Here is a 57,671-nt window from a genome sequence, read left to right as displayed (position 1 = left end):
ATCCCGGGCGTATTTGGATTTGCCGGAAATCTTTTTAATCCGTACTGGTATCTTATAGCACAGGTTATTTACCTTATTTTTGGGATTATTCATGTGAATTTATTACACAAATATTTCAAAAAACACATTGAATCTCTTTCAATGAGCATTTTGTTCGAATCTATACTTTCTTTGACGTGTATTGCTTTGGGCGGATATCTTTTCACTCTGATCTTTAACTGGATGAGCAAAGGAACGGGATATGCGGTAATGGCAGCAACAAGTATGGTGATCTTTGTGGTTCCGATGGTATTTTATTACTGTTATATTCAGTTTATCAGTATTCCGTTTGATATTTATAAAACATGGAGGTATTCTCCGGATCAGAAACTGCCTGATTTCGAAGGGGCAGATTTTGACAGATTAATGGTATTGAATGTTGAACTAAGCAAAAAATTAGAAGACACCAACCGTTTCAGAATTAAAGCTAAAACACTTCCGACTGGAGTTACTTTCGGAGATTGGTTTTACAGAGTGGTGGATGATTATAACCACAAAAATCCGGGATCTATTATTCATCTTTCTGACGAAGGAAATGAGCCTTATTACTGGATCTTTTACACTAAAAAATCATTTTTCAGTTTCAGAAAATATATAGATTTCGACCACGACATTACTTCAAACAGCATTTCTGAAAATGAAGTGGTAATTTGTAAGAGAGTTATTCAGCATGAAGAGGAGGGAGTCGCAAAAAAATCATAAACACAAAATTTAAAAAGTATTAACATGATACAACCTATTAAACATTTTGCAATCAATTGGGTGGATGGGATGAAAGTTTCCCAGAGACACCTTAATGATCAGGATAATTTCTTAATTGATACCATCAGAGATTCCAATTCCCTTGGAATTACTACATATAACTACGGGCTTCTGCCTATTTCCACTGAATTTACAGACCGTACCATTTTTGACGTTCACAATACGGCAACCAACGATGTACAGCTGGTCATTAAGCGTTGTAGCGCTGTTACCATGGCAGGATACCGTATTGAGCTGACGGACAGAAGGATCAGCGTAAAATCATTGGCGAAATCCATGAACGAAGAGCAGGCAGACGGTGAATATTATATTTTAATCTCTGTAAACCCTTTTGATAAAGTACCTTTTGGGGATATTGATCCTGAAGAAATTCCGCCGCGTCACCCAAGTGCACAGCCAAACCATCATATTGAACTTTTACCTGTCACTTCTTTGAACAGCAGCTACTCAGGAGGAAATTATCTTATCATCGGTAAAGTAGATTTAAAAGGGAATATTGCCCAGGTAGATTCCAACTTTATTCCGCCTTGTGCTTCCGTTCAGAGCCATCCGGCTTTAGTAGAGTATTACAGCAACTTTGCAAAATCTATAGGAAATCTTCAGCAGTATGCTTTTAAAATTATTCAGAAAGCATCTCATAAAAACCAGAATACAGCGCTGGCACAAAACGTTAAGTTCTTGTGTACTACCATGGTAAATACCTTTGGAGATATGTATTTTCAGTTCAGGAATGTTACTCCTTGGCAGCCGCCTGTATTTTTGATTGAGTCTTTTGCGAGACTGGCGCTTCATTTATACAACTCAACACAGCTTCTTATTCCGGCTGAACTGGAAGAAATGCTGAACTATAGCCTGGAGTGGAGTGAAATTGCTCCTCATACTTTATTGAACCAGCTTTCTATTGTTGCAGAGACCAATTATGATCATCATAACTGTGGTGAACCATTGCTTTACATTCAACAGATGTTGAGAAGCCTTGAAACGATTTTCTCTAAATTGAGCGAACTTGATTACATCGGTCAGAGAAAAGAAAATATTATCGTTAACGAGCAGGAAGTTTCAACGAACACGAATCCAAAAAGAGGTTGGAGTGTTTTAGATTAATAGCATTGAAATAAATACAAGTCCCGGATGAAAATTCGGGATTTCTTATTAATAGTAACAAACAAGATTTAAAGCACATTTGCTTTTACAGATTTATAGAAATGAATTTAGATTTAATAAGACAAGATACCCCAGGGTGTTCGGATAAGATATTCTTAAACAGTGCAGGATCTTCATTAATGCCTAAAATTGTGGTAGACACCATTGTGAACTATTTGTATGAAGAACAACAGGTTGGAGGCTATACCGCAGCCGATAGAAAGTCGGAACAGATCAATCAGTTTTATGAAGAAGCTGCAAAACTGATCAATGCCAAACCTTTCAATATCGCTTTCATGAGCAGTTCTACGGACGGTTACTCGAAAGCTTTGTCCAGTATCAATTTTAAAGATGGTGACTCTATCATTACAACCAATGACGATTATGTCTCCAATCAGATTGCTTTTATTTCTTTACAGAAAAGATATCATATTGACATTGTCAGAGTTGCCAATCTTCCGGATCATGAGCTGGATCTTGAAGATATGGAAAGACTGATTAAGAAACACAACCCAAAGTTAATTGCAGTAACGCATATTCCTACCAATTCCGGTTTGATTCAAAATGTAGAAGGTGTAGGAAAACTTTGCAGGCAATATAACATTCTTTATCTGGTGGATGCCTGCCAGTCTGTAGGTCAGATGGTGGTGGATGTGGCGGAAATCAACTGTGATTTCTTAACCGCAACAGGAAGAAAGTTTATGAGAGGACCAAGAGGAACAGGATTTTTATATGTTTCAGAAAGAGTCTTAAAGAGTGATTTAGCTCCCTTGTTTCTGGATAATAATGGAGCCGTCTGGACAGCATTTGACAACTACCAGTTAGACGACACCGCCAAAAGATTTGAACTTTTTGAAAGACCTAATGCTGCATGGCTTGGATTTAAAGAGGCTTTGAAGTACGCCAACACAATTGGAATGATGCATATCCAAAATTACAACCGTGAACTGGCCGGAAAGTTGAGAATGAACCTGCAGAATAGCGGTTTCAGGATTTTGGATAAAGGAAATAGATTAGGAAGTATTGTTACTTTTTGTCAACAGGATAATAAGATTGAACAAATTCATAAAGTGTTGAAGGAAAATAATGTATTTTTCACGGTCAGTAATAAAAGCAATGCATTAATTGATTTTACATCAAAAAATGTAGATCAGGCGATCCGCTTATCGCCTCATTATTTCAATACCATGGACGAAATTGAAAAAGTATCCCGGCTTTTGGAAAATATTCATCGTTAAAAATAGCGTCTTAAATGATTATAAAAAGCCCCGGCAGATGCCGGGGCTTTTCAATTTTATTTTTTGTTCAGAAGATCAAGAGTATGTTCTACATGCCCGCCGCCTTTCCATTCATCATGTCCCGGAATAACCAGGGTCGCCTGGGAATACTTAGACTTCAGTTTCTCCATCGTTTTTGGCCATTGCGCAACGTTAGCTTCTCCGGTATAGCCCAGATCTACTGCTGCTTTGCTTTTTACAAGACATCCGCCATCTAATATTTTATATTTGGGGAACCATACCACTACATTGTCAGCAGTATGCCCTTCACCAAGAAAATCTACGGTAAATTCTTCTCCGCCAATACGGTAAGGTTTTCCGGTTTTGATAAGCTCTGTAGATGTAGCTTTTCCATCTTTCTTTAGCAGTTCATTGGTTTTTGCTGTAGCATAGGTTTTAATTCCTTTTTTATTATAAAAGCTTAAATCTCCGGCTCTGTCTTCGTGAGAATGAGTGGCAAATACTGCAATGACAGGAAGGTTATGGCGCTTTTGGATGGTGTCCAGCAGGCTCTGGTACTGGGTTTTCTGCCATGGAACGTCAAATAAAACGACTCCTTTTTTAGTAACAAGGTATACTGCATTGGTAGAATATTCCTTCCCTCCGAATACGCCAAAAGTTTTGTAAATATAGAAGTTGGGTTTAATCTGGGGCTCAATGACAAAGTCTCTTACCTGAGCATTTGCAAAAGGGCTTAACAACATCGAAATAATAAAAAACGGAATGCTTTTTTTCATAATTTTTTTAAGTACTAATTAAATGTTTGTATTTGTCAGAAAAGACAATGGCTATAGAAAGTTGTACAAACCTAATAAAATTAAATTGTCAATCATTTTATGAAGGAGAGTTTAACCGTTTTTTAACAATTATCGAAAAGGCAGAAATAAATTTAAATTAATAACGCAACTTTGTTGCGATAGTTGTTTTTTTCATTACATTTGATTTTTATTAATAACCATTTTTCAAAGTTTAAAAGACCTTAATAAAAATCTTAATGTATATGAAATTAAAATTAATGCTGTCAGTATTCCTTATTTTTATTATTTCGATGATGAATGCTCAGGATAAAGAAGTTGTGGGTAAGATACTTTTTGAAAATGGAGCCAGTCCGGAAGCTGAAGTAATACTCAAAGAGACTTTGACAAAAACAACGGTCAATAAAAATGGTGATTATAAAATCAAAAATCTTACTTCTGGAAATTATAGACTTTTGGTGAAAGCTAAAGGATATGAAGACGTTGAGCAAAAAATTTATGTTGAACAAAAAACAACGGTGATTCCTGATATCTTTCTCGCTCGAAGCAGCAGCAGAATTGATGAAATAACAATAACAGGAGTTTCAAAAGAGACTTTAATTAAAGAAAATCCTGTTGCAATCCTCAGTATTTCTTCCAAACAGATTGAAAGGGCTGTCGCTACAAATATAATCAGTTCATTGGTGAAATCTGCTCCGGGATTAAGCGTTGTAGAAACAGGCCCGAATATTTCAAAGCCTTTTATCAGAGGATTAGGTTATAACAGGGTGTTGACTCTTTATGATGGTATACGTCAGGAAGGCCAGCAGTGGGGAGATGAACATGGTATAGAAGTCGCTCCGTATATCATTGATCATGCAGAAGTAATAAAAGGGCCAGCCAGTTTAATGTTTGGCTCTGATGCATTGGCTGGAGTAGTAAGTCTTTTTCCTTATATGCCTGTTCAGAATGATGGTCTTGTGCATGGGAAAATAATCGGTGAATATCAGGGAAATAATAACCTTATTGGAAACGGGATGTTATTGGGCTACAAAAAGAACTCTTTTATAGCTTCGTTAAATGCTTCTTACAGAATGGCAAAGAATTACAGAAATGCTATAGATGGCAGAGTATATAACACCAATTTTGAAGAAAAGAACTTTTCTTTCCTTTTAGGGCGCAAAACAAGCAATAGTTTTTCAAAAATTAATTTCACATTATACGACAATCTACAGGGAATACCGGATGGTAGCCGTGATCCGCGCACCGGAAAATTTACCTATCAGACTGGAGAAGGCGATGATGACGATGCAGAAAAAAGACCTGTTGTTTCAGAGAAAGATCTTAATTCATACACTCTTTCTCCTTTGCATCAGAGAATTCAGCATTATAGACTCTATGCGCAGCACAGTCAGCAGATTGGAAAAGGAGATCTGGATGTTCATTTTGCCTTACAACAGAATATTCGTAGAGAATACAATCATCCAACTGTACCCTCACAGCCAGGAATGTATGTACGGCTTAATACCCTAAACTATGGGGTCCGTTATAATTTTCCCAAGTTTTCATCCATTGAAATCTCTGCAGGTGCTAACGGAATGATTCAAAATAATAAAAATAAATCAGCCACAGATTTTCCCATTCCCGATTACGACTTGAAGGAAGGAGGTCTTTACACGTATATCAAATGGAAATATAAAAGACTCAACATCAGTGGAGGAGCACGTTATGATATCCGAAACATCAGTTGGGATAATTTCTACATCCAGACTAACCCGATAACCCAGTTTGAAGAGCAAGCTGCCCAGGCATCTTCCAATACCAGACTTGGATTTGCCTCCTATAACAAAACGTTCGGAGGTTTATCAGCCAGCATAGGATCAGCTTTCCAATTGACAAAACAGATCAGTTTAAAAGCTAATGTAGGAAGAAGCTACAGAGCACCCAATATTACGGAGATTGGTTCGAATGGATTGGATCCCGGAGCTCATATTATTTATAAAGGCAACAGGGATTTCAACCCTGAGTTTTCATTGCAGGAAGATCTTGGAATCAGTACACGTTTCAAAGATTTCTCGGCAGATGTAAGCTGGTTCAACAATAATATTCAGAATTATATTTATTTGTCATTACTTGTAGATGCGCAGGGAAACCCTCTCGTAGATACACAGGGGAATAAAACCTATCAATACCAGCAGGCTTCTGCTCAGCTTTATGGAATGGAAGCATGGCTGTCATTACACCCCGAAAAATGGAAAGGATTTAATTTTGAAACCAGTTTATCCCTTATTTACGGGTTCAACCGCGATGAAAAATTTAAAAATAAAGAAACCCAGGGAGAATACCTTCCTTTGATTTCTCCGCTAAAGTTGTCCGGGAGTCTATCCCAGAAAATACCTGTGAGTTCAAAACTAGTTTCATCAATTACTCCCACAGCAGAAGTGGAGTTCTCAGGAATGCAGAACAGATATTTGGGATTGGATAATACAGAAACTGCAACGAATGATTATACTTTATTTAATATTGGGACATCCGTTGAACTTCATTATTCTGAAAACCATTCTGCCGTCTTACAGCTTCAGGTAAATAATGTATTTGACCGTGCTTATCAGTCACATCTTAGCCGGCTAAAATATTTGGGAAATATTTATAACATGGGAAGAAATATCTCTTTAAAGCTTATTGTTCCTTTCTAAATAGAGAATATAAAAAAGGTGACCGAAGTTTTTTGCGGTCACCTTTTTTATATAATGTCATTGCAATCGATTACTTTTTAACCAATATTTTTTCAGTGGCTTTTTTGCTTAAAATTTCTGTTTTACCATCAATTTCTATAGCCATTGATTTATCAAAACTTTCAATTTTAATGATCTTTACTTTGGTGTTGAGCAGTAGTTTCCTGTCATTAAGGTAAGTCAGGAAAGCATCATCAGAAAGAGTAACTGAAGCAAAAGTTACATTTTCACCAGCTTCGCAGCTGCTTAGTCTCTGAAGATCCTGTGAAATTATGTTTCCGTCTTTATCAGGAATAGGCTCTCCATGAGGATCAAATTTAGGATAATCTAATATTTCATCCATTTTATCAAAGAAGATTTGAGAATGTACGTGTTCTAGCTGTTCTGCAATCTCATGAACGTTTTCCCAGCCAAAATTCATTTTCTTAACCAGGAACATTTCAGTAAGTCTGTGCTTACGAACGACAAGAGCTGCCTCCCGTTTTCCGTTCTCCGTAACGATTAAAGGTTTGTAGGTTTCATAAATGACCCACTTCTTTTCTGCAAATTTCTTCATCATGTTATTGACACTCGGCATTTTTACATTTAAAAATTTGCTGAGCTCATTAATCGTAACCTTTCCTTCATTGTCAACTAAGTGAAACAAAGCTTTCAGGTAATTTTCCTCTGTTAGGGTTGTTTTCAAAATGTTAGATGATTTTCAGTACAAAACTAACAAAATAATATTAAACCTATTGTGCTTATGAATCAAAATGATCAGGAAAAATTTTAATAAAAAAATAGGATTATGAGTAAATTAACATGAATAAAATTAAAATTGGTTATAAATAAGGATGTTACCCATAAGTTTATAGGTTTTTAATATTTTTATTTATTCTGTTTTTAATGAATGTTATTTTAAATAGTTGAAAATATTTATATTTTTTTAATAGTATTTTTAATTAAAGTGTATGTTTTTTATTTTTATAGTATTTATTGCTTAATTACTTATCTTAACTTTCAAAAATTATAGCAATGAAATTAAAAATTATTTTTCTTTCAATCTGTGCATCTTTTTTTATGAATGCGCAGATATTGAACCCCATTGTGTCAAATAGTGATGATCTTCCCGGAACAACCTTTAAACTTAATATTGATGATTTTAAAAGAAGTGTGAGTACTAATAGAAAAAATTCTGGAAAGATTAATAACCAATCAATTGTTTTAACACTTATTGATGGTACTAAAAAAGAATTTATTCTATCTGAAAATAATCTTTTAAACAGGAAGCTTGATCATATTGTTACTTTTGACGGATATTCAAAGGACAGAAAAGATAAGATAAAACTTACCCTGGTTGGAAATGAGATCTCTGCAATGGTTAAATCCGGTACAGGATATTATATCATTGAACCTTATAAAACTAAAAAAGGAGAATACCGTATTTATAATTCTTTTGAAATGTTTGGTGAGAAATTTACATGCGGAACTGATGAAAATGACTTTAAAGAAAGTCTGGAGGCTGTAGCCAAAGGGCTGAACGTTCAGAAGTCGGCGACAGGATTTCCTTATGGAAGCTCATTGAAAACTTTCAGAATGGCAGTGGCAACGACAGGTGAATTTACAACTGCTTTAGGAAATCAGGATGCTGCTCTTGGAGAATTGGTCGCTATGATGAACCTGATCAATCAAATATATGAATCAGAATTATCCATTTCTTTTACATTAATTGATAAAACAACCAATAAAACCCTGATTTTTACTGATGGAGCAACAGATCCTTTTACAATAGATCCATCTTTTGCTTCCGCGGCCAATTCACAATCCGGGTTTGACATTATGAATACGAACGGAACGCTGCCATACGCAGATTACGACATTGGTCATACCTTTAATATTATGCCGGGAGCGGGAGGAAGTGCTCAGGGGCAGGCAGGGCCTCGTCCGTGTACTGCATCTCTTAAAGCGAGAGCCTGGAGCCAGTGGACGCTTTCTATGCCAAAATCGTTATCTGCTAATCTGATCGTTCATGAAATGGGGCATCAGTTTGGAGCCGGACATACCTATAATGCGATAGGAGGAACTCCTTCAAGCCCTACATTCTGTACTTCCGGATGGAACTCTGCAGCAGCTACAGAGCCGGGGTCAGGATCTACTATAATGGCTTATAAAAATAACTGTACCACTCCTAATGATCAAACGAACACAGGAAATAACGGTTTGAATTATTTCCATGCTAAAAGTATTGATCAGATTTTAAATACACTTGCCGTATCTTCTACCTGCTATACCTCTGTGGCGGTAAATAATACACCCCCTTCTGCCAATCCAGGGAATACAGCTATAAGCATTCCAAAAAATACTCCTTTTAAACTGAAAGGAATAGCTAGTGATGCCGAAGATACAAACCTTTCCTATACCTGGGATCAGGTAGACGTTGCTACGGCTAATGATAAAGGAGCTTTTGGAAGTACTATTAACGGAAGTGGCGGATATTCTGCAGTAAACAGTACTACAGCTCCATTGTTCAGATCTGAGCAGAGTACAACGACTACAGAACGATATTTTCCAAAAATGAAATTTGTTCTGAATAACCAGAATAATCCTCCTGTTAATGAAGCAGAAGCGCTTCCTTTGGTAGCAAGAACAATGAAAATGAGATTTACTGTAAGAGATAACAGTGTGATTTCTGGTGGGGCAGATTCTGATCAGGTGGTAGTGACGGTAACGAACCAAGGACCTTTAGCGGTAACCTATCCTAATTCAAATGTAACGGTGAATGCTGAAACAAACATCAATGTAACATGGGATGTAAACCAGACCAACGTTCTAAAGAATACTGTAAATGTCCTTCTTTCTACGGACGGAGGAGATACTTTCCCTTATGTACTTGCTTCCAATGTTCCTAATAATGGAACCGCTGCTGTGACTTTGCCATTTGTTCCTTATACAAGTAAAGCAAGAATTAAGGTGACTGCAGTGATCAATGATTATGCAGAATTTTTCGATGTTTCCGATACTAATTTTATTATCAGCTCAAACTGTAATGCTTTCCAAACCATTATGGTAGACAATCCGAAAGTGGTAACAGCAATACAGGGAAGTGCACAATCTAATCTTAATCTGGTACCACAAACCCCATCGAATGATACGTATAATTCTAAAACATTGACTTTCGATGCTGCGAATATGACAGCCAATAGCTGGTATATATTTAATCAGACACAAACAGCTCCTTATCTGCTTAATGCAAGCTCAAGTATGCTGACTTTAAAATTCAAAGCAACAGAAACAGGAAGCTATACATTAAGTTATCCTTCTCCAAGTGGTGTAGCTATTACTTTATATAAAGGAACTCAGACAGGAACAGCTAATTTCCTTACTTCAAATGCTGTGTATTCCGGAACAGGAACCAGCTTTACCTATTACAGAACATTCACTGTCAATCTGGAAAAGGGTATAGAGTATTTCATGACTTCAAGAAATCTGAGCAGTACTCCTGCAGGATCAAGTGTTGTGGTTAGCATTAATGGACCTGGACAATTCTATGATACTGTAAGTCTACCTGCAGGTGTTAGTTTTACTTATGCAGCTATTAATACGACAACCAATACAATCATTGCTACAAGTTCAACAGGTAACTTTACGACTTTACCAGTAGGAACATATACAGTACAGGGTATTTCGTTTACCGGAGCAGAAAGTGCTTTACTTAATAAGACTATTGCGGAACTTAATCAGGCAAAAGTCTGTTACCAATTAAGCAGAAACAATATTACTTTAAATATTACTTCTGTACTAAGTACCAAAGAGCTTTCCAAAAAGACTATTGGTCTGGTTCCGAATCCGGTAAAAGATTTTCTTCAGGTATACAGTGACGAGAAGATTACTCATTATGAAATTTATGATATCTCAGGAAGATTAATGGAGAGTAATACGCTGAATAATTCAGTAATCAACTTTACTAAATTTGAAACAGGTGTTTATATGTTAAAATTATTGAATAATAAAACACTGATTCATCAATCAAAAGTTATCAAAAAATAATCGATACTATATATTTAAAAGGAGCTATATCATATAGCTCCTTTTTTGTATAGAATTTGTATAAGTATCAATACAATACCATTCAGATGAAAAACATAATACTATTTCTGCTTTTTACATTGTTCTGTAATGTATCGGGTCAATCCCGAAGCTTTACATTTAATTTTAATCCTAAAAAATTTATAAAGGAAAATAAACTGAATAAGGGAGGAGGAAAAGAGATTATTTTTAACTTATATGATATCAATGGTAAGGAAACAAAATATATAACGGCAGACAGAACATCCGAAGCATTGAGGAAAAATGAAATATACAGTTTTAAAGGAAAATCTGAAGATGGCACAAAGCTTATTACTTTAACCATCGCCTCCGGCAATTTAACAGGAGCTTATATGGAAAACGGAATATCTTATTTTATTGAGCCACTGGAAAAAAAATGTAAAAACAAATATAAAATATATATGAATCCCGAAAAAGGTTTCCAGGTTGGACAGCCTAATGATGTTGTCAAATAAACTTAATATTTACAGGCATTGAATTTTTAAAAATATTTAGCCGTTTCATAGGACTGATTTCTTTTATTTTTTAATTTTACTCTATGAAATTTTCATTCAAAAACGATTATTCTGAAGGATGCCACCCGAATATCTTACAGGCCCTTTTACAGTGTAATCTTGAACAGCAGGCTGGCTATGGAGAAGATGAGTATTCATTAAGAGCTAAAACATTAATTAAAGAAAAAATCAACAACCCGGATTCGGAAGTTTTTTTAGTTTCAGGCGGAACGCAGGCCAACTTAATAGTTATTTCTGCGATCTTAAAACCTTATCAGTGTGTGATTTCTGCCGCTCCCGGACATATTCTGAATAATGAGACCGGAGCTATTGAAGCTACAGGTCATAAAGTACTGAGTATTGAAACAGCAGACGGGAAAATAAGACCATCAGATATTATCCCGGTTTTAGAGGGACATAGTAATGTACCGCATCAGGTAATGCCTAAGCTGGTGTATATTTCAAATTCTACAGAGCTGGGAACAATCTATCAGGCGAAAGAACTGGAAGAGCTTTCGGCATTTTGTAAGCAGAACAAATTGTATCTGTTTATGGATGGAGCAAGGCTGGGGCATGGTCTGACTGCGGAAATCAGCGATCTTACCCTGGAAAAAGTAGCTGCTCTGACCGATATTTTCTATCTTGGAGGAACCAAAAACGGTGCTTTAATAGGAGAGGCAATCGTGATTAATAATCCTGTTCTTCAGGAAGATTTTGCTTTTAATATCAAACAGAAAGGAGCATTGCTGGCAAAAGGAAGACTGTTGGGAATTCAGTTTTTGGAACTGATGAAAGATGATCTGTATTTTGATCTGGCAAGACATGCCAATCAGCAGGCGATGAAGATTAAAAATGCTTTGCAGAAAAAAGGAGCTGCATTTCTTTCTGATACGTATACCAACCAGATTTTTCCTATCCTGAATAATCACCTTATTGAGGTATTATCTGAAAATTTTGAATTCTATGTATGGAAAAAAATAGATGAAGATTTTTCGGCCATTCGTCTTATTACTTCATGGAGTACGGGAGATGAAGCTGTCAATCGCTTTATTGAAATTATTGAACAGAATTAGCATAAAATAAAACAGCCTTATTTCAAGGCTGTTTTTTGTTTATAATGGATTATTTTAAAGCTTTGTTGACTGCTTTACAATCTGCAGTACTCAGCTTTTGACCGTCTTTATAGCTTACCTTTTTGTCGTCAGCATATTTGGACTGCCCGTCTTCCTCTTTATGATCACCAATTCCTTCCGTTAACGTATTGTCTTTCTGAAGGAAGTAAATATCTGTTTTGCTTTTTTTGCCTTCAGAAGTGAATTCATAAGTCAGCTTCAGGGTATCTCCGGATTTGAAACCGGTTACATCTCCTTTTGAGCTGTCTTTTTCACTGTTTTTATAAGATAATTTTCCGGTGATTGTTCCTAAGTTGTCATCAATAGAAACAAAAACACTGTCTTTTCCTGTAGCACCGATATAACAGAACGATTTTGGTCCAAGAGTATCTATTACAGGCTCGGCAACAGCAATGGTGTCTGCTTCTACTTTGGGAGCCGGAGTTTCAGTTTTTTTATTACAGTTGATTAAAAAAGCTGATACAGCGCCCAATAAGATTAATTTTTTCATATCCTTAATTGTTAAAATCAAATTTTTACCTTCCAAAAATAACAATACTATTTATATATTAAAGAATATTGTTGATAAATAAGAATAATTTTCAATTATCTTAAAAATGATAAATGCTTTTAGGCATGAAAAATGATTTACCTTTTAAAATTGATTTTAATGAAAAAGATGACTAAAGTGCTAGGGCTGGGATTACTTATTTTAGGTTTACAATTTGTGACGGCGCAGGCTCCTCAAAATTACATTTATACTTCGTCGGGAGACCTTCATGATATTGAAAAGATGATTATGAGGAAAGATATTGGCGGAGTACAGATTGTTTATAACTGGAGGGCTTTGGAAACATCAAAAGATGTGTATGATTTTTCTGTTATTGAAAAAGATCTGGATTATTTAACTTCCTTAAATAGAAAACTATTTATCCAGCTTCAGGACCGGTTTTTTGAGCCACAGGCAAGATATATTCCTGATTATGTTTTGAATGATAAAGAGTATGCGGGAGGATTGGTTCCTCAATATGATAATCCGGGTGAGAATAAACCTGTTGGAAGCGGTTGGGTGACTCAGCAATGGAATCCCGCTGTCCGTGAAAGATTTCAGAAGTTGATAGGAGAGTTGGCAAAGAAATTTGACGGAAAGATTCAGGGGATTAATCTTCCGGAAACATCAATAGATATAGAAATGAAAGCAGATAAAACAGGTTTTAGCTGTGATCGTTATTTTCAGGCAGAATTGGAAAATCTAAAGTTTACGAGAAGTGTTTTCCATGATTCTTACGTCTTGCAATATGTTAATTTTTTTCCTTGTGAGTGGGATAATGATCATCAGTATATGTCCAGACTGTTTGATTTTGCATATAAAAATAATATAGGGCTGGGAGGGCCTGATATTGTTCCGAATAAAAAAGCGCAGATGAAAAACTCTTATCCCTTTTTTAATCAATACAAAGGAAAGCTGCCTTTAGTTGCTATGGCTGTTCAGGAGCCGACTCTTACTTATAAAAACCCTAAAACTAAAAAACCTTTTACCAAAGAAGAATTTGTAGAGTACGCAGAAAATTATCTTGGTGTGAAAATCATATTCTGGAGTGTGGAATCTCCCTGGCTGAAAGGTTTCTAATTTTACTGGAAATGAGAGGGATTTTTTAACCACAAAAGTCACAAAAGATTTTTAACACTTTAGTTATTTTAAGTTCCCTGCTTTGTGTATATGAAGTACACCTAAGCTTTTAAAAATCTTTGATTTTCTTCTAAAGTGACCTTATTTATGCAGGACAATATTACACTTTCTAAAGTGTACTAAAGTGTTTTAAAATTACAATGTTTAGATTCTATTTTAACGATAAAAGTCCCAAAAGATTTTTAACACTTTAGTTATTTTAAGTTCCCTGCTTTGTGTATATGAAGTACACCTAAGTTTTTTTAAATCTTTGATTTTTTGCACACTCTAATACTCTCAAGCCCAAATCTACACTCTCAAACTTCCTCTAAAGCCTCTCGCCGCATAATAAGAATCTGCGCCATTGTGATACGTGAATACGGTGTTGTATCTTCTGTCACAGAAAAGGGCGCCTCCCAGTTCTCTGATATGGGTAGGTGTTTTTATCCAGCTTGATGTTTTAAGATCAAATTTTCCCAGTTCCTGAAGGTGGCGGTATTGTTCTTCTGTCAAAAGTTCGATGCCCATTTCAGAAGCGGTATCAATGACATTGCTTTCAGGTTTGTTGGCTTTTCTGGAATCCCAGGCTTGATAATCATAGCAGAGACTCCTGCGTTTTGGGCTTTCTGGTGAACAGTCAATGAAGGAGTATTCGTCTGTTTTTTTATTGTAATCTACAACGTCGGGTTCACCTTCTGTGGTTTCCATTTCGTTTAAAGACCATAGTTTTTCAGGGCTGGCTTCCAGTTTTTGCTGGATTTTCTCCCATTTCAGGTCTTTATGACGGTTCATGTTTTTTTCAAAACGGGCTTTTAGTGTTTTTAAAAGTTCGTTGATTTGTTCCTTGGTTAGTTTCTTTTTCATATCAAATTTTGTTTTACAGTTTGTTGTGTTGTGTTGTGTTGTGTTGTTGGAAATCGCAAAGGCGCAAGTTTTGCTGATGAGGTTTTGTTTAGGGCGCAAGGATTTTATCTTCGATAAAATTGCTTACTCTTTATCTTTGAAATATACTAATCAATAATAGTGATTTTTCTGTCTGCAGGTCTGAAATACCAGGAAATAAGAACCAGCACAAATAATAACACTGCGGGAAGAGTTCTTCCTGCTGGGTCACCCACAATCAGATGGGAAATTACAGCTCCTGACATAACGAAGAAAAAGCCGGCATAGGCCCATTCTTTCAATAGGGGTCGCTTAGGAATAAGTATGGCAATAACGCCCAGGATTTTCCATATTCCAATGATGGTCATCAGATAAGAAGGATAGCCGAGATTGGTAAAATTGAGCAATTCATCTTTATTTTTCATCAGTTGGACAATTGCGGTGGAAACCATTCCCAGAGCCATCCATAGGGTAAATATCCAGTAAATAATCTTCGTTCTTTTTTGTGATTGTTGAGGTGTGTTCATGATCTGTTTTTTTATAGTTAGTCGTTTAATCCTATTCCGTCCATTATTTGTGGAATGCATTTTTCAATGCGGGCTTCACGGGTTTTGGACTGTTTTGCGGAGGAAAAATGGAGTAGATAGGCTCTTTGTCTTCCTGGAGTTAATGCTTTGAAAGCTTCCTGCAGTGCCGGATTCTGATCCAGTTTACTTTGAAACTCTTCAGCCATTTCAAATTCTTTTGTTTTCTTCATTTCAACCTTTGCGCCTGATTCTTCAATTTCAACAGCTTGAAACATATAAGATCGAAGGACTTCCTCCAGATCATTGATTTGCTCTACATCGGTAAAACGAACCTGTCTTGCAGCCTGTACATTTTCAGATTGCTGAATCAAAATCTGATCAGGATCTTTCATCAAAGCACCTTTAAAGAAGAGAATTGCACAATATTCTTTAAAACCGTGGATCAGGAAAATATTTTTCCCTTCATAGGTATAACAGGGGCATCCCCATTTTAAGTCTTCTGCAAGCTCAGTGCTTAAGGCAATTGTTCTTAATTTTTCAAATTCTTTTTGCCATTGTTTGGCGTCATTAAAGAAAAAATTAACTTTTGGATTCATGTGTTTTATGTTTGAGGGTTTCTTGAGTATTATAGTGAGAGAGTTTGAGGGTATTAGAGTGGGAGAGTATTGGGTTTTTGGAATGAAATTGTCTCTATGATCGACAACCTGAAACCTACTATCTGCTACCTGCCGCCTATCATTTCCTGTAAACGATTATGCGCCATATTAATACCCTGTGCAAAAGGCATTTTGAGATGCTGGTCTCTGAAATCTACCGATTTATATACGGTTTGAATGGTAATTTTACTCGTTGTATCCGTTAACTTTTCAAATTCTAAAAACTCAATCTGAGCCGGAAAAGGAGTATTTTCCATCTGGAAAGTTCTTATGATTTTCTCATTCTGAACAATGTCATGAATGGTTCCATTGGCACTGAAAACCACATCGCCCTGAGGATTTGACGTTTCGAAACGGTAACTTCCGTGTTGCTTGTTTTCGAATTTGGTGACTTTGGTTCCCATCCATTGCTCGAAAAGTTCTGCTTCTGTATAGGCTTTGAAAAGGAGTTCTACGGGAAGATCAAATTCTCTGATGATGAAAATTTCCTGTTTGCCGTCTTCTGCTTGGATTTTTGTTTTGAGTTCCATATTTTGAGTTTGAGGGTTTCTTGGGTGAGAGGGTTGGAGAGTATTAGAGTGGGAGAAAGCAGATACTATTTGAGGTCTATTATCTATTCGTCCATCATCTTTTATCTCTTTTTACTCTTTTTTCAAGTTCTGATATGCTTTCATCACACTTTCCAGCTTGTTGAACTTTTCGTCCCACATTTTGCGGAATGGTTCTATAAAATCGGCTATTTCTTTCATTTTATTAGGATTAAGGTGATAGATTACTTCTCTGCCGTTTTGTTCAGATCTCAGCAGTTCACATTCGGTAAGGATCTGGAGATGCTTTGAAACGGTAGGTCTCGCCGTATCAAAATTGGAGGCAATGGCTCCCGCTGTCATAGACTGTGCCGCCACCAACATCAATATAGATCGTCTTGTAGGATCTGCTATCGCCTGAAATACATCTCTTCTTAAATTCATCGTGTAGTTATTTGACTATAAATATATGTGTAGTTATTTAGCTACGCAAATATTTTATGTAAAATTTTTGATTTTAATAAAAAAAAGCTCAAAAATGTAAGGAAATACACTTTTGAGCTTTGTAATTTTAAATTTTGAATAAAGAAGTACGCCTATGATCTTACTTCCAGATCTTCAACTATATGTATGGCTTCCTGCAGGTAGAGATCTTTTTTCAGATTTTTAACCCACACTTCCGATTTATTTTTGAATGCAGCATCAATTTTCTCTCTTTCTATATCCTTGGGATACATGGTGAATTTAAGACCGCTTTCTAATGTTTTCAAAACTTTGAATTTATCATCCTGAGTTTTTCTCTCCTTCATCAGATCGCTGTATTTTTGCATGCTCAGGGGCACTGTTTTTTCTTTACCCAGATTTTCTTTCCATTGGGCATATTCAAGTAATAATTTATAATTATCGTTTTTAGCAATTCTCTCTGCACCTACTTTCTGCAAAGCCTGAATATTGAGAAAGTTTCGTTTATTGAAGCTTGTTCCCGGTATTTTATCCCAAGCTAGTGCATAGTCATCATATTTTTCACCTATGTCTGCGTAAGAAAAGACATCTTTCATCTGGATATCTGAGCTTACTCCTTTTCTCTGTGTAGATTCTCCGGTGATTCTATAATATTTCTGAATGGTTAGTTTTATGGAACCAAAGTCTTCCTGAGTATTGAGAAACCTGTTCAAATCTACAAATACCTGCACGGTTCCTTTTCCATATGATGCAGGAGACCCCATGATAACTGCTCTTCCATAATCCTGCATTACGCCGGATAAAATTTCTGCCGCAGAAGCAGATAATTCATTTTGTAGAATCACAAGTGGACCTTTCCAGATGGGAGTTTCATTTTTATTTTTTAAAGTGGTAATCTTTCCATTTCCATCCTTCACCTGCACATAAGGACCTGCATCCATGAAAAGACCCATAATATCTCCAACTTCCGTTAAAGACCCTCCGGAGTTACCTCTAAGATCAAGAACAATTCCCTGGATATTTTGCTCCTTAAGTTTGATGATTTCTTTTTTAATATCGTCAGATGCATTTCTGCCGTCTTTATCTTCAAAATCAGCATTAAATTTTGGTAAATTGATCAGTCCGTATTTTTTATCGGATGCATTTACGATAATACTTTTAGCAAAAGTATCTTCAAGAGTTATTTCTTCACGGATTATTGTTACTTCCTGAATGCAGCCGTCTTTTTTTTCTACCGTTAAAGTAATTGGAGATCCTTTTTCACCTTTGATTAATCGTATGGCTTCGCTGGAAAGCATATCAGCAACATTTACAGGATCAGTATTGGGGTTAGATTTTATTTTTAAAATTTTATCACCCTCAGTAAGCTGTTTGGTCTTCCATGCCGGAGCTCCAATGGATAATGTACCGATAAAGAGGTTTCCTTTCTTTTCCTGGATTACTGCACCTATTCCGATTATTTTTCCTTTGAAGTCCGTATCAAAATCCTCTTTGTCCTGCGGTGAATAATAATTGGTATGCGGATCAAAAATATGAGTATAGGCATTCATATATACCGTAAACCAATCCATTTTTTTTCTTTTCTTGAATCGGATAAACTTTTCTTCCAGAAGATCTTTAACATTTTCTGTCGCTTTTTTTACCTTTTCATCCTGGCTCAGTACTTCGGGCTTACTGCTGTTTTCTTTATTATTAGCATCCTCCTTCTTTTTTTCTTCGCTTTTCCTGTTTATGGATTCTATTTCCTGCAGAATATTGTATTTCACATATTTCCTCCATTCATTATACTGTTGTTGTTTGTTGGCCGGTGCATTTTTCAGTTTAGGTTCCAAAGTCAGTATTTCATCTTCTTCCAGATTGATCGGCTTACTGAAAATATCCTTGGTCATTTTATCAATTTCATCTATTCTTTGATACAATTTGTCGACTGTCAGTTTATAAAAAGTCAAATCTCCGGTATTCAGATAGTCATCCAGCTTGGTTTCATATTTACGGAACTCATCCATATCTGATTGTAGGAAATAGGTTTTTGTAGGATCTATTGATTCAAAATACTGTTTATATACTTCTTTTGAATAAGCATCGTTAATCGGTTTTGGGCTGTAATGCAGATATGACAAAATATTCTTTGTATTGACCATGATGATCTGCATCTTTTCTTCTTCATTGCTGGGAGGACGAAAACCGAACACACAAAATGTAAGTGGAAGAAGAAGTAAAAAACGAACGGTTTTAAAATTTTTCAACATATATATGATTGTGTTTTTAATTGAAAACTATGCTTGTTTTGTTGCTATTAATTGATCTATTTTCAATGTATTGATTGAAAATAGTAGTAAACACGAGCTTTCAATGTGCTTTTATAAAAATCACGTGAATGTATGAAAAATATTGATAATAAGTAGTTGTGGAGTAGGATTTTAAGATAAGTTTATGGTTTGAAGAGTTAGGAAGTCATCAACATCAATATAGATTGTCTTGTATGATCTGCTATCGCTTGAAATACATCTTTCCGTAAATTCATTATATAATTATTTAGCTACACAATTTTTTTTAATTAATTATTCAATAAGCAAAAAGATAATAAGTCCATTATCCCAAACATACATAATTTTTGTAAAGATAAACCTGGATAATTTTATTTTAATGCCACTAAATCAACTAGATATTTTATATCATGTAATAATTACAGTATCTATTTTCTAAGATGGTTTTGTAGAAGAATATATAAATCTTAAATTCGCATATCACATCAAAATAAATCTCAAACATTGAGATATGCAACAAGATAATTAAAATTGAAATCGATATAATTTTACAAAAATAATTATTGTTATCAAAAATAATTACATTCTTTTAAATAAAATTTATAAATATGAGTCTTATAGACCAAGGTATATTAAAAAAGCTTATTTCTTTTTCAAAAGATGGACAATCTATTAATTATATTAATTATAATCGTCCTCGAAAATATAGTCTTCCCGAAGAACAAGTACAAGCTGAAACATTTTTAAAATTGATCATAGATTATGGCTACAGCCCTAGTCGGATTAAAATGTTTGTACCTGTTACAATGGGATCAGGCAAAAAAGAAGCAGATATTATAGTTTATAATGATGATGATTGTCTTATCCCGCATATTCTTGTAGAATGTAAGAAACAAGAAGTTAGCGAACAAGAATTTCTTCAAGCAGTAGAGCAAGCATATAGTTATGCATATGCATTGCCTAATGAAATTAAATATGTTTGGGTAACAAGTGGGCTAAAAGATGAATATTTTCAAGTAGATAAACATAAACATACAAGAGTTACACAGCCAGATATTCCACAATTTGGAGTAAATAAAGTGGCTAATTATAAATATGTCTATGATGCTGAATCATTAAAAACGGCAACCGGCAAGCAAAAGTTTTTTGATTTACAAGTAATCGAACAAAGTGAATTAACAAGACGTTTTAAACAAGCACATGATGCTCTTTGGGCAGGTGGACAACTTAATCCTTCAGAAGCTTTTGATGAATTAGATAAACTTATTTTTTGTAAAATTTGGGATGAGCGAAAAGACAGACTTTCTGGCAAACCTTATGATTTCCAAATAATCACTAAAGATGCAGAAGACTATCCAGATGCATCTAAAAGGAGACAACAAGAAAATAAGGAACTTTATGAACGTATCATTATTTTATATGAAGAAGGAAGAACAAAAGATCCAGAAGTTTTTAGAGACAATATAAGACTAACTCCTGAAAAGATTAGAACTGTTGTTGGCTACTTACAAGATATTAACCTGGGCGAAACAGATCTGGATGCAAAAGGGAGGGCTTTTGAAACTTTTATGGATTCTTTCTTTAGAGGTAATTTTGGACAATATTTTACACCAAGACAAATTGTGAAATTTGCAACTGATGTTTTACCAATAACAAATGAATCTAGAGTTTTAGATACTTCATGCGGAAGTGGGGGCTTCTTGTTATATGCATTAAATAAAGTTAGAGAACAGGCTAATGCAATATACCCGAATCATAAAAATGATATAAAGCAAAGTCAAAAGCATTATAGGTTTTGGCATGATTTTGCAGAAAAAAATCTTTACGGAATTGAAATCAACGAACAGATTTCACGTGCTGCAAAGATGAATATGATTATCCATGATGATGGTCATACAAATGTAATTACAGCTGATGGATTATTAGACGAAAGTGCAATTGAATCAATAACCAAAAACAGAGGCTTTAAATTCAATAGTTTCGATTGTATAATTACTAATCCGCCATTTGGAAGCACTGTCCGTAAAAACGAAAAAACATATTTAGGTATGTTTGACTTTGCAAAAAAAACACCTGATTGGTTAGATGTAAAAGAATCTAATATCATTACCACACGTGATAGTCAAAGCACCGAAATTTTGTTTGTAGAACAGTGCTATAAATTTTTAAAACCAAACGGATATTTAGCTATTGTTATTCCAGATGGTATTTTAACAAATAGTTCATTACAATATATACGTGATGGAATTGATGAAAAATTCAGAGTTGTAGCTGTTGTAAGTATGCCACAAACTGCATTTTCTGCTACTGGAGCAGGAGTTAAAAGTTCTGTTTTATTTCTCAAAAAAAATGTTACAAGCTATACGCAAAAATGGCAAAACAAAAAACTTGAAATTCAGTATAAAATAAAGAAAGAATCTAACTTTATTCAAAAAGTTAAAGATTGGGAAAAGGAGAAAAATGAAAATATCAAAACTCTGAACGGTTTAAATCTATCAGACCCTACTTTATCAATTGCAGACATAAAAAAAACAGAAGAATACAAGAATTGGAAAGCTGAAATAAGTGCCGATTTTACTGATAAAGTAAATAATCTTAAAGAAGAACTCAATGATTTATATAAAATCACGATTAGAGAATATCTAAAAGATAATCCATTGGAAGATTATCCAATTTTTATGGCTATTGCTGAAGATATAGGATATGATGCAACAGGTAAAGCAACAAACAAAAATGAGTTAGAAATTATTTCTACTGAACTCCAAAAATTTATTAATTTAATATAAAGCTCATGATATTACGTGGTATTTTAGATAATTCTTTAAGCGGTCAGTTATGTATAAGAGGGTTTGCACATATTAAAGATTTGGCAAGTATTTCAAAAGCTGATTATACCTACCAAAGAAACCCTATAGAGGGTAGAGAAGATATTGTTGATTTTTTAGATAAAGAAAACTATCTTTTTTTTCCAGAAATTATTTTAGGTTATAAATTCAGACATACATTTACAGGAAAGAAAATAGATTTTCCATTGCAAACAATTCAAAGCTCAACAAAATATACATCACCCGTTGATCATGTAAAGGCGAGCATCAAAACTCAAAAATTTAGCGGTATTACTGATAGTAGAAATAGTGACACAGTAAAAATTATCGAGCTTGAAATACCAGCTAGTGTTATCGAAGAAAAATTATTTCATAGAATTGATGGGAATCATAGATTAAAAGCTGCAGAAGAGTCTGAAAGTAGTAAAGTTGATTCTATGGTAGCTCCATTCTGTATTATTTTGGGACAGGAGATTTACCAAGAAGGTCAATTACAACAAGATGAAAACCTAGACTTATTCAACAAATCAATAAAAGTTTTTTTTCATAATATAAATACAAAAACAATTCCTTTAAAATCAGAAGAAAATTTAAAAGTTCTTTTAGACGATACGGCTTATTTTCCTGACGAAGAATTGGAACACATATTGGGTAAAGAAGGGATTTTAGCAAGAAAACTATATACATTGGCAGAGCCAAAATATTTTACAAATATATCACATATATTGACTAATCATTATCGTACATATTATCTAGAAATCTTTTCAAAATTGGTTGATGATAATAAATTGGAAGATGATGTTTTGGTTAACAATGTTTTTGAATCTCTAAAATCGATTGATCAGCTATATAAAGAAAATAGTACTTTAAAATCAAATACTTCTCTGGGATTGTTAACTGCTTTCTTATATTATCATATACAAGGTGAAGTATTAAAATTTGAAAGATTTGTGAATTGGGTAATGGCAAATCATATCTATGAAATTGACGAAATAAAAGCTGAAAGCATTATTAAGATTTTCGATAAAATTGCTCAACAGGAAATTAAGATATTTGTAGCTATGCCATATTTTGATGGTGATGCAGATGTAGTTTCAGAGTATAATACAATTTATGACACGGCTATTAAAAAGATAAGTAAAAAACATGGTGTGGCTATTTCTCTTTTTCCTATAATGCAAAATAAAGGTGAAACAGAAGATCAAATACAAGATATTATTAATAAAATTAAAGAATGTACAATTTTCTTTTCTGATATTTCTGATAATAATGCAAATGTTTTGTATGAAACAGGGTGGGCAAGAGCGTTAAATAAACACGTGATTCTAGTTAGAGAAAAAGATTCCCAGAAACCTAAGTCCGATTATTCAAATGATACGTATCATACTTATAAAAACTCTGCCAGAACAAAAACTTTATCCAAAATTATAGAAGATAACATTATGGAAATTATGACTAGTAATTACGGATTAATAATTAATGAATAACATGTACACAGTACCCCCAAATATTGATCCGGATAAAATTTTCTTGATAAACCGTTCTGATTTAGAAGGTAAATTAGAGGTGTCTTATCATCTTCCTAGTATAAGAGCATTGGAGGACAAAGTCCGTAAAAAATCGAGGAAAACTTTAAAAGATTTTATTGTAAAAATAGCGAGCGGAGCTACGCCTTCAGTGCTAGAAGAAGAAAAATATTATTCTAACGCTGAAGAAGGAATACCTTTTCTCAGAGTTCAGAACTTGCAAATAAATGGAGAGCTAAACTTAGAGGATGTAAAATTTATTAATGAGCAAACACACGAAAACTACTTAAAAAGAAGTCAGGTAAAAGGTGGGAATTTATTAGTGAAAATAACAGGTGTAGGTAGGATGGCGATAGCGTCTGTCGCTCCAGATGATTTTATTGGCAATACCAATCAACATATGGTTGTTATCAATACAGGTTCAAAAGAAACGAGTGAGTATCTGGCAAATTATTTAAATTTAGATTTTGTTGAAAAACTGGCTACACGCAGAGCTACTGGAGGTACAAGACCTGCGCTCGATTATGCTGCCCTAAAATCTATACCTATAATTGAAGATATTGATATTTCTCTTTTAAAAAATGCTGAGCTAATAAAAAAAGATAAAGAGTTTAAAGCTAAATCTTTACTGGATAGCATTGATGATTATTTATTAAAGGAATTAGATATTACACTTCCTGAAAAAGATAACAGCCTTGAGGCTCGTATGTTTACTACAAATTTTAGCGAAGTTGTTAATGATAGATATGATCCTAAACTATATGATGAAATTACTATTGGTTTAAAAAAGGCTATAGGTAATGTAGACAAATTTAGATTTGCTTTAAAGCCTTTGAAAGAATTTGTAATTGGAAGTGTATCGGGAGATTGGGGTATTGAAGAAGAAGAAGATATCGAAGTTGATAATTATACAAAATGTTTAGTAATCAGAGCAACTGAGTTTAATAATAATTATAATTTAAGCCTTGAGAACTCAAGAGTTAAATATAGATTGATAGAAAATAATAAATTAAAAAAACTCGATGTTAAGAATGGAGATTTATTAATTGAAAAATCAGGAGGTAGTTCTGATCAGCCTGTAGGTAGGGTTGCAATAATAACTCCAACATATATGAATAAATATAAATTAGCGTATAGTAATTTTATTCATAAGATTAGAGTTGATAATACTCAAATTAATTCTGAATATCTATTTTGTTATTTAAAAACAATTCATAATATTAAACTTACTGAAGCTATGCAAAGTCAGACAAATGGGATACGTAATTTGATAATGAGATCTTATTTAGAACAAAATATTGTTTTACCTGTTGACAAAAAAGGAAATATTGATTTAGAAAAACAGGAAAGAATAGCTGAACATATACAAAATATTAGAAGTAAAGCCCGAAATTTACAGATTGAAGCAAATGAAGAATTAGAAAAGGCAAAACAACAAATTGAAAACATAATATTGAATTAATAATGAAAATTATAGCATTAAAAGGAGGGAATTCTTGTGGCAAATCAACAACATTAAATTTAGTATATGACGAGTTGATTAAAAGAGGAGGAGCAAGTATCCAGGCAGATTGTGCAACAATTATTTCTCTTATATAAAAAGAAATGGACATATTTATACAACATAAAAACTTGATGACCAGCTTAAAAGAGAAAAACTTTAAGTTGGAAAAAGATATTCAGAATCTTTTTGAAGCAAATTTAGAAACAATTACAAACCTGAAACTAATTAAATCTGAGTTTATTATAAAAAGTAATCGTATAGATACATTGGCTTTTGATAAAGAAAGCAAAGCATTTGTAATTATTGAATATAAAAGAAGTCAGAATTATAGTGTTGTAGACCAAGGTGTGTCATATTTAAATCTAATGCTGGAATACAAAGCAGATTTTATTGTTGAGTATAACGAAACCCAAAAAGGAAATTTAAAACGTTCTGATGTAGATTGGTCACAATCCAAAATTATTTTTGTTTCCCCATCATTTACAGATTTTCAAAAGCAATCGTCTAACTTTAAAGATTTAGCTATTGAACTTTGGGAAATAAAACAATTTGAAAATGATATTGTTATTATCAATCCTATAAAAAAATCTAAATCTGCGCCTAGTATAAAGCAGGTACAACAAAATGAAGAATCGGAAATAAGTAAACTCACAAAAGAAATAGTAGTTTACAGTGAAGACGATCATCTAACTGGGAAGAGCGATGAAATGATCGAGCTTTATGAGTCTTTTAAAAATGCAATTTTAAATTTGTCATCAGATATAGAGATTATCCCCAAAAAGATGTACATCGCTTTTAAGCTAAAGAAAAATATAGTTGATATTAGAGTACAGAAGAATGCAATGATTTTTTGGATTAATATGAAAAAAGGGACATTAGATGATCCTAAAAAAATAACAATTGATGCCTCTATAAAAGGACATAATGGTAATGGAGATTATGAATTAAAGGTTAATGATACAATGAATTTAGAATATATTATGAGTTTGATAAAACAAGCTTTGTAATCCTTTAAAAATATTGAAAAGCTTTATATGAACTGTATAAAGCTTTTTTATTTTCGTTATGGGACCATAGCATAAATACCTACTTCCTTTCAATCAATCTCTCCAACTTCTCAATCATTTCCTTCTGCTGTTGAAGCATACGCTCATAAAGTTCCACCATTTTATCAATAGGGTTGAAGCTTGGTTGGTAATTGAAAACTGCCGGATTTGTCATCGTAGCATTATCATTATTATTGATTGTATTGGCTATAATATTTATTGCAGAATCCTCATCAAAATTCTCAATCGCTTCTGCAGGAACTTTCAAAATCTTCGCCACCTGCGCCAGAATATCAGATTCTACGGTTTCTTTTTGCTCTAAAAGAGAGATTTTCTTTTGGTTCCAATCATCGCCCATTTCAAAAGCCAATGCTTCCTGTTTGATTCCCAGCATTTCGCGGAAACGCTTTATATTTCTACCCTGATGTATTTTCTTATTTTGCATATCTGTGTCAATCATAATAACAAATATAAAGCTTTAGAACAAAAAAATAAAGCTCCTTTTTAAAATAAATACTATTCTAAAATATCTCTCTTTCTGAATAAATTATCCTTTCCTCAACTGGCATATCCTCCTTATTATGTTTTGATTTGTTGAAAATAACAAATATGAAAAGAAAAATAAGAATGAACAGCAGCAAATATAATGAACTGCACAATCGTAACCTTACGGTTTTCCTCAAATCGTTTTCAAGATCGTATGGTAAAATAGTGTACTTCCCGGAAATAAGAATTGCAGGGAAGTGGGTAGAGCAATGTGGTTTTCAGGCAGGAGATAAGATACTGGTTACCGTAAGTAGAAACCAGATTATCCTGGAAAGGGAAGTGCATTATGAAGGATAGATGCTATTTTTAAACCATTAAGAAGGATTAAAATTTTAAGTAAAGTTAAGGTTCGAATACATTTGAATGAAGCGTTGTGCTTCATGAATGTCTTTAGATATTCCCTTAATCCTCTTAACAGCTTAATCCTTCTTAATGGTTCAAATATTTTATTAGAATTTTAAACGCAAAGTTTTAATATATAGGGTTTTATATTTTTGAGTAGGCTAAGGGTGGGCAAGTGGACTTGCCTGATGAAGCGGGTGATAGCCTCTTAACTGCGCAGATAGAGTAAGCATAACATCTGTGATATCTGTCTGATCAGCGAGATTATATTTTTGAATTATTAAGGATACTTAAGGTTTTAAGTGAGGTGAAGTTTAAATGAAGGGTTATGCTTCAAAAATGTCTTTAGATATTCTCTTAATTTTCTTAACAGCTTAATTCTTCTTAATGGTTCAAATATTTTATTAGAATTTTAAACGCAAAGTTTTAATATATAGGGTTTTATATTTTTGAGTAGGCTAAGGATGGGCAAGTGGACTTGCCTGATGAAGCGGATGATTGTTTCTTGTAGATTGTATTTATTTTACAAAAATTCCGATGTATTTTCCAGAATATTGTACCACAGAAGTCTTAATCTTTTTCTTATTACAAAAATCCTGATATGCAGAATTGTCGCCAATATCATCACTGATAAACACTGCACCGGGTTTCAATCTTTTATAAATTTGATGATACGCCCACATTCTTCCGTAGTAACTTTTATCAGAATCATAGTGGAAAACATCAAAAAAGGATACTTTTTTAAAAATTTTAGGCAAAGATTCTCTATCTGCAAAACGAAATAATTTCCAAAACTTTTTGAGGTTCTCAGGAACAATATATCCTACATAGCGATCACCATCCTGGGCAAGATAAGGCATATCTGAGCTATATAGCGTACCATTTCTTTTTTTGAGTGAAAGCAGTATGGCTAAAGAAGACCATCCGTAAGCCACACCAGTTTCAAGAACGTTTTGTGCTTTGGTAAATTCACATGCATAATAAATAAGCTCCAGTGCACCAGGGCCACCCATGGTAATAGGGCATTCTTTTTCTTTTAGGTTTGCTTTTTCCAGAGTATCAGCATACACTTCTCTGAAATGATCAGTATCCATAGAGAAAAGTCTGTAAACCGCCTCTTTTTGAGATACTGCTATGGAGGCAGCCCAGGAATTTGTCTTTGCTTTTCCTTTGAACGGGCTTCTTCTGTTTATCGTATTTTTAATAATTTTTCTGCCCAGTTCAGGATAAAGAGCAGGTCTTTTAAGATAAGCTACAAATGTTTTAAGAACCGTTGACATATCATTGATTATATTAAAGTTACAAGACAAATGTATTTTTTTTTAAACCATATTGCATTGAGACAATATTAATTTTGAAATCAAATTTGTTTATAATCTTTTAATAATATGTATGGCAATTAATCAATAATAATTGTTATTTTTTTAATTTAAACGTAAATTTTAAAAAATATGATTTTCTTTCTTTCAGTGAGCTAAAGATAGGTAAGTGAAATTGTCTGATGGAGCAGAGATTGATCTCTCGCAGATTTTGGGATTACACAGTTCTTTTGGAATATAGTCATCTGCGATATCAGCCTGATTCGCAAGAGATTATTTTTTAACCATTAAGGGTTCTTAAGTTTTTTAGAAATGTTAAGATTCAAATAAATTTGAGTTAAGCAGGGTGCTTCAAGAATGTATGTAGATATTCTCTTAATATTCTTAATTGCTTATCTATTCTTAATGGTTTAAATTTTGATTTTTAGTACGCAAATATCTGTTTTACCTGTTTAAGGTTAAAATCATTTCTTTATACTTAAGGAGGAGCTTTTGTTTCTTTGTCTACAAAAATGTCTGTCCAAAAATATATGGATTACAGCCATAAAAACGGCGATACTTTTCTGCTTTTTCACTGGGGTAGGTATTGGTTTTTCATTAACACACTAAAAAGTGTGTTGTTTAATGACTGCAAATGTATAAATAATTTTGTATAAACAAAAAGATAAATGAGTCGAAATTATCTTAATAATTTTTAATTGTCTATTGTTGTCAATACATTGTAGGGCTTTATAGAAATACAAAACCTTGGTTATGATAAGCAGGATAAAAAGAATACCATTTATTGTATCTTCTTCATAGGGAATGCCTGTCTGGCCATTTTTCCGTTCATCATCCCAGAGATTTCAGCAAATAAAGAATCTTTGCGGATTTTTGTGTAAGTAATTCTTTGGGGAAAGTCATTCTCCTTATTTTCAAATATAAGTGAATGGGCCCAGGACATAGAAGTTGATACAAAATCAACAGGCTGTTCATCATGCTGACCTTTTACAGATACCATATAATGCAGTTTTTTGTCTTTTTCTACCAAGCGTACAGACTCAAACATAATGGTGTCTTTTTGTTTCAGATAATAGCTTTTTGCCTGAAGTTCGGTATCACTTTTCCGGGTCCAGGTTTCGTAGAGGCTTCCTTTGGAGGTTTTGGTTTCCCAGGTTCCGAGAAGCCATTCAATTTTTTTAATTTCACTTTGTTGTTGTGTCCAGCTGGCTGCAATGGATAGACCGATCATTGCAAGGATTAATTTTGTTTTCATTGCCTAATTATTTTATTTCAGCAAAGTTCAAAATAAAAGGCGCTTTAAAATTGTAAAAATGCGACATCAGGAATCTTTTCTGTAGAATAGAAGAGACATCTGCAGCGCATCTCCGTAAAATTCTTTGGGGGTAAACCCTGTAAATTCTTTGAAATCTTTGATGAAATGAGCCTGATCGTAATATTCGGATTCGTAGGCTAGTGCTGTAAGACTGGCATATTCTTTATTGAGAAGATGTTTGATTGTAGTTTGAAGCCGAATGGTTTTTGAGAGCTGTTTCGGACTCAATCCAATGGCTGAAGAAAACTTACGTTCCAGCTGTCTTCTGTTGATATTTGTCTGTTTTGAAAGTTCATTGATTGATATTTTTCCGTCGACATTCAACAGCAAATCCACGGTAGATTGTACAATTCTGTCAATGGTTTCTGTATTAAGCCTTTCCAGCAGAAACGTTTCTACAATGCTTATTTTCTCCTGTACTGTTGAAGCTTTTAATACATTTTCTTCCAATTCAACTCCCTGTATTCCGAAGAGTTTTTTTAGCGGAATAGCCTGGTCATCCATTTCTTTAATAGGAATTGTAGCAAATGGAATGAACCCATCATGATGAAAGCGAACAGAGAAAATACCGGTAATACCTGTGGGCTCTATTTTCAACGGTTCGGTCAATTGTCCAAAAACACAGCTTCTGGGTTGTAGAACTGGTTTCCCATTAATATATTGATTATAAAGATCACCATAATGAATGATCATTTCCATGCAGCCATCCGGAACAATGGTTTGCACCTGCGGAACAGCTTCCCTGGGGCTGTCCAGAGTCCAGTAGCATTTTATGATAGAAGCCAGATCCGGCTGTGGTTGGAAGGTTTGATAATCCATTGTACTCAATATTCTAATTTTATAAAATTATTAAATAAAAAGTGAAATTACTTTAAACAGGCTATTGAAATATATTGACAATAAAATTACCCTTATCTTTGTACATCCGATGTTTCTAAACATTAATCAATATTATCATAGATGAAATTTTTACTAGACCTTTTATTCCGTGTTTTTCAGCTTTTTACAGAACCTTATTTCTTAGTATTTCTTGCGGTAGTTATTATAGCCCTTTTAAAAAGAAAAAATAAGCGTAAAAATCTGAGGATAGGAATCTGTATATGGGCTGTTTTAATGATTATCTTTATAGGAAATGGTTTCTTGGGTAAGCTAACCTCCGGATATCTGCAGAAAAGTTATGTTAATACTTCTAATACTAAAAATACAGCTTCCCAGAGCGCTGTTATTGTAGTATTGGGTGGCGGGGTTGTAGATTTTGACAATACAGAAAAGCTGCATACCATGTCTTATTCCAGAATTGTAACCGCTTATCAATTGTATCATGAATACAAGAAAAACAATCAACCTTGTAAAATATTAATTTCCGGAAAAGGAAGAGGACGTACAAGTGAAGCTGAATTATTCAGTGAAAATTTTAAAAGTATGGGGGTATCAGATTCTGATATTATTAAGGAAGATAAAAGCATGAATACCTATGAAAACGCAAAATATTCCAGCAAAATAGTAAAGCAAATGGCTCCTTCCAGTGTATATCTGGTAACTTCTGGGTTTCATATGAAGAGATCTGTTTCTCTTTTTCAGACCTTTGGATTAAAACCTATTCCGCAAGCGTCAGATTTTATAGATACTGAAATAACGATATTTCCTAACAGCTATAATGCCGCATTTACCTTTGTGATGCTAAAAGAAGTATTGGGAATATGGCAGGTGCAGCTGTACAACAGTTTGGGAATGAATAAATAGCATTCTAAAGTTTATTTTAAAATACTTTAGCTTACTCAGGAAAGTAAAGCTTAACTGTTCAGAAACTGCTGTAATTAAAGTGAAAATTTGTAAACCATGTCAAGGTTTTGAACCTTGACATGGTTTGATTGTCATTCCGAAAGAATCCAAACATCGTATAATTTTAAAACACTTTAGTATACTTAAGAAAGTTTTATATCCTCCTGTATAAGTAAGTTCACTTAAGAGAAAAAAAATCAAAGATTTTCAAAGCTTAGGTGTACTTTATATACGCAAAGCAGAAACTTAATAAACTTAAGTGTTCAAAACTTTTGTGACTTTTGTGGTTTAAAAGATGTCATCTTTTGGTATGGTTTAAATAAAACTGTTCAAACAGCTTTAGGCATTATTTTACTTTCTTCAGTGAAATGAGTGTCTGCAAAATAACAGAAGTTATAATAAGAGCGAGTCCTATATAAAATGGCAATCCTACTTCTTTGCTTTCTCCAAAAAACAGAAAAGCTATAATGATGGCGTAAACAGGTTCCAGATTGAAGGTTAGGTTCACCGTGAATGCTGGAATTTTCTTTAAAACCTCTGCAAAAGCCACATATAACCCAACTGTACAAAAAAGAGCCAAAACGCTCAAATAAGCCGTGTTTTTCAAGTCAGGTACTATGCTATCTGCCGGGAAAATAACGAGGTATATGGGCAAAAGTGCTCCGAGGCCTAAAGTGCCGCCAATCATCTGATAAAAGTTGATTACTTTGGTGTCAAAGTGTCTGACCAAACGATTATTATAAATAGTGTAGAGCGCTCCTAAAGCAGAAGAAATAACACCTAGAATAATTCCCAGCTGGTAAGAGGCATCGAAATGGAAGATCAGACTGATTCCCAACAAAGTCAATGTACTGAGAAGCAGCTCTGATATTTTAAATTTCTCTCTGTCGATCAAAGGTTTAAATAAAGCCGTAAAAAAACTGGTAAGACAGTAGCAGACTACACCGATTGAGATATTGGAGTATTTGATGCTGGCGTAGAAAAAAAGCCAGTGCATGGTGATAAGCAGCCCAGCTTTCATTATACGGATTTTTTCCTTTGTAGAAAGTCTATAGGGAATTCTCAGCAATTTTAAAATAAAGAATAAAATAATAGAGGAGAAGAGGAGTCTGTACCAGACCAGTAAGCCTTCATTAAGGGTGATTAATTTTCCGAACACACCTGTGAATCCGGCCAATATCACGGCCAGATGTAATAGTACATATGATTTTTTCATTGAGAATGAACTGTAAAGATTTGAATTAATATTTTTTTGTCAGAATCTGAAGCATAATAATTCCAGCCACTATATTTTTAATGGCATAAGAACGCTTCAAATTAATTTGAAAATATTAAGGTGCCGGAGGAGGCAGACAGTTCGCGCGGTTCATATTTATTTGTTGAAGTTCAAATATAGGGAAAATATTTTCCAGGTTACATATAAAAAACATTAAACTTATGACCGTCAGGATCGGCAAAAACAAAACCATAATAGTTGTCTCCGAAATTTTCCGGTTCTGAAATAATTTTTCCGCTAGCTTTTTCAACTTCTTGGGCCCATGCATCTACCTGATCTTTAGTATCGGCTGATAAGGTAAAAACTATTTCATTTATTTTCTCTGTGTCACAGAATTGTATAGGCTTCAGGTTTGATTCTATGATTTGTTTTAAGAAGAAATGAATAATAAAATCCTTTTCCCCGAAAAAGAAGCTTACCAGTTGGTCCGAAGTATGCGGGCCGTTTGGTTTAAATCCTAATTCAGTATAAAATTTGTACGTACGTTCCAGGTTGGCTACAGCCAGATTGGACCAGATCATTTTAGGTTTCATATTATTTTCTTTTTGGGATTAGGGTAAAGGTATTATGTTTCATCATCATAAAAGCTGTCATGTGGCAAGATTTTGTACTTTTATGGATCATTGAAACGCCGGCTAATAAGGTTTATAATAGGGGTAATTTAACATAATATAAGAGGTAAGGGCAGCAAAAATATCAACTGAAAGACCATAGGTAATCTTTTATATAGTTGATTTTAAGTGATTTAAACTATTTAATTTAACATAATGTATACTGGAATAATAGAAAAACTGAACATATTAGGTGGAAATACAGAAGGTGTAAGTGCCGAAAAAAGCTTTGCAGAGAACTGGAAGAGTCTGAAATTCAGCAATTATTTATACGATAAGGAATGGGATGTTTACGGAATAGATCAGTTCTACGAGAATAACAAGAATTTATATACCAGCAATAAGGAAGCTTTTTATCAAGATTTACTGGAGCATTATTTTTCAAATCATGAACAGTTTTATGGGCAGGATTTTTATAAAGACTGGTTGTTTTTGCCATTTAAGGAAGACTCAACAGATTTTGGCGAACTTGATGGGTTTGTAGAGGAAAATGAAATCAGAGAAACCGTACAGGGAACAGAGATGGAATTTATCTGTGTATTTTATTCGTACGGATATCCGGATCATTATTTTGTATGCCTTACAGATCCTGACCAAAATAATCCAACAGTATACAGTACAGATCACGAAAATTATTTTGAGGAAATTGAAAATAAAGGAAGTCTGGAAACTTTTCTGGATAAGTATATGACCAAAGAAGAGTTCTTAGAAGTCGTTAAAGAATATCTTGAAGAAAAATTTGGAAAATAATGGATTCTGAGTAGGTTAATCTTCTATTCTAACAATATAATAAAAGTCCTATAATTTATATTATGTTAAATTGAATATTTTATTCATTTTTCAAAAGGTGTCATTTTCGGTTTGACTAGCCCTCTATCTATTATAATTTTAATCAGATGTATAGTCATTATTTTTAAGGTAAGTTCACTAACCAATTATCACTCAAGTTCAGTACTTAAGTTTAGCTAACTTCTATTTAACTATTTTATGCAATTCAATTTCTAAATCCTTCTTATCCTTTTCGTTGTACAATTCAGAAATTGCTAATGAGTTGGTAAATTCTTTGATTGTTTCAGAGTAATCCTGTTTTAATTGGATCTTAGCCTTTATAATATTTAAATAAGCCTCTGAAAAGTTTGGATAAGAATCTGTCAAGATTTTCCAAGCTTGAATGGCTTTGTCATATTGTTTTTCATTATAAAAGTACCAACCTTTTCCATTTAAAATACCCAGTGAAAAATTGAGTTTTACGCCGTAATTGGACTGTATTTCTTTATCTAATGATGATTTAATATTTAAGTCTGTTTGTTTATTTGAAATGTATTTTGCCTGAATAGCAGACCAATCTTCAAATATTTCATAAAGAGCTGTATTAATAAGTAAGCCCGGCATTGCATTATGATCTGCATTTTTAAACCTATACCCTTTTATATCTAAAAATGGATTGTGAATATTCTTAGTGACTGAATCCATCTTAACGAAGTCTTCAGGATAATCGTTTCCAATTCCATAGCGATAATACTTTTTTATAGGAAATGAACGCTTATTTAATTGACTTATTGAATCTGTTAAGTCAACATTTTTCTGAGTAAAAAATGGGCTCATAGAAATAATTCCATTCAAATCAGCTATTCTTGAATTAAATAGAGATGTTGTGAAATATCCATATCTTGAATGACCAATTAACAACCTAAAAGCAGAGGCTTTGTAATCTCTTTCAGCTAGTGGGATCAGTTGTTCAAAAATAAATTTTTCATTCTCAAGGGCAAGTCCGCTTGGATCAGAAATTTTGTACTGCGTTTCAAGATAGCGATATCTTTGTTCCGATTCAACACTTATTATGATAGAGGAAGGAATTTGTTCATTACTCGTTAAATAGTCAATTGTATTGAGGATATAATTATTACTTCTTTTATTTTGCTTATCAAATACAATAATTAATGGGAATTTATTCTTAGACTTCTTTTGCCATTCTATGGGAACCATTACAGAAATTTTTTTCTCAAATCCCAGGCTTGTTGAATTTATTATGGTGTCTTTTAGTATTTTATATCTTTCGTAGTTCTGGGCAAGCAGTGAAGACGTTGCTGAAGTGAAAATTAAAAGAAGTAGTAAATACTTTTTTATCATGGCATATTAGTTAGGACTCAAATTTATGGATTGTGTTAATAAAATTTGTAACGATGCTGCTATTTTTTCTATTTTACCCATAAAAAGCTCCAAAATCCGCAGACTTTGGAGCTGATTTTATAAGCAAGCCTTTCAGCTGATCTTTTTATTTCTTGATTATTTTAGTGAAAATATGATTTCCTTTTAACAGATAATTCCCTGATGGATAACCAGTAAGATCAATACTGTTTTTTCCTTTATTTAAAGTCATATTTTTAATGATTTTACCCGTGATATCGTATACATAAACATTTTCGTTTTCAGTAGACTCTACAGTTATCACTCCTGTTGTTGGATTTGGATAAGCTGGGGTTGTTATTTTTTTTGAAGTTTCTACTGTTGATAAAAAACAACCGGAATTATAAGAATCTCCAATAATCGTAAAACCTTTATTAACCAATTGAGCTCTTGCCATAATGGCTTGTGGTGTAGAATAAACGAGTCCTGTTGCATCAATACTTCCGGATGTTATGGTTGAGTTTGCCCATGCAGGATTATTATTCAGAGCAATTAGAAAATTACTGTAATTCGTACATGATAGCCCTGAGTTTTTAAATCCAAAAGACATTGAGTTCCCTGCAAAGTTTTGAAGCTTGATATTCCAGGTAGAAATATCCTGGTCAAAAAGTAAAGCACCATTAAACATATTAAATCCGGCAAAATAATTGACCTTACTTACATCCCAGTTTCCAATGGGTTGATTGAATGATACAGCATTTTCAAACATATACTCAAAACTCGTTACTTTACTTGTATTCCAATTATTAAGTGGTTGGTTAAAGGCTGCCGCATTAGAAAATACATACCTAAGATTAGTGGCATTTTTTGTATTCCATGAATTTAATGGCTGATTAAAAGCTACAGCATCCTTGAACATTACAGAGAAGTTGGTTCCGGCTGCTGTATTCCAGCCAGAAATATTTTGATTAAAAGCAGCTGCAAAAGAAAACATTCCACTAAAATCTGTTACATTCGCTGTATTCCAGGTTCCGATATTTTGATTAAAAAGCTTTGCCCTGCTAAACATGCCATTCATATTGGTAATTGTGCTTGTATTCCAATTAGAAAATGAGTTATTTCCAACCAAAGACGAACAATTAAAGAACATTTGTGATAGATTGTTTATTTGTGTCAGATTGGGTGTATCTGCAGCCGTTACGTTAAGATTGGGACAACCTGCAAATCCTGTATTAAACTGCTGAAGCCAAATAATATCTCCCCATTGAATAATTTCAGTAAGTTCAACATTTGCATTAGGGTTTATAAAGTCTGGGCTGGCTCTAAATCCATAAAATAATCCACTGCCGTTGGAGACTTTCAATTTATAGGTGGCTTGGAGGGGATTTGTATTTAAAGATGCCCCAAAAGAAATCGTAATCGGGCTGCTGCTGTTAGAGGTTACAGAATTCATAAGTCCGCTATGCTGAGGATAGCCTACTTCTTCCCAGCTAATGGTGTAGCTTGTTCCGGTGCCACCAAAAGTTATTGAATTATCAATGGTGCCATTTATATTAGGTTTCCACAAAGTAATAAATTCAGTCTGCGCATAGGAAATGAAAAATAAAAAGAGAAAAATGATGATGAGTTGTTTTTTACACATACTTTAAAAAGAGTTTTAAGGTTAAAATTTGATTTACTAAGACAATAAATTTCCCGGGATTCTTTATCTTATTTCTACTATAAAGATAGAGACGCACAGCGACAGAACTTGTCGTATTAAAACAAATTACCTCTTTTTTTTAAGTTTTTTTTGGATTAATTTTTATAAAAATAAGCTTGGTAAAAACCACCCGAAATGGTGATTGTACTCTTTAGATTCTAAGGATATTTTTAAGAGAAAATTATCATCGTGGAAACCTCCACAACAATCAAATGCTATTTTTTCTTTTAGAGGACCTTCCCTATTCTGTGGTGAGAATTTTCTTTAATAATAAAATAGCTTCTTCCAGCTCTTTCTCATTCATTGAAGCAAAGCCAAATCGAAAAGCATTTTCTTTTTCACAGATTCGTTTGATCTGTAATTGTGAACTCATTTTCAATGTATTAATGTTGTATGGATGTTTTAATTGGATCCAGACTGAAAGACCACCATCTGGTAAAGAAAAAGATGCGTAAGGTCTTAGATGATGATGCAAAAGTGTATTCAGATAATCTCTCCGTTGATGGTAACATTTTTTTGTTTTCTTCAGGTGCCTCCCTAAATCTCCATTTTTAATCAGTTCAGCCAACGCATTTTGCATATATCCATCACCACCAATATCAATCACTTTTCGTAAAGTGAGAGCCTCCTGGATAAAATTTTTAGGAGCCACCATAAAGCCAATACGAATGGAAGAACCTATTATTTTTGAAAAGGAACCGATATAGATGATGTTTCCTTTATGGGCTCCACTTGCCAAAGGTAAATAAGGCGATGAGGAATAATGATAATCATAATCGTAATCATCCTCAATGACTGCAAACGAATATCGGTTTGAAAGCTCCAATACCTTCATTCTTCTTTCCACGCTCAATGTTACCGTTGTAGGATAATGATGATGGGGAATGATATATAAGGCTGCTACCTTTTTCCTTTTACATATATTTTCGAGAGCATTGATGTCTAATCCGTTTTCATCTACAGGAATTTCCACAACAGAGGCTTTTGTCTTTTCAAATGCGCTGTTGGCAATAGGATATCCTGGTTTTCCTAAAATAATAGTGTCTCCTTCCTGTAAAAGCAATTGAGCTGATAAATAAATACTCATTTGTGCACCATGGGTAATCAATACATTATCAGCAGAAATATTCAATCCTCTTGTCACAGATAAGTATCTGGACAGTTCTTCTCTTAATTTTAATGTCCCTTGAGTGATCCCGACCACTGCATTTTTAATGGTAAAACTTTTCGAGGTATAGCTGCGGTAAATTTTCAACAATTCATCTATAGGAGAAAGTCGAATATCAGGATGCCCATCATCAATAAGTATTTCAGGAGCCGCAATGAGCTCTTGCTGAGACGGATCTTTCTTGGATGTGTGAAGTGGAAGGTTGAAATTATTTTCATACGATACAGATGAATCCTGAGCGTTCCATTTTTGTGGTTTTAGATTGGGAATATGTTCAGATACCCTGACTTGTTTCCGGGGAATAATTAATATCCAATCCTGAGCATTGAGCTCCTCATAGGCCGCTGTTATAGTTTTGCGGTGTACACCCAGAATTTTTGCGAGCTCTCTGGTGCTGGGCAGAGGCATTCCAGTGGGTAAATTTCCATTTCGGATAGCATTAATAATAGATATCGCGATCTGTCTGTAGACAGGAAGCTTTTTTTCTTTGTCGATACTGATGATATGTTCAAACGGAAACATTCTGGACTACTTTATATGTTCGATCTGGAGTACAAATGTAGTCCAAATTAAATATAATTTTATCCTGTAAATCAAAATAGTTTTTGAGAAATAAATTTTTAATTGAAAGTAAAATATGATAGCCGTAATATTTGAAGTGGTCCCTAAAGAAGGGAAAAAGAATGAATATTTAGATATAGCAAAGACCCTAAGATCAGAGCTGGAAGAGATTCCCGGGTTTATTTCCATCGAAAGATTTCAAAGTCTTGTGGATCCTAAAAAGATCCTCTCCCTCTCTTTCTGGGAAGATGAAAAAAGTATAAAAGAATGGCGCAACAGAACCACACACAGGAATGCACAGCAGGCAGGGCGAAACTCTGTGTTTGAAGATTACAGATTACGGGTAGCTTCAGTAATACGAAATTATGGAATGTCTGAAAGACAGGAAGCTCCCTCAGACCGTATTTTTTAAAATAATAAAAATTAAAAAAGATAAAAAATGATTACCTATCAAATTGAAGAAATAATCGGAATAGAAGAATTTACACAGGTCCTTATAAATTCTACATTAGGAGAAAGACGTCCGATAAACGAACCGGAAAGAATAATGGGAATGCTGCAGCATGCAAATCTTATCGCAACAGCACGTGACAATGGAAAATTGATCGGAGTATCTAGATCATTAACTGATTTTGCATTTTGCACTTATCTTTCAGATTTGGCAGTTGATGAGAATTATCAAAAGAAAGGAATTGGAAAAGAATTGATCCGACTGACAAAAGAGCATACTCCAAAAGCTACCCTTATTCTTTTAGCTGCCCCAAAAGCTGTAGGCTATTATCCTAAAATCGGGATGAAACAATGGGAACAATGTTATCTAATAAACAATATAGAAGATTTGAAATAATGAAATACCATTCATAATAAGAAGACATGTATTAAAGTACATGTCTTCTTTCGAGTATAATAATTGGGTTTATATGGTGATTTTTACCCCTGCTGAAATATTAATTCCAGGAAGCGGACTTAGAAATTTCAACTGAGAGTTCTGAAGTCTTGCCTCAGTGTTTAGCAGATTATTTCCTATGATATAATATTCCAGATCACCGATGCCTAAACTGCTGTCTTTATAAGCTAAACGGACATTCAGTAATGAAAATGCCGGCATAGGAAGCTCAGGATTAATATTTTTCCCTAAATATTTTTGCTTTAAATAATGATCTAAACTTAGATTCAGGCTGAAGTTCTGGATATTGCCTTCCAGATTGAATCCAAAACGGCTTGTAGGCATATTGGGCATATAATCGCCATCGCTCCATTTTCTTATCGAGCTGTCGGCTACACTTATATTTCTCACCAGATCATAATATCCACCTATCTCCCACTTCCCTATTTTCCCCAGATCTGCTTTATAAGCGGCTTCTGCTTCCATTCCGTTGATTTCTGTATCATCAGAACGCCATTCTTTGACAAGGAAAACTTCCCTGGAAAGTCCTGTGTGGGCAAGATAAATGTAATTTTTATAAGACGTATGGTACCAGTTGGCAGATACTCTGAGGTTCTTTAGGTTTAAGCCCCCTCCTATTTCAACGGTATTTGCGGTTTCCTTATCCAGCCTGTCATCACCATTTTCTTCCGTGAGAATAGCAAAATGATTATTTCCTGAGTACAGTTCGTTCACTTCCGGAGCTCTTTCGGAATGATTGTATTGTACTTTCAGATAGCCTTTTTTGAAGATATTCCATTGAGCAGCACTATGGAATTGATGAAGGGTAAAATCTCTGTCACTGAGTTTTCCACCGGAAAGTCCGCGACTTCTGACATATTTATTATCTGCTTCTGCCCTGCGTTGTACATGATCGTTTCTATAGCCAAGATCCAGTTGAATGATATTAAAATCAAGGTGTTGCATCGTAAAGATTCCGATTTCACGGCTTATATTGTTGGGTAAGTATCTCTGACCTCCAGTTCCTTCCATGTCTCTGTATTGCACTTCAAGACCTGTGGTTCCGGTCAGGAATTTTAATTTCTGCTGTGCAATTTCCAAACGCCCATTATGCTGATTCACGGCAAACTGATTGGCTCTGAAATTATCAAGAAGTTCTGCATTTTTTGAAAATATTCCCATATAATTTAGCTTGATACTGGAAATTGGGGAATGGGTAAATCTGTAACCTGTTTCAAACATCGCTTTATGGGATAAACTTCTTATATTGATAGGAAGATATTCTATTTTTTGCTGTGGCTTTCCATGGCTATGTGTGGGGATTTTAGGTATTGCATATCCCGGGACTCCAAAATAGGAATAAGAGTTTTGATAAGCTCCTCCTGCATAAAATGATTTCCCTATATAGCTGGTTCCGATATAAAATGAATTGCTTTCAGAATGACTGTTGGGGATTACTCCGTCTTTTGTCTCTACATATTCCCTGATTCCGTTAACTTCACTTTTATAACGGTCTTTCGAAGGATCCTGTCCGGGAACGTACAAATCATTCTTTGGATTAGGATAGTTTTTACCGTCAGCAGGATTATAATAGGTGGAACTGAAAGTATAAAGATCATCTTCTGACAGTTCATAATCTATCATATGATCTTTAGCAAACTGACTGATGAATGGGAAAAGACTTTTGTTCAATACCCGTCTGGAATCCACATCTACCTGACATAGTGACTGCAAAATACTGTTGAAGCCTACCAGTGCAGGATCATAACATCTGTCGTCTTTAGATTTTCCAGGGATTGTGACCCTATCCTGCTTATGATTGCTTCCTCCTACAGCCCATACCCAGTTTTTAGCAATGATTCCCCGGGCTGAAAATGCCTGTTTCTGTCCACTGTTGCTTCCCCCCTCAAGAAGTCCTTTTACATTTAGCTTTTTATCCGGTAACTGTCTGGCGATATAATCGGTTTCAATATCAATAGCGCCTCCAATAGCTTTTCCCCCATATAAAACTGATGCAGAATTCTTGTAAACAGTAATGTTTTGAACATTGTTCATCTCTATATCAGTATTAAAATCAGGGCTTATCCCCGAAAGATCATTCACTGCAGTTCCATTTTCCAGTATTTTTACCCGGTTTCCACTCAGACTTCGGATAACAGGAGCTCCGGAATTGGGACCATATCCTGAATTTTGAATCCCGGGAATTTTACTCAATGTTTCTCCTAATGTATTGGATTGAATAAAATCCAGCTTTTTTCTTGAAATATTTACAGAACTGTAATTGGTTTTCCCCTGTATCTGAATAGATTCTATGTCTTTTACGGTTTTTTTTTCAGGAGTGAGTTTCTGCGCCTTCAGAATGGATGAGGAATACATCAGCGTGCTTCCCATCAAAAAATAAACGGTCTTTTTCATGTGCATATACTTTAATGATCCGCAAAGCTAGATAATTAAATTTACTAATGCAACAATGTTGCTTTATTGATTTTATCTGAAAACCTTATGTTTTAAAGTAAAATATTGAATTACAGTGATGTGTTTTTAATTTCCAGACTCTATGTTTTCTGTAAAAACATAAAAACCGCTCTTTCTAGAGCGGTTTTTATACCAATGCTTATTTATATAATTTGTACCAGAGTCTTTGTCGTCTGGTTTGTAATGTTTTTAAACTTACATTAATTCGGATATTTTACAGCCTCCGACACCTCTATTGGGTTGTTATATTGTTTCAAACGAGATTGGATTGTTTTTGTCATTTCTCTGAAATCAGGCTTTACCTCTTTTCCTTTTTCATCTATAAATTTTGCTTGCACATTTTGTGATTTCATTTCTCTTAAAGGATCATTGTAATAATCTAAAAATACTTTCTGTAACTGCTTTTGTGGAATTGTAAGGGCTTCTTTATACATATTCTCAAAATCTAAAATATCAGATCTTTTCTTTATGGAATATAGGCTAAACTTATAAGAACCAGTAGAATCTTCCATCTGGACAATTAATCCGGGTAAATTTCTGAATATATACGGCCCTGCCTGAATGGGCACATCCTGAGTGTACCACGCCTCCCAAGTTCTTCCTTTGTATTTTAAAATAGCTTTTCTACATAAGTAGGTGTCTATTTTTTTTGTTTCGGATTTTAGTTCCCAATTTAGTTTTACTGCTTCTGCTATTTTGTATACATCACTAATAAAAAAATAATATTTGAAGCTTACATTTTCTTCATGATTAATCGCTGAAAAACTATTATCTCCTATAGCAGGTTCTTTAGATCCTGTACTTCTAAGTGAATCCACCTGGTATTGTTTTTCAGCCAAAAATTTAGATTTACCTCCCTGAACAAAAAGGATCATATTTTTATGGGTTGTCTCGGAACTTAAGGAATCTTCTTTATAAGTAAGCTGGTAATCAATCCGAAAATTTTGGGCATAAAAACTAGAAGACAAAAAGATGAGTACTAAACTTTTTAAAACTTTATAACGCATAATAAATAGAGATTTATTATTTAATTTTTGATCTTTTAATTAAATTCTGTGGTGTAGGGATTATAATTGCAATCCACTGTATATCCGGTCTTACCTTTCACCGGAATATAAGTTGTTGTACAGCAATACCTGAATTCACAAACATTACATGGCTCAATCTCCTCTCTTTTAATACTCCATAATTTGGATAATTTTTTTACACTGTTTGTTCTTATTTTTTCAAAATCATCCAAAATATTTCCGTAGCTGTTTTTATCTGAAAAATTATATTTTATATTTCCATTTCCATCAATAAATATAGTCTTAAACAATGCCAAATTATAATTTTTTGCCACATTATAAGCATTAATGCCTATGGCAATATCGTACAGATTGAATCGTGTTAGAAATAATTTAGAATCATCACAGGTGATATAATTTTTAATAATATCATTATTTTTTAGAGATCGTTTTTTGGGAGAATTAAATAGGGTAATAGAGGTGATCCGTTTATTTTCATACACTTTCTTATGTATCTTTTGGTATGGAAAAGACAGTGATATATTAGATACCCGGGAATATTCCAGGGATGATAATACTGTCATTAACTGTTCCATACAATTATCATTATCAATATGAAGGTGCAGCCTTTTAACGCCTAATTGTTGAATGTTTTTCGAAAATGTATCTCTATTATCATAAATATGTTGTGATACTATAGCCGTTGTAAAAAGGATTTCAGATGTATCTTCATTGTTGCTTATATCAGATAAATCGGGAAAAGATGAGTTGCTGGAATAAAAAATAAATTCTTTTTTTTCTAAAAAAGCCAAGTATTCTTTTGCCGTTTTATGTCCTTGATATTCTTCCAAAACATCACATACTTTTCTTCCTCTGATATCTTCTACAAAATCTATTAAGGTATTGGGTATGAATTCTATAGTTTCTCTTTGGATATCATATATAGTACTTCTCTCAAAACCCCTTACCAATATACAACAGGAAAAGAAGTGAATATATTTGTCTTTATTGTTCTGTATATAAATTGATCCCATCTTTGTATATTCTTAAACAGTGTATTTCTGATTGATGAATAGATGTTGTGATTTGTCTACTCAGATTATTTCTTCTTGCCTTTCTGGTATTGGGAAAAGGAAAGATATTTGAAAAAACAACAGGAAAGAATTCCTTCTTATGCTTTAACTCTTTTATTAAACTTTTTTTCATGTATTCATGTTTTTGAGACAATGAGCGACTTCATAATGAAGATTATAATTACAAGGTAATGAAGTCATTCTAAACTGACCGGAAGGATTCACCTCCAAAAAATAATATTCGCCGTCATCGGCTTTTATCATATCTACAGAACCTGTATTCAATCCTATTTTTTTCATCAAAGCAGATATTTTTTCATCTACAGCATCAGGAAGGCTATAAGACACATATCTGTTAGGACTCTCGTAGTTGACTTGTCTGTAATCTGTTTTTGTCTGAGCATCATTTTGAGAAAATATAGCCATACTGTAATTCTTCCCGTTCAGATGGAAAATCCTAAGCTCATATTCTTTGTTTATCATTTCCTGAAATAAACTTGGAAAGAAATTTTTATAACTTTTGATTTTTTTCTCACTTAATTGAGTGGTGAAAAAAAAGAAAGCTTTATCATCAATACCAATGACCGATCCTTCATTGATAGATTTAGTAATATAAGGCTGGTCGTAGTTTAAATTATCTGAATTGTTCGTTATATATGTTTTAGGGATTTTAATGCCTATTTCATGTGCAGCCATTAAAGTTCCTATTTTAGTCATTGACTCTAGCTTTTGATAATGATTAAGCCATTTTTTATCTTTTAAAAATTCAAAAAAAATATTTAATGTCGATATATATTCTGATTCTAGATAATTTAATAGTTCTATATTTTTTTCTGTTTTTATATTTTCTTTATACCTGTTAAAGAAACCGAATTTTCTAAACCAAACACATTTGACTTCTGACATGTCCACTTTCCCAAAAAAATTATTCTCTACAATCAGTTTAGGGTGTGGCTGTAATTCAACATACATTTTTGTTTTTCCGGTAAATAAATCTAAGTCGTTGATTCTTATGTGCTTTTCGCCAAGAATAGACAAGTGTTCCATTACCCAATTCGTATCATCATCATTGGGAGTAGATAAAATTAAAATCATGTTATAATAATTTGAAAAAACGATTTGGGAAGTAAATTAGGTGGATTGAGATTGGCCTATCTGAAAAGACCCTTCCCTATGGAATACAAAAAAAGACAAAAAAAGTCACCTCAATACATTTGAGGTGACCATTTTTAGCTTGTTACTACTTACGATCCCAAGATGAATCATCAGCTGTACCACCATTATAAATAAGGGTAATACATTTTGCCATTTCAGCATCTAGAACGGCCTGGTTTTGTAATCCTGCATAAACAGTTTTTAAATCACCCAATTTTTTACCTTTTAAGGATTCTAGGGATTTTTTAGAATTTTGATTTTCTTTTTTCATGGTTAAAATGTTAAAGATTAGATTTCAAAAGTATATAAAAAAATGAACTAACTCTAACAAAGTGTGATCTTTTTTATTATGTTAAATCCTTTTGTATAAGGGATTTGATCGATAATTCAAAAATAAGTGATCTTTTTTACTGGGTTTTTAAATAGCTTTTTAGACACCAAAAAGTGTGTTATAATAAGGGTTAAACGCAAAATATGATCATGTGAAAATACTTCGTTTTTACACATAAATTTTATATTAGTAAAAGCTAATAACTGGATAAAAAAAATTTCATGAACAAAATATTTCTTCCATTTTTATTGTTTTCTTTAGTAATAAATGCTCAGAATTTTAAATGTAAAGCTGCACACATTGGAAAATTTCAGGTAGATAATGGCGAATATGGAATTACAGTCATTGAAAGAAACAGTACATCCCAGATTGAAACAAACGAAAAAATGGGGTATAAAGCACGGTATGACATCAGCTGGATTAATGACTGTCAGTATCAATTAAAAAACCGAAAAGTCATAAAAGGCAAATCTCATGAAGGAAGTACTCCTGATGACGTATTAATCGCTAAAATCCTAAAAGTTGTGAATGAAAAGGTCTTCTTACAACTTAGTTCGAATTTTTCTGATGAAGTAATGGAATGTGAGATGATTAAAATTAAATAATGTAGATTCTTACATTTAAAACCTTTCGGGTTTGTTTCAATATTAAATTTTTTTGAATAAAATGAAATTTGTTAAATGGAGAAATGTTTATAAATGGTGGCTATTTCTTTTTAATTATAGATGTGGTTCTATTTTTCCCAAAAGTTTAATAATCCATTACAGTCTGTTGCAATTAGATTAAAACTACTTGGAATTTCATCCCATTTGCTCCAATACGTTACTAAACGTGTGCCTGCAGGTGTTTTGTCGAGCTGTTCTTTTACATACTCTGAATAAGCAAAATATAAATCTTTGTCCGTAGTTACTGTATTATCAATTACAGATAACGTATCTATATTTTCGTAAAAAGAATTAAAAAAATAGAATGCATCGTAGTCGGAAAAAGAGATTTCATTGATATTGGAGTGTATAAATTCTACATTAGTAATTTTATGTTTGTCTGCAATTTTTTTTGATATTTTGGTAAGAGATGCCCTTTGCTCTACTCCAAAAAACATTCCTTTTGTAGAAGCCGCTCCAATCAGACAAAATTTTCCGACACCAGAGCCAATATCCAGTATTTTACTATTGGGTTTTTCAGCAAGATACTCAGCAGCCATTTTTGCTACGGCAATTGGGGTCCAGTGCTGGCCTGCCAGTTCTTTTATATGTACGGGATATAGGTTATTAAAGGTGCTGTCTTTAACATCAATATTTAATTTGATATCATTAAAAATCATGTGATAAGGGGTATATATTCTTCATTAATAGAAAATTCATTGGTGTCAATCCAAAAATCATACAATCCAATGAAACCTAGTGTATAGAATTCAAAAAGAATTATAATGGGCAAAGTTACTCTGAAAATATTACAAAGCATTGATATCTAAGAATTTTTCAGAATAACTTATGGTATATACACTACAGATCCCTCACTCGGGGTTTTATATAAGCGCTTATTCTGTTTTGTCTTTTTTCATAAAAGCTACAGCATCTACTTCTATCAACATATTATCCAGTGCTAATTTTGGAACCGGAATTAAGGTACTCGTCGGAAATTGATGCCCCTTCCATACTTTATGAATTTCTTCTGACCATATTGTAAGTTTTTCCTGATTATGATCTACAATCAGAATGGTAATTTTAAGTACGTCTTTCACTTCTAATCCATATTCAGCGAGTACAGTTTCTAAATTCTGCAGTGAGATTTTAACCTGGGTTCTGAAATCTTTAGACAGATGGTGATTCAAGCCTTCCCCTCCGCTTTGTCCGGATATGAATACATACTTTCCTTCAGATTCAGCAGGTGCTGCAGAATGAGAAAAGGCATAAGGGGTTGGATCAAAAAGAGTTTTTGGATTTTTGTATTGGATTGTATTCATATTTGTTTGCTGAGTGTTGCTGGTTATGTTTTGTGAAAATGCCAGAAAACCCATACAGAGCGCCGGCAAACTTAATACTATAGATTTCATTGTATTTCTCTTAAAATTATTAAAGCAAATGTAGACTGCTAAATTGTAAGATACCTTTACATATGTTGATAGTATTTATTTTTAAGAAAAGTAAATTTGCAGATTTTCATAGTATGTACTAGCTGTACATAAAAATACCGCTCTTTTCAGAGCGGTAGAATTTTTTAATGTCAAAACTTACTGATTAGCAAGTAGAACCGCACTCAAGTAATTTGATGTGGATTACACCATTAACAACACATTGTGTTTGGCATAAAGCGTTAGTTACAATAGTACCTACACCACCTACTACTCCACCTACTGTAGAACCTACACCGCCAACAACACCGCCAACGACTGTTCCTACACCTCCTACTACACCACCGATAACACCTCCTAGTCCACCTAGTAGTCCACCGATTGGATCTAGTAATCCGTTACCTGAAATAGTTTTTAATTCATTTCTGTCCAATTTTTTTAAGTTTTTCATAACTATAATTTTATATGATTATTACATCACGAATATATGAATAATAAATATATGATTGCAAGTTTTTTTGAATAAATTAATTAAATATTTATATAATTTAATATTTCATTAATATAAAGTATTTTTAATGAAAATATCATTTTTATTTATATCTGATTGATTTTCTAAATGTTAAAAATAATAACTCAATTTGTGAAATTTAGAGTTATTATTTTTGCATCATATTCTATTTATTTGTGAATATTATTTAAATTCCATAATACCCTCTTTATTTACCAAAAAACGAAATTCCTGTACCCTGAAAATGGATTGTAAGAAGCTCTTAAATTCTCTTTTTTTGAAAAACGGGAACAATGAAGTTAAATTTCTTTACTTATGATGGTAAAACCTGTCATAGTTATTGATAACGAATTCAAATTTTGTATTTTTGCTGACATACTTTTATCAATGTCAATTTTTTCAAATAATATACGCTTTTTAAGAGCCAAGAGAAAGCTCTCTCAACAGAATGTAGCTGACGAGCTGTTGATCTCAAGAGTCCGCTATTCCAAATACGAGAACGGGATCTCAGAACCGCCTATCGAACTGCTGGTAAAAATTTCCAAATATTTTCATGTAAGCATTGATCTTATGCTGTCGGTAGATATTCAGAAATACCCAATGGATGAAATGCTGAAACTCCCTGATAACAGAATTGTTCTTCCTGTAGCTGTAGATACTCATGGGAATGATACCATAGAAATTATTCCTCAAAAAGCTTCCATGGGATACCTTGAGGGGTACAGTGATGTAGATTATATTGAGAGCCTGCAGCGTATTGCACTTCCTTTTCTTAACAATGGAAAATATAGAGCTTTCCCTGCAGATGGAGATTCTATGCCGCCATTCAGAAACGGTTCTTATATTGTAGGAAAATATGTAGAAGGAATCAACGAACTGAAACCGGGTAAAACCTATGTTTTTGTAACCCTGAATGATGGTATTACTTATAAACGTTTTAAGGAAACAAAAGAAAATACAATCTCTGTAAGCGCTGATAACTCCTTTTATGAGCCTTATGATATTCCTTTTGAAGAAGTGGTGGAAATCTGGCAATATGCTTCAGGAATTTTCCCGGAAGATTTTGAACCTGGTGATTATGAAAGCTATAATTTTAAAGAAATGTTCCGTGAACTGAGACAGGATATCAAAGACCTTGACAAAAAAGTTTCAGGCCGCCGCCGTAAGCAGTCTTAATATTGATATAAATCTTACTTATTTGTATAATAAAAAAGTACCGTATCTGATGATATGGTACTTTAAGTATGAATTCGGGTGAATTGAAGTAGTTAATGATGTGTTTTTTTAAGGCCTGACGAATGATTTTTTTTTGAAAAGTCCATTTCCGGGGGCATCTCCGGAAATGGACACACCACTTTACATCATCCAAATCACAACTAAACTATGAACAGGGAAGCGATAGTTTGTGCATCGCTACCGCTTAAAACTTCGTCGTACGCTGCAGAACCGGCTGCTGCACCAAATAAAGTTGATGTATTGTAACCCGCCTGGTTTACATTGTCTTCTCCGGCGTAAACCGGATTGGTGGCTGAAGGCATACTTCCTCCATCGGCAAGCTCAATCCATCCTTTATTAGCTCTCATTCTTCTTACCTGTGAAGCATGTCTTGCTTCAACGGAATGAATCTGTAATGCAGCCTGAAGCACTACTTTATTGGACATGACGTTTCCGGCCTGTCCTTTATAAGCTCTTACTCCGGTATCTTCAAAAGCCTGAGCAAGAATAAGAAATTGATTATAACTTGTAAAAGGGGTAAAATTTCCACCTGCTGTAAAATCGAAAGTAGGTTTATTCCCAGGAGTTGTTCCTAAAGAAGTGAGGGTACTTTTCAGGAAGCTGACATGAGCTGATTCATGTTTTGAGATCTGCATAAAGACGGTTCTGTCACCATTGGGAATCAATCCCGGTGTAGATAATCCTATGCTGTAATATTCATTTTCAAGGTATTCCAGGACCAATGCCAATTGTAAAGCATCTGTCAGCGTACTTTTTAATGCAGCACCTGTTAATGTTTTTGTTGTTTCTGCTTTGGCAGGAGTAGCCATCAGCGCACCCAATCCAAGGGGTACCGCTGCTGTAGCTGCTTTTTTTCCGAATAATGACATATTCGTAATGGTTTCCAGTCTTGAAGCTTCTGTTGTGAAAAACTTATCATAAGAAAGTTTATCCAGTAATCTAAGAATATTCATAATGTGAGTTTTTAAGGTGAATGATTAGTTGATCCCTCTTTCTTTCCAGGTAAAAGGTGTTTTGATAAATGCTCCGGCAGCCATTACAATGTCTTTAGGCTCTTTCGCCAGATCAAGTCCGTTGGCATCAATGACATCATCTCCTGAGAAGTCAGCAGATCCGGGATTGATGAGATTTCTGATGGCAGAAGCATGTCTTGCTTCCACTGAAACTATTTTACCGGCAATGACAAGGTAAGCGGGATTGGTAATGTATTTTCCAGCACCATTATAGGCTGCTACCCCAGTATCCTCTAATGCTTTCGCAGTAGCCAGCACCGAGTTTCGGTCATTAAAATTCACATTAGGATATTGGAATTCCAGCTTAGGCAGCACATGATCTGTAGCTCCGCTTATTGCTGCTTTGAAAAAATCCCTGTGTATCACTTCATGATGATAGAGATCTGTAAAAACTTCTTTTTCAATGCTGGAAATTCCGGTGTAAAAATTATTCACCACTTTCGTATAGAAATCTGCTTCCAGCTGCTCAAGGGCGTAGGCATAATTTAAAACCCCTACATCTCCTGTACCAAGATCATACTTGGACTCTTCTATAATCTGAAAATCATCATTGTCATCACAGCCTATTAAAGTCAGACCTGCGACAGCCAATCCTACTCCACTTAGTTTTAAAAAGTTTCTTCTGCTGGTATCAAGAGTTACTCCCTGATTAGAAACCTGAATTGGTTTTTTCATAATATTAATTTTTTAGTGTTAGGATAAATAAAAGAAAGAAAAACAGCATACTGAAATATGCTGTTTGAAATCTTACAAATTGTTATGGCATTAAAACTGTATCTATTACATGAATAACCCCATTAGATTGGTTCACATCAGCAATGGTTACTTTGGCGCTGTTTCCTTTGGCATCTTTTATATAAAGATCTTTTCCTTTTGTCCAGAAAGTAAGCTCCTCACCCTGTACTGTTTTCATCATGCTTTTTCCGTTTCCTGCTTTTACAGCAGCCCATATGTCTTTAGCACTGTATTTTCCAGACAGAACATGATACGTTAATATGGAAGTAAGCATTGCTTTATTTTCCGGTTTTACAAGGTTTTCAACCGTTCCTTTCGGAAGTTTTGCAAAAGCAGCATCTGTAGGTGCCAATACTGTAAAAGGTCCTGCCCCCTGTAATGTTTCTACCAGACCTGCAGCTTTTACTGCAGCGACAAGAGTTTTGTGATCCTTGGAATTGACAGCATTTTCAATGATATTTTTAGAAGGATACATAGGAGCTCCTCCTACCATTACTGTTTTTTCTTTCATCGTTTGTGCAGTTACCTTTCCGCTGAAAGCAAATGATAAAGCTACCATTGCTAAAACTGTGATTTTTGATTGTGTGTTCATTGTGTGATTATTTTTTAGTTAATTATATTTAGTTGTGCTTTTAATGTCATTTACGAGGTTGGTTTTGTTTTAGATTGAAAAAAAGCAAAATTTATTTTAAATTACTATAAATCAGTCTATTATTTTTTACCAGGAACAAATTCAAGACAGACAGAATTCATACAGAAACGTTTTCCTGTAGGTTTTGGACCATCATCGAAAACATGTCCGAGATGAGAATCACATCTGCCACACAGGACCTCTGTACGTTCCATATGATAAGAAGTATCTTTTCTGTATTTGACACTGTTTTTACGAATAGGCTGATAAAAAGAAGGCCATCCGCAGGTGGTTGCAAATTTGGAAGTCGAAATAAAGAGAGCATTTCCACATACGGAGCAATAATAAGTGCCTTTTTCATCAAACTCATTATATTTCCCGGTAAAAGCCGTTTCTGTGGCTCCTTCTCTGGCAACCTGATAGAGTTCGGGTTTTAAAATCTTTTTCCATTCACTATTGCTTACTTTCAGCGTATTTTCTGCAGTGCGGGAGTAATAGGGGTTTTTAATTTTAAAAAGGTTGCTTTGTGCTTTGTAGGTCCCTAAGGAAAGTGTAAGGCAAAAGGCAAGTATGGTTTTTGAAACTAATGTTTTCATATTGACTATTTTTAATTATTTTCTTAAAATCATGTACGAAATAAAAGTTGATGCGGATTTTTTTGGGAATATGTTTTATTTTATTACATTTGAAAAGAAAAATAAACGCTATTAAAACAACCTATTCTGAAGAAGAACTTATCGTTTTACTAAAAGGAAAAAACGAAAATGGTTTTCATTATCTGTATGACCACTATTCTGGTGCGCTGTACGGGATTATTCTTCGAATCGTTCAGTCTAAAGAATATACAGAAGAAATTATTCAGGATGTTTTTGTTAAAATATGGAATTCTATTCATCAGTACGATGCTTCTAAAGGGAGATTTTATACCTGGATGATCAATATTGCAAGGAATACAGCCATCGATTATTTAAAATCGAAAGCATTCCAGAATGAACTTAAAAACCAATCACTTCCCGATTTCGTATATAATACTGCAGAGCTTTCAACAACCAATAATTCTTCCGATTATATCGGATTCAATAATGTACTTGAAGGCCTTGAAGTAGACAAGCAGGAGCTTATAAATCTTGCTTATTATCAGGGATATACCCAACATGAAATATCCGAAAAACTGAAAATACCGCTGGGAACGGTAAAAACGAAAATGCGTAATGCATTGATAAAATTAAAAGATTTGTTAAAAGATTATCAATAAATTGAACACTAAAGAATACATATCATCCGGAATTATAGAATCTTATATTCTAGGCCATGCTTCTCCTGAGGAAGCAGGGATTTTGGAGTGTGTGATGAAAAATAATGCTGAAGTAAAAACGGCTTTTGAAGAAGCACAGAAAACTTTGGAAAGTCTTGCCACAGCACAGGCTGTAACACCTCCAACCGATTTGAAATCTAAGATTTGGAATAAAATTCAACAGGAACAAACTGTTGAAGAAGTACCTCCTGTTCTTTCGGCGGATATTACTGAGGCAAAAGATCAGACAGAAATTAGCACAGACAGGCAGAATATTCAGGGAAATACCCATTGGAAAACCTATGCAATAGCGGCTTCCGTATTATTCCTTGTGAGTGTTGCCGGAAATTTATTCTGGATGAATACTCAATCTGACAATCAAAAGGAAATGTCTCTGCTGGTTGCAGATCAGCAGGCTAAGGATCGGGAAATGCAAAAAATGAATCAGAAGCTTGATATGTTCTCCAATCCTGATATGCAGATGGTGATGCTGAAAGGAGTAGAAAAGCATACGGATGCAAAAGCAATGGTTTTCTGGGATAAAAAAACAAAAGAAGTCTATCTGAATGCTGAAAAGCTTCCTAAAGCTCCTACTGGAATGCAGTATCAGCTTTGGGCTATTGAAGATGGAAAACCGGTAAGTGCAGGAATGTACACTGAGGATAAAGACAGTAGGATTGCTTTGGCCAGTATATCAAAAGCTCAGGCTTTTGCAATTACTCTTGAAAAAGAAGGCGGAAGTACAGTACCTACTATGGAAAATATGTTTGTAATGGGTGGAATTTAATTCCACCCATTTTAATTTGTCTTTCTGTAATTATAGATCGCAAGACTGTTCAGAACAACAGCAAAGCCTATCAAATAGAAGAATTCTGTTTTTATTTCAGAGAAATGGCTTCCTTTCAATACAATGAGTCTTACAACTTTGATAAAGTGTGTTACAAGGGTAAGGCTTGACATCTTCCGAGCCCAGTCAGGCATACTTTCCGTATTGGTGAAAAAGAAATTCAGTGGTCTGTTTTGTATAAAAAAACAAAGAAGCAGATACTGTTCTACTTCTTTGTATAAAATATGATTATAGACGTATGATTTAATTTGTGACTACCCCAATTCTTGCTTTCACAGGAATATTGTAGGTGTTCAGGCATGGAGTCTGTCCATGGAAATCAAAATCAATATTAACTTCCGGTCTGAAAATCAGACAATGAGTAGACCCACCAAAATGGAATGTCCCGATAGGATCTCCTTTTTTAACATGGTCGCCTTCTCTCACTGTGATTTCACAGCTGGAAACTTCTGCCATACCAATCGCTACAAAGCACATCAGTCCTATTTTCTCATTATCTGACTGGATGAATATCAGGGCGCGGGCGGCGAGTTCTGTAATATACCCCTGAGAATCATTGGGACCTGAAGGATCATATCCTTCAATAGGAGCTTCAGCGTAATATGTTCCCGGAACATTCTGAATGGCGACAATGGTGCCGTCTACAGGGCTGTTCCATCTATGATAGGTTTTAGCACAAAGAAATGCCTGGTAAACAGTACTATTATCCCCAAATTTCTGGGCCAGTTCATGATGGTTCATCATATCCAGTAAAGAATAAGGCTGTCCTTTCATCCAGAATTTATCTTTCATCTGGGCATTGGTAACACAATTGTAGGGTGCTGATTCGCAAGCATTAACAATGACCGAAGGATCTTTATCTTCCTCACTTACTTCTCTTACCCCAGGATTGAATTGTCTGGTAAAAAAATCATCCCAGCTCTTAAATCCAAAATAAGGCTGATTAGGCTGGCATTGATAATTATAAATGAAATTTTGCAAAGGATCTTCAGGGTTATTTCCCTTTCCTCTCAAAGGATCCATAGCAGCAATAGCTTCTAAAGCTTGTGGAGAAAACCAGCCTAAAGGATTGGTATAGTCCGGTTGCGGCTGATTCACAGAACCATTTACAAGTACATATTGTGATGCCGGAGATTCCAGAAAGTTTTTCCATTCTCCCAAAATAACACTTAGTTTTTGATTAACTTCCGGATGAAGAAATGTTAAATATCCTGCCTGAGTTCCCATAGCCCAGTCTACGATAGCATTAATGGGAAAGCCTACCAGTCCTATATTATCTTCTATCACGCTGTAGCAGGGTGCTTCCTGTAAAACCTGATTGATAATAAGAAGCATGGTCTGGAAATCTTTCACAGGCTCATTATAGCCTTGCGGGATCTCATCATACATGCTGGTGAAGCTCATATACAAAATAGGATCATTATATATTGCGTTTTTAAGGCTATCTACAGCCGGATTCATAGGAAGTCTGCTGTTTTTGGCCTGATGTACTTTTTTCTCCAGCCAGCTATTCAGAAACTTTCTGTCTGAGGGAAGCCATTTCCCCACTCTGTATTTTACATGGTTCATAATATGAGTGTTTTAAGGTTGTTTTCTACGTTCAATGATACTATAAAGTTACCCCTATTTATAGAAGATGACAATAGTATTTCTACCTAATGTGAGATACGTAGAAACACTTAAAACCTCACTTTAATACTGGAAGGGACCTGTGTTTAATATAAAATAAAGCAGAGGAAATTGTATTCCCTCTGCTTCCTCAACCTGTTAAAAATGTAAAATATGAATATGAAAAAATATTGTATCGCTTATATTGGAGATGCCTTCAGCATCAAATCATGCAAGTCTGTATTTTTAATGAAGGGCTGCAAAAGTTCATTTCCAGGACCATAGGCTACTACTTCCACATAATCTCCGGAGTGATCCATACTGATCCATCCCACTGAATTTCTGCTTTTCTGAATTTCTGAATAAAGTTTAAAAGGCAGTTTTTTATAATTATACAGCCCTGCATCCTCTTTTTCAAGTCCGTTGTAAAAACTCATCAGATGTTTGGCTTCATCATCATTCAGAATAATTTTATTACCCTCATAAATCCAGTCTTTAATATCTTTCATCGAATACTCTTTTTGAATCTTGTTCAGAATATATTCATTGGTGTATTGATAGTCTGAAATGCTGTTAAAATTCTTTGTAGCATCATTTCCGTAGATGGTTCCCGGATTGGCATTTCCATGATCTGTCGTGATGATTACCAGGGTATTTCCATCTTTTTCTGCAAAATCCATTACCGCTTTTACGGCTTCATCAAATGCCAGCTGATCATGGATGAGTGCGGCTACATCATTAGCATGCGCAGACCAGTCTACTTTTCCGCCTTCTACCTGAAGAACAAAGCCATTGGGGTGTTCTTTCATCTGATCAATGGCTGTTTTTGCCATTTCGGCAAGAGTGGGTGTATTTTTGTATTCCGGAAGATGAGCTCTGTCAATACTATAAGGTAAAGCACCTGTATTAAAAATTCCTAAGAGCTTCTCCCCTTTTTTGATTTCTTTCAAATCGTTTTGTGTTTTCAGAACTCTGTATCCTTTTTTGCTGTAGACAGAATAGAGATCTTTTTTATCTTCTCTTTTTGCAGGATTAAAGAACTCATCTCCACCTCCTAGCAAAACATCCAGTTCCAGTTCGGCATACATTTCTGCTATTTGGGGTTCTGCATTTCTTTTGGAAGAATTTATACAGAAACCTGCAGGAGTGGCATGGGTAATGGTTACTGTGGTCACACAGCCTGCTTTCTTTCCTGCTTTTTTATATTTCTGCCATATAGGAAGATGCTTTTCACCATTGGCTCCCATATTCAGAACTCCGTTTTTAACTCTTATTCCACCGCCGAAGGCTGAACTCGCCGCTGCAGAATCTGTGACAATAGAGCTGGCTGAGGCGGTGTCCATCAGAGCACGTGTCACTTTTTTCTCCTGATACAGATTCATCCAGTTACTTCCTTTGCCCAAAATATTCCGGGAATACAAATCTGCCATAGAGAGGGTCCCGAGACTCATCCCGTCACTTACCATAAAGATGATGTTCTTTGCTTTTCCGGTATACGGTTTTTCAATATTCCTCCCAAAACTCCAGAGATCTGATGGTGATAAGGTCAATAATCCTGAAAGTAGTGCTGAACCTTTTAGAAATTTTCTTCTGTCCATATTGCTGTAAAAATAATGCTGTAAGGTATTGTATTTAAACTTTTATCGTAACATTGTTGCATTAATTAAAAGTTAATTTTAAATATTCTCTGGAAAAGGATCTTCAAAATCCTGTTTCTTATCAAACCGCTCTTTTTCCTGATCATTAATAAGGCAGCTTTGAAGGTCGGATAAC

Annotated in this window: 55 protein-coding genes (2 of these 55 running past the window's edge); 21 read left to right on the top strand and 34 right to left on the bottom strand. The window is 34.2% G+C overall.

Annotated elements, in window-relative coordinates; all coding sequences use genetic code 11:
• The 3 genes from DBR39_RS06830 to DBR39_RS06820 all read left to right on the top strand — a co-directional run.
• Positions 1-741 carry the 3' portion of a TssN family type VI secretion system protein gene (locus DBR39_RS06830; RefSeq protein WP_124531665.1) on the top strand. It extends 162 nt beyond the left edge of the window, so the window shows 741 of its 903 coding nt (coding positions 163-903); its start codon lies off the left edge, out of view; it ends in the stop codon at positions 739-741.
• Positions 742-765: 24 nt separating this feature from the next.
• Positions 766-1,905 carry a hypothetical protein gene (locus DBR39_RS06825; RefSeq protein ID WP_124531663.1) on the top strand — a complete coding sequence of 380 codons (1,140 nt, stop codon included), beginning with the start codon at positions 766-768 and terminating at the stop codon, positions 1,903-1,905.
• A 101-nt stretch (positions 1,906-2,006) separates the two neighbouring features.
• Positions 2,007-3,182, top strand: a complete 1,176-nt coding sequence (locus DBR39_RS06820; RefSeq protein ID WP_124531661.1) for an aminotransferase class V-fold PLP-dependent enzyme — start codon at positions 2,007-2,009, stop codon at positions 3,180-3,182.
• A gap of 56 nt (positions 3,183-3,238) precedes the next feature.
• Here DBR39_RS06820 and blaIND read toward each other — a convergent pair whose 3' ends face one another.
• Entirely contained in the window at positions 3,239-3,958 is a 720-nt protein-coding gene (blaIND, locus tag DBR39_RS06815) for an IND family subclass B1 metallo-beta-lactamase (protein ID WP_124531659.1), read from the bottom strand.
• A gap of 263 nt (positions 3,959-4,221) precedes the next feature.
• Here blaIND and DBR39_RS06810 point away from each other — a divergent pair, with 263 nt between their 5' ends.
• Complete coding sequence (locus DBR39_RS06810; RefSeq protein WP_124531658.1) at positions 4,222-6,651, top strand: TonB-dependent receptor; 2,430 nt, start codon at positions 4,222-4,224, stop codon at positions 6,649-6,651.
• Between the two features lie 70 nt (positions 6,652-6,721).
• Here DBR39_RS06810 and DBR39_RS06805 read toward each other — a convergent pair whose 3' ends face one another.
• A complete protein-coding gene (locus tag DBR39_RS06805) occupies positions 6,722-7,375 on the bottom strand; it encodes a metal-dependent transcriptional regulator (RefSeq protein ID WP_109738642.1) in 654 nt (217 codons plus the stop codon).
• A 329-nt stretch (positions 7,376-7,704) separates the two neighbouring features.
• On the opposite strand from DBR39_RS06805, the gene DBR39_RS06800 reads away from it, so the two are divergent.
• The 3 genes from DBR39_RS06800 to DBR39_RS06790 all read left to right on the top strand — a co-directional run bounded on the left by DBR39_RS06800 (position 7,705) and on the right by DBR39_RS06790 (position 12,343).
• Positions 7,705-10,716 (top strand): zinc-dependent metalloprotease, encoded by a 3,012-nt coding sequence (locus tag DBR39_RS06800; protein ID WP_124531656.1) that lies wholly within the window; start codon positions 7,705-7,707, stop codon positions 10,714-10,716.
• An 86-nt stretch (positions 10,717-10,802) separates the two neighbouring features.
• On the top strand, positions 10,803-11,231 hold the full coding sequence (locus DBR39_RS06795) for a hypothetical protein (protein WP_124531654.1): 429 nt from the start codon (positions 10,803-10,805) through the stop codon (positions 11,229-11,231).
• An 83-nt stretch (positions 11,232-11,314) separates the two neighbouring features.
• The gene (locus tag DBR39_RS06790; RefSeq protein ID WP_124531652.1) at positions 11,315-12,343 is read left to right on the top strand and encodes a threonine aldolase family protein; all 1,029 of its coding nucleotides are present in this window, start codon (positions 11,315-11,317) and stop codon (positions 12,341-12,343) included.
• Between the two features lie 49 nt (positions 12,344-12,392).
• Here DBR39_RS06790 and DBR39_RS06785 read toward each other — a convergent pair whose 3' ends face one another.
• Positions 12,393-12,893, bottom strand: coding sequence for a hypothetical protein (locus DBR39_RS06785; protein ID WP_124531650.1), 501 nt, complete (start codon positions 12,891-12,893; stop codon positions 12,393-12,395).
• Between the two features lie 159 nt (positions 12,894-13,052).
• Here DBR39_RS06785 and DBR39_RS06780 point away from each other — a divergent pair, with 159 nt between their 5' ends.
• Positions 13,053-14,012 carry a hypothetical protein gene (locus tag DBR39_RS06780; RefSeq protein ID WP_124531649.1) on the top strand — a complete coding sequence of 320 codons (960 nt, stop codon included), beginning with the start codon at positions 13,053-13,055 and terminating at the stop codon, positions 14,010-14,012.
• A 348-nt stretch (positions 14,013-14,360) separates the two neighbouring features.
• Here DBR39_RS06780 and DBR39_RS06775 read toward each other — a convergent pair whose 3' ends face one another.
• From DBR39_RS06775 to DBR39_RS06750, 6 genes are all read right to left on the bottom strand, one after another.
• A complete protein-coding gene (locus tag DBR39_RS06775; protein WP_124531647.1) occupies positions 14,361-14,915 on the bottom strand; it encodes a DUF4256 domain-containing protein in 555 nt (184 codons plus the stop codon).
• 146 nt (positions 14,916-15,061) lie between these two features.
• On the bottom strand, positions 15,062-15,460 hold the full coding sequence (locus DBR39_RS06770; RefSeq protein WP_124531645.1) for a DoxX family protein: 399 nt from the start codon (positions 15,458-15,460) through the stop codon (positions 15,062-15,064).
• Between the two features lie 17 nt (positions 15,461-15,477).
• Positions 15,478-16,056 carry a YdeI/OmpD-associated family protein gene (locus DBR39_RS06765; protein ID WP_124531643.1) on the bottom strand — a complete coding sequence of 193 codons (579 nt, stop codon included), beginning with the start codon at positions 16,054-16,056 and terminating at the stop codon, positions 15,478-15,480.
• A gap of 125 nt (positions 16,057-16,181) precedes the next feature.
• On the bottom strand, positions 16,182-16,646 hold the full coding sequence (locus tag DBR39_RS06760; RefSeq protein ID WP_124531641.1) for an SRPBCC domain-containing protein: 465 nt from the start codon (positions 16,644-16,646) through the stop codon (positions 16,182-16,184).
• 111 nt (positions 16,647-16,757) lie between these two features.
• A complete protein-coding gene (locus DBR39_RS06755; RefSeq protein ID WP_124531639.1) occupies positions 16,758-17,087 on the bottom strand; it encodes an ArsR/SmtB family transcription factor in 330 nt (109 codons plus the stop codon).
• 152 nt (positions 17,088-17,239) lie between these two features.
• The gene (locus tag DBR39_RS06750) at positions 17,240-19,354 is read right to left on the bottom strand and encodes a carboxy terminal-processing peptidase (protein ID WP_124531637.1); all 2,115 of its coding nucleotides are present in this window, start codon (positions 19,352-19,354) and stop codon (positions 17,240-17,242) included.
• A gap of 626 nt (positions 19,355-19,980) precedes the next feature.
• Between DBR39_RS06750 and DBR39_RS06745 the strand changes: the two genes are divergently transcribed.
• From DBR39_RS06745 to DBR39_RS06730, 4 genes are all read left to right on the top strand, one after another.
• Positions 19,981-22,158 (top strand): restriction endonuclease subunit M, encoded by a 2,178-nt coding sequence (locus DBR39_RS06745; protein WP_124531635.1) that lies wholly within the window; start codon positions 19,981-19,983, stop codon positions 22,156-22,158.
• 5 nt (positions 22,159-22,163) lie between these two features.
• On the top strand, positions 22,164-23,684 hold the full coding sequence (locus DBR39_RS06740; protein WP_124531633.1) for a hypothetical protein: 1,521 nt from the start codon (positions 22,164-22,166) through the stop codon (positions 23,682-23,684).
• Position 23,685: 1 nt separating this feature from the next.
• Positions 23,686-25,185, top strand: coding sequence for a restriction endonuclease subunit S (locus DBR39_RS06735; RefSeq protein ID WP_185147143.1), 1,500 nt, complete (start codon positions 23,686-23,688; stop codon positions 25,183-25,185).
• 143 nt (positions 25,186-25,328) lie between these two features.
• Complete coding sequence (locus DBR39_RS06730; protein ID WP_124531629.1) at positions 25,329-26,234, top strand: DUF5655 domain-containing protein; 906 nt, start codon at positions 25,329-25,331, stop codon at positions 26,232-26,234.
• Between the two features lie 79 nt (positions 26,235-26,313).
• Here DBR39_RS06730 and DBR39_RS06725 read toward each other — a convergent pair whose 3' ends face one another.
• Positions 26,314-26,733: a helix-turn-helix domain-containing protein gene (locus DBR39_RS06725; RefSeq protein ID WP_124531627.1), complete on the bottom strand. Its 420-nt coding sequence runs from the start codon at positions 26,731-26,733 to the stop codon at positions 26,314-26,316.
• Positions 26,734-26,882: 149 nt separating this feature from the next.
• Here DBR39_RS06725 and DBR39_RS06720 point away from each other — a divergent pair, with 149 nt between their 5' ends.
• Positions 26,883-27,116, top strand: coding sequence for a SymE family type I addiction module toxin (locus DBR39_RS06720; protein ID WP_228447781.1), 234 nt, complete (start codon positions 26,883-26,885; stop codon positions 27,114-27,116).
• 563 nt (positions 27,117-27,679) lie between these two features.
• Here the strand turns inward: DBR39_RS06720 and DBR39_RS06715 are convergent.
• From DBR39_RS06715 to DBR39_RS06705, 3 genes are all read right to left on the bottom strand, one after another.
• Entirely contained in the window at positions 27,680-28,441 is a 762-nt protein-coding gene (locus tag DBR39_RS06715) for an O-methyltransferase (protein ID WP_124531625.1), read from the bottom strand.
• Positions 28,442-29,261: 820 nt separating this feature from the next.
• Positions 29,262-29,735 (bottom strand): DUF6265 family protein, encoded by a 474-nt coding sequence (locus DBR39_RS06710; RefSeq protein WP_124531623.1) that lies wholly within the window; start codon positions 29,733-29,735, stop codon positions 29,262-29,264.
• A gap of 66 nt (positions 29,736-29,801) precedes the next feature.
• Complete coding sequence (locus DBR39_RS06705) at positions 29,802-30,614, bottom strand: helix-turn-helix domain-containing protein (protein WP_124531621.1); 813 nt, start codon at positions 30,612-30,614, stop codon at positions 29,802-29,804.
• 141 nt (positions 30,615-30,755) lie between these two features.
• On the opposite strand from DBR39_RS06705, the gene DBR39_RS06700 reads away from it, so the two are divergent.
• Entirely contained in the window at positions 30,756-31,538 is a 783-nt protein-coding gene (locus DBR39_RS06700) for a YdcF family protein (protein WP_124531619.1), read from the top strand.
• Between the two features lie 385 nt (positions 31,539-31,923).
• Here DBR39_RS06700 and DBR39_RS06695 read toward each other — a convergent pair whose 3' ends face one another.
• Both DBR39_RS06695 and DBR39_RS06690 read right to left on the bottom strand, forming a co-directional pair.
• Positions 31,924-32,793 (bottom strand): DMT family transporter, encoded by an 870-nt coding sequence (locus DBR39_RS06695; protein ID WP_124531617.1) that lies wholly within the window; start codon positions 32,791-32,793, stop codon positions 31,924-31,926.
• Positions 32,794-32,990: 197 nt separating this feature from the next.
• Positions 32,991-33,386 (bottom strand): VOC family protein, encoded by a 396-nt coding sequence (locus DBR39_RS06690; protein ID WP_124531615.1) that lies wholly within the window; start codon positions 33,384-33,386, stop codon positions 32,991-32,993.
• A gap of 234 nt (positions 33,387-33,620) precedes the next feature.
• Between DBR39_RS06690 and DBR39_RS06685 the strand changes: the two genes are divergently transcribed.
• Positions 33,621-34,214, top strand: coding sequence for a hypothetical protein (locus tag DBR39_RS06685; RefSeq protein WP_124531613.1), 594 nt, complete (start codon positions 33,621-33,623; stop codon positions 34,212-34,214).
• Between the two features lie 222 nt (positions 34,215-34,436).
• Here DBR39_RS06685 and DBR39_RS06680 read toward each other — a convergent pair whose 3' ends face one another.
• The 3 genes from DBR39_RS06680 to DBR39_RS06670 all read right to left on the bottom strand — a co-directional run bounded on the left by DBR39_RS06680 (position 34,437) and on the right by DBR39_RS06670 (position 38,983).
• Positions 34,437-35,594 carry an alpha/beta hydrolase-fold protein gene (locus DBR39_RS06680; RefSeq protein WP_124531611.1) on the bottom strand — a complete coding sequence of 386 codons (1,158 nt, stop codon included), beginning with the start codon at positions 35,592-35,594 and terminating at the stop codon, positions 34,437-34,439.
• 145 nt (positions 35,595-35,739) lie between these two features.
• A complete protein-coding gene (locus DBR39_RS06675) occupies positions 35,740-37,233 on the bottom strand; it encodes a BspA family leucine-rich repeat surface protein (protein WP_124531609.1) in 1,494 nt (497 codons plus the stop codon).
• A 301-nt stretch (positions 37,234-37,534) separates the two neighbouring features.
• Positions 37,535-38,983: a PLP-dependent aminotransferase family protein gene (locus DBR39_RS06670; protein WP_124531607.1), complete on the bottom strand. Its 1,449-nt coding sequence runs from the start codon at positions 38,981-38,983 to the stop codon at positions 37,535-37,537.
• Between the two features lie 115 nt (positions 38,984-39,098).
• On the opposite strand from DBR39_RS06670, the gene DBR39_RS06665 reads away from it, so the two are divergent.
• Together DBR39_RS06665 and DBR39_RS06660 are read left to right on the top strand one after the other, a co-directional pair.
• A complete protein-coding gene (locus DBR39_RS06665) occupies positions 39,099-39,434 on the top strand; it encodes an antibiotic biosynthesis monooxygenase family protein (RefSeq protein WP_124531605.1) in 336 nt (111 codons plus the stop codon).
• 27 nt (positions 39,435-39,461) lie between these two features.
• Entirely contained in the window at positions 39,462-39,869 is a 408-nt protein-coding gene (locus DBR39_RS06660) for a GNAT family N-acetyltransferase (RefSeq protein WP_124531603.1), read from the top strand.
• Positions 39,870-39,938: 69 nt separating this feature from the next.
• Here the strand turns inward: DBR39_RS06660 and DBR39_RS06655 are convergent, their stop codons facing one another.
• From DBR39_RS06655 to DBR39_RS06635, 5 genes are all read right to left on the bottom strand, one after another.
• Positions 39,939-42,323 carry a TonB-dependent receptor gene (locus DBR39_RS06655; RefSeq protein WP_124531601.1) on the bottom strand — a complete coding sequence of 795 codons (2,385 nt, stop codon included), beginning with the start codon at positions 42,321-42,323 and terminating at the stop codon, positions 39,939-39,941.
• A gap of 260 nt (positions 42,324-42,583) precedes the next feature.
• Positions 42,584-43,390 (bottom strand): GLPGLI family protein, encoded by an 807-nt coding sequence (locus tag DBR39_RS06650; RefSeq protein WP_124531599.1) that lies wholly within the window; start codon positions 43,388-43,390, stop codon positions 42,584-42,586.
• A gap of 35 nt (positions 43,391-43,425) precedes the next feature.
• Positions 43,426-44,424, bottom strand: a complete 999-nt coding sequence (locus DBR39_RS06645; protein ID WP_124531597.1) for a hypothetical protein — start codon at positions 44,422-44,424, stop codon at positions 43,426-43,428.
• Positions 44,425-44,592: 168 nt separating this feature from the next.
• Positions 44,593-45,558: a grasp-with-spasm system ATP-grasp peptide maturase gene (gene gwsG / locus DBR39_RS06640; RefSeq protein WP_124531595.1), complete on the bottom strand. Its 966-nt coding sequence runs from the start codon at positions 45,556-45,558 to the stop codon at positions 44,593-44,595.
• A 145-nt stretch (positions 45,559-45,703) separates the two neighbouring features.
• Entirely contained in the window at positions 45,704-45,889 is a 186-nt protein-coding gene (locus DBR39_RS06635; protein ID WP_103235646.1) for a hypothetical protein, read from the bottom strand.
• 281 nt (positions 45,890-46,170) lie between these two features.
• Between DBR39_RS06635 and DBR39_RS06630 the strand changes: the two genes are divergently transcribed.
• Positions 46,171-46,554, top strand: a complete 384-nt coding sequence (locus DBR39_RS06630; RefSeq protein ID WP_124531593.1) for a hypothetical protein — start codon at positions 46,171-46,173, stop codon at positions 46,552-46,554.
• A gap of 128 nt (positions 46,555-46,682) precedes the next feature.
• Here the strand turns inward: DBR39_RS06630 and DBR39_RS06625 are convergent, their stop codons facing one another.
• The 3 genes from DBR39_RS06625 to DBR39_RS24190 form a co-directional block, all read right to left on the bottom strand.
• Positions 46,683-47,273, bottom strand: coding sequence for a methyltransferase domain-containing protein (locus tag DBR39_RS06625; protein ID WP_124531591.1), 591 nt, complete (start codon positions 47,271-47,273; stop codon positions 46,683-46,685).
• A gap of 216 nt (positions 47,274-47,489) precedes the next feature.
• A complete protein-coding gene (locus DBR39_RS06620) occupies positions 47,490-47,915 on the bottom strand; it encodes a RidA family protein (protein WP_228447780.1) in 426 nt (141 codons plus the stop codon).
• Between the two features lie 274 nt (positions 47,916-48,189).
• Positions 48,190-48,474 (bottom strand): bacteriocin-like protein, encoded by a 285-nt coding sequence (locus DBR39_RS24190; protein ID WP_165835330.1) that lies wholly within the window; start codon positions 48,472-48,474, stop codon positions 48,190-48,192.
• 447 nt (positions 48,475-48,921) lie between these two features.
• Here DBR39_RS24190 and DBR39_RS06610 point away from each other — a divergent pair, with 447 nt between their 5' ends.
• Positions 48,922-49,710, top strand: a complete 789-nt coding sequence (locus DBR39_RS06610) for an XRE family transcriptional regulator (protein ID WP_124531585.1) — start codon at positions 48,922-48,924, stop codon at positions 49,708-49,710.
• A gap of 200 nt (positions 49,711-49,910) precedes the next feature.
• Here the strand turns inward: DBR39_RS06610 and DBR39_RS06605 are convergent, their stop codons facing one another.
• From DBR39_RS06605 to msrB, 4 genes are all read right to left on the bottom strand, one after another.
• Positions 49,911-50,723 (bottom strand): ferritin-like domain-containing protein, encoded by an 813-nt coding sequence (locus tag DBR39_RS06605; RefSeq protein ID WP_124531583.1) that lies wholly within the window; start codon positions 50,721-50,723, stop codon positions 49,911-49,913.
• Positions 50,724-50,747: 24 nt separating this feature from the next.
• Positions 50,748-51,458 (bottom strand): ferritin-like domain-containing protein, encoded by a 711-nt coding sequence (locus tag DBR39_RS06600; RefSeq protein ID WP_103233457.1) that lies wholly within the window; start codon positions 51,456-51,458, stop codon positions 50,748-50,750.
• A gap of 82 nt (positions 51,459-51,540) precedes the next feature.
• Positions 51,541-52,110 carry a fasciclin domain-containing protein gene (locus DBR39_RS06595; protein ID WP_103233456.1) on the bottom strand — a complete coding sequence of 190 codons (570 nt, stop codon included), beginning with the start codon at positions 52,108-52,110 and terminating at the stop codon, positions 51,541-51,543.
• 119 nt (positions 52,111-52,229) lie between these two features.
• On the bottom strand, positions 52,230-52,745 hold the full coding sequence (gene msrB / locus DBR39_RS06590; RefSeq protein WP_124531581.1) for a peptide-methionine (R)-S-oxide reductase MsrB: 516 nt from the start codon (positions 52,743-52,745) through the stop codon (positions 52,230-52,232).
• A gap of 89 nt (positions 52,746-52,834) precedes the next feature.
• Between msrB and DBR39_RS06585 the strand changes: the two genes are divergently transcribed.
• A complete protein-coding gene (locus tag DBR39_RS06585) occupies positions 52,835-53,404 on the top strand; it encodes an RNA polymerase sigma factor (protein WP_228447779.1) in 570 nt (189 codons plus the stop codon).
• Position 53,405: 1 nt separating this feature from the next.
• On the top strand, positions 53,406-54,230 hold the full coding sequence (locus tag DBR39_RS06580) for an anti-sigma factor domain-containing protein (RefSeq protein WP_124531579.1): 825 nt from the start codon (positions 53,406-53,408) through the stop codon (positions 54,228-54,230).
• 11 nt (positions 54,231-54,241) lie between these two features.
• Here DBR39_RS06580 and DBR39_RS06575 read toward each other — a convergent pair whose 3' ends face one another.
• The 4 genes from DBR39_RS06575 to DBR39_RS06560 all read right to left on the bottom strand — a co-directional run.
• Entirely contained in the window at positions 54,242-54,424 is a 183-nt protein-coding gene (locus DBR39_RS06575; RefSeq protein WP_124531577.1) for a hypothetical protein, read from the bottom strand.
• Between the two features lie 109 nt (positions 54,425-54,533).
• Positions 54,534-55,859 carry a phosphatidylserine decarboxylase family protein gene (locus DBR39_RS06570; protein ID WP_124531575.1) on the bottom strand — a complete coding sequence of 442 codons (1,326 nt, stop codon included), beginning with the start codon at positions 55,857-55,859 and terminating at the stop codon, positions 54,534-54,536.
• Between the two features lie 239 nt (positions 55,860-56,098).
• Positions 56,099-57,496 carry an alkaline phosphatase gene (locus DBR39_RS06565; RefSeq protein WP_124531573.1) on the bottom strand — a complete coding sequence of 466 codons (1,398 nt, stop codon included), beginning with the start codon at positions 57,494-57,496 and terminating at the stop codon, positions 56,099-56,101.
• A 78-nt stretch (positions 57,497-57,574) separates the two neighbouring features.
• Positions 57,575-57,671, bottom strand: the 3' end of a protein-coding gene (locus DBR39_RS06560; RefSeq protein WP_124531571.1) for a GTP-binding protein. The gene runs 1,106 nt beyond the window's last position; the window shows 97 of its 1,203 coding nt (coding positions 1,107-1,203); the start codon falls outside the window, past its right edge; its stop codon occupies positions 57,575-57,577.

This window comes from Chryseobacterium sp. KBW03 (assembly GCF_003852415.1).
GTDB lineage: Bacteria > Bacteroidota > Bacteroidia > Flavobacteriales > Weeksellaceae > Chryseobacterium > Chryseobacterium viscerum.
The sequence above is the reverse complement of the archived record's forward strand: the minus strand, read 5'-3'. Positions and strand labels throughout refer to the sequence as shown.

What these genes read in the sequence shown, in the direction of transcription:
- DBR39_RS06825 (WP_124531663.1), top strand. Translation starts at nt 766, where the DNA reads ATGATACAACCTATTAAACATTTTGCAATCAATTGGGTGGATGGGATG.
- DBR39_RS06820 (WP_124531661.1), top strand. Translation starts at nt 2,007, where the DNA reads ATGAATTTAGATTTAATAAGACAAGATACCCCAGGGTGTTCGGATAAG.
- blaIND (WP_124531659.1), bottom strand. Translation starts at nt 3,958, where the DNA reads ATGAAAAAAAGCATTCCGTTTTTTATTATTTCGATGTTGTTAAGCCCT.
- DBR39_RS06810 (WP_124531658.1), top strand. Translation starts at nt 4,222, where the DNA reads ATGAAATTAAAATTAATGCTGTCAGTATTCCTTATTTTTATTATTTCG.
- DBR39_RS06800 (WP_124531656.1), top strand. Translation starts at nt 7,705, where the DNA reads ATGAAATTAAAAATTATTTTTCTTTCAATCTGTGCATCTTTTTTTATG.
- DBR39_RS06795 (WP_124531654.1), top strand. Translation starts at nt 10,803, where the DNA reads ATGAAAAACATAATACTATTTCTGCTTTTTACATTGTTCTGTAATGTA.
- DBR39_RS06790 (WP_124531652.1), top strand. Translation starts at nt 11,315, where the DNA reads ATGAAATTTTCATTCAAAAACGATTATTCTGAAGGATGCCACCCGAAT.
- DBR39_RS06785 (WP_124531650.1), bottom strand. Translation starts at nt 12,893, where the DNA reads ATGAAAAAATTAATCTTATTGGGCGCTGTATCAGCTTTTTTAATCAAC.
- DBR39_RS06780 (WP_124531649.1), top strand. Translation starts at nt 13,053, where the DNA reads ATGAAAAAGATGACTAAAGTGCTAGGGCTGGGATTACTTATTTTAGGT.
- DBR39_RS06775 (WP_124531647.1), bottom strand. Translation starts at nt 14,915, where the DNA reads ATGAAAAAGAAACTAACCAAGGAACAAATCAACGAACTTTTAAAAACA.
- DBR39_RS06770 (WP_124531645.1), bottom strand. Translation starts at nt 15,460, where the DNA reads ATGAACACACCTCAACAATCACAAAAAAGAACGAAGATTATTTACTGG.
- DBR39_RS06765 (WP_124531643.1), bottom strand. Translation starts at nt 16,056, where the DNA reads ATGAATCCAAAAGTTAATTTTTTCTTTAATGACGCCAAACAATGGCAA.
- DBR39_RS06760 (WP_124531641.1), bottom strand. Translation starts at nt 16,646, where the DNA reads ATGGAACTCAAAACAAAAATCCAAGCAGAAGACGGCAAACAGGAAATT.
- DBR39_RS06755 (WP_124531639.1), bottom strand. Translation starts at nt 17,087, where the DNA reads ATGAATTTAAGAAGAGATGTATTTCAGGCGATAGCAGATCCTACAAGA.
- DBR39_RS06750 (WP_124531637.1), bottom strand. Translation starts at nt 19,354, where the DNA reads ATGTTGAAAAATTTTAAAACCGTTCGTTTTTTACTTCTTCTTCCACTT.
- DBR39_RS06745 (WP_124531635.1), top strand. Translation starts at nt 19,981, where the DNA reads ATGAGTCTTATAGACCAAGGTATATTAAAAAAGCTTATTTCTTTTTCA.
- DBR39_RS06740 (WP_124531633.1), top strand. Translation starts at nt 22,164, where the DNA reads ATGATATTACGTGGTATTTTAGATAATTCTTTAAGCGGTCAGTTATGT.
- DBR39_RS06735 (WP_185147143.1), top strand. Translation starts at nt 23,686, where the DNA reads ATGTACACAGTACCCCCAAATATTGATCCGGATAAAATTTTCTTGATA.
- DBR39_RS06730 (WP_124531629.1), top strand. Translation starts at nt 25,329, where the DNA reads ATGGACATATTTATACAACATAAAAACTTGATGACCAGCTTAAAAGAG.
- DBR39_RS06725 (WP_124531627.1), bottom strand. Translation starts at nt 26,733, where the DNA reads ATGATTGACACAGATATGCAAAATAAGAAAATACATCAGGGTAGAAAT.
- DBR39_RS06720 (WP_228447781.1), top strand. Translation starts at nt 26,883, where the DNA reads ATGAAAAGAAAAATAAGAATGAACAGCAGCAAATATAATGAACTGCAC.
- DBR39_RS06715 (WP_124531625.1), bottom strand. Translation starts at nt 28,441, where the DNA reads ATGTCAACGGTTCTTAAAACATTTGTAGCTTATCTTAAAAGACCTGCT.
- DBR39_RS06710 (WP_124531623.1), bottom strand. Translation starts at nt 29,735, where the DNA reads ATGAAAACAAAATTAATCCTTGCAATGATCGGTCTATCCATTGCAGCC.
- DBR39_RS06705 (WP_124531621.1), bottom strand. Translation starts at nt 30,614, where the DNA reads ATGGATTATCAAACCTTCCAACCACAGCCGGATCTGGCTTCTATCATA.
- DBR39_RS06700 (WP_124531619.1), top strand. Translation starts at nt 30,756, where the DNA reads ATGAAATTTTTACTAGACCTTTTATTCCGTGTTTTTCAGCTTTTTACA.
- DBR39_RS06695 (WP_124531617.1), bottom strand. Translation starts at nt 32,793, where the DNA reads ATGAAAAAATCATATGTACTATTACATCTGGCCGTGATATTGGCCGGA.
- DBR39_RS06690 (WP_124531615.1), bottom strand. Translation starts at nt 33,386, where the DNA reads ATGAAACCTAAAATGATCTGGTCCAATCTGGCTGTAGCCAACCTGGAA.
- DBR39_RS06685 (WP_124531613.1), top strand. Translation starts at nt 33,621, where the DNA reads ATGTATACTGGAATAATAGAAAAACTGAACATATTAGGTGGAAATACA.
- DBR39_RS06680 (WP_124531611.1), bottom strand. Translation starts at nt 35,594, where the DNA reads ATGATAAAAAAGTATTTACTACTTCTTTTAATTTTCACTTCAGCAACG.
- DBR39_RS06675 (WP_124531609.1), bottom strand. Translation starts at nt 37,233, where the DNA reads ATGTGTAAAAAACAACTCATCATCATTTTTCTCTTTTTATTTTTCATT.
- DBR39_RS06670 (WP_124531607.1), bottom strand. Translation starts at nt 38,983, where the DNA reads ATGTTTCCGTTTGAACATATCATCAGTATCGACAAAGAAAAAAAGCTT.
- DBR39_RS06665 (WP_124531605.1), top strand. Translation starts at nt 39,099, where the DNA reads ATGATAGCCGTAATATTTGAAGTGGTCCCTAAAGAAGGGAAAAAGAAT.
- DBR39_RS06660 (WP_124531603.1), top strand. Translation starts at nt 39,462, where the DNA reads ATGATTACCTATCAAATTGAAGAAATAATCGGAATAGAAGAATTTACA.
- DBR39_RS06655 (WP_124531601.1), bottom strand. Translation starts at nt 42,323, where the DNA reads ATGAAAAAGACCGTTTATTTTTTGATGGGAAGCACGCTGATGTATTCC.
- DBR39_RS06650 (WP_124531599.1), bottom strand. Translation starts at nt 43,390, where the DNA reads ATGCGTTATAAAGTTTTAAAAAGTTTAGTACTCATCTTTTTGTCTTCT.
- DBR39_RS06645 (WP_124531597.1), bottom strand. Translation starts at nt 44,424, where the DNA reads ATGGGATCAATTTATATACAGAACAATAAAGACAAATATATTCACTTC.
- gwsG (WP_124531595.1), bottom strand. Translation starts at nt 45,558, where the DNA reads ATGATTTTAATTTTATCTACTCCCAATGATGATGATACGAATTGGGTA.
- DBR39_RS06635 (WP_103235646.1), bottom strand. Translation starts at nt 45,889, where the DNA reads ATGAAAAAAGAAAATCAAAATTCTAAAAAATCCCTAGAATCCTTAAAA.
- DBR39_RS06630 (WP_124531593.1), top strand. Translation starts at nt 46,171, where the DNA reads ATGAACAAAATATTTCTTCCATTTTTATTGTTTTCTTTAGTAATAAAT.
- DBR39_RS06625 (WP_124531591.1), bottom strand. Translation starts at nt 47,273, where the DNA reads ATGATTTTTAATGATATCAAATTAAATATTGATGTTAAAGACAGCACC.
- DBR39_RS06620 (WP_228447780.1), bottom strand. Translation starts at nt 47,915, where the DNA reads ATGAATACAATCCAATACAAAAATCCAAAAACTCTTTTTGATCCAACC.
- DBR39_RS24190 (WP_165835330.1), bottom strand. Translation starts at nt 48,474, where the DNA reads ATGAAAAACTTAAAAAAATTGGACAGAAATGAATTAAAAACTATTTCA.
- DBR39_RS06610 (WP_124531585.1), top strand. Translation starts at nt 48,922, where the DNA reads ATGTCAATTTTTTCAAATAATATACGCTTTTTAAGAGCCAAGAGAAAG.
- DBR39_RS06605 (WP_124531583.1), bottom strand. Translation starts at nt 50,723, where the DNA reads ATGAATATTCTTAGATTACTGGATAAACTTTCTTATGATAAGTTTTTC.
- DBR39_RS06600 (WP_103233457.1), bottom strand. Translation starts at nt 51,458, where the DNA reads ATGAAAAAACCAATTCAGGTTTCTAATCAGGGAGTAACTCTTGATACC.
- DBR39_RS06595 (WP_103233456.1), bottom strand. Translation starts at nt 52,110, where the DNA reads ATGAACACACAATCAAAAATCACAGTTTTAGCAATGGTAGCTTTATCA.
- msrB (WP_124531581.1), bottom strand. Translation starts at nt 52,745, where the DNA reads ATGAAAACATTAGTTTCAAAAACCATACTTGCCTTTTGCCTTACACTT.
- DBR39_RS06575 (WP_124531577.1), bottom strand. Translation starts at nt 54,424, where the DNA reads ATGCCTGACTGGGCTCGGAAGATGTCAAGCCTTACCCTTGTAACACAC.
- DBR39_RS06570 (WP_124531575.1), bottom strand. Translation starts at nt 55,859, where the DNA reads ATGAACCATGTAAAATACAGAGTGGGGAAATGGCTTCCCTCAGACAGA.
- DBR39_RS06565 (WP_124531573.1), bottom strand. Translation starts at nt 57,496, where the DNA reads ATGGACAGAAGAAAATTTCTAAAAGGTTCAGCACTACTTTCAGGATTA.